At 64.4% G+C, this 56,828-nt stretch carries 49 protein-coding genes and 1 other RNA gene (1 of these 50 running past the window's edge); 16 read left to right on the top strand and 34 right to left on the bottom strand.

Annotated features, from left to right (window positions below; all coding sequences use genetic code 11):
- Nucleotides 1-462, top strand: the 3' portion of a protein-coding gene (gene rnhA, locus BZL41_RS09205; RefSeq protein WP_095599016.1) for a ribonuclease HI. The gene continues 24 nt to the left of window position 1, outside the view; the window shows 462 of its 486 coding nt (coding positions 25-486); the start codon falls outside the window, past its left edge; it ends in the stop codon at nt 460-462.
- Between the two features lie 24 nt (nt 463-486).
- Here rnhA and BZL41_RS09200 read toward each other — a convergent pair whose 3' ends face one another.
- From BZL41_RS09200 to BZL41_RS09120, 17 genes are all read right to left on the bottom strand, one after another.
- The gene (locus BZL41_RS09200; protein WP_095599015.1) at nt 487-1,932 is read right to left on the bottom strand and encodes a site-specific integrase; all 1,446 of its coding nucleotides are present in this window, start codon (nt 1,930-1,932) and stop codon (nt 487-489) included.
- A gap of 78 nt (nt 1,933-2,010) precedes the next feature.
- Nucleotides 2,011-2,107, bottom strand: an RNA gene (gene ffs, locus BZL41_RS09195) — signal recognition particle sRNA small type.
- A 170-nt stretch (nt 2,108-2,277) separates the two neighbouring features.
- Complete coding sequence (locus BZL41_RS09190; protein ID WP_095599014.1) at nt 2,278-3,912, bottom strand: methyl-accepting chemotaxis protein; 1,635 nt, start codon at nt 3,910-3,912, stop codon at nt 2,278-2,280.
- A gap of 243 nt (nt 3,913-4,155) precedes the next feature.
- On the bottom strand, nt 4,156-5,184 hold the full coding sequence (locus BZL41_RS09185) for a lipopolysaccharide assembly protein LapB (RefSeq protein ID WP_095599013.1): 1,029 nt from the start codon (nt 5,182-5,184) through the stop codon (nt 4,156-4,158).
- A gap of 1 nt (nt 5,185) precedes the next feature.
- Entirely contained in the window at nt 5,186-6,154 is a 969-nt protein-coding gene (locus BZL41_RS09180; RefSeq protein ID WP_095599012.1) for a type II secretion system F family protein, read from the bottom strand.
- 24 nt (nt 6,155-6,178) lie between these two features.
- On the bottom strand, nt 6,179-7,165 hold the full coding sequence (locus BZL41_RS09175; RefSeq protein ID WP_095599011.1) for a type II secretion system F family protein: 987 nt from the start codon (nt 7,163-7,165) through the stop codon (nt 6,179-6,181).
- Nucleotides 7,166-7,167: 2 nt separating this feature from the next.
- Nucleotides 7,168-8,598, bottom strand: a complete 1,431-nt coding sequence (locus BZL41_RS09170) for a CpaF family protein (protein WP_095599010.1) — start codon at nt 8,596-8,598, stop codon at nt 7,168-7,170.
- A 3-nt stretch (nt 8,599-8,601) separates the two neighbouring features.
- Nucleotides 8,602-9,822, bottom strand: a complete 1,221-nt coding sequence (locus BZL41_RS09165; RefSeq protein WP_095599009.1) for an AAA family ATPase — start codon at nt 9,820-9,822, stop codon at nt 8,602-8,604.
- Nucleotides 9,816-10,343: a TadE/TadG family type IV pilus assembly protein gene (locus BZL41_RS09160; RefSeq protein ID WP_095599008.1), complete on the bottom strand. Its 528-nt coding sequence runs from the start codon at nt 10,341-10,343 to the stop codon at nt 9,816-9,818. Before BZL41_RS09160 ends, BZL41_RS09165 begins: the two co-directional genes overlap by 7 nt.
- Nucleotides 10,343-10,810 carry a TadE/TadG family type IV pilus assembly protein gene (locus BZL41_RS09155; RefSeq protein WP_256578108.1) on the bottom strand — a complete coding sequence of 156 codons (468 nt, stop codon included), beginning with the start codon at nt 10,808-10,810 and terminating at the stop codon, nt 10,343-10,345. Before BZL41_RS09155 ends, BZL41_RS09160 begins: the two co-directional genes overlap by 1 nt.
- Before the next feature lie 10 nt (nt 10,811-10,820).
- Nucleotides 10,821-12,167 (bottom strand): pilus assembly protein TadG-related protein, encoded by a 1,347-nt coding sequence (locus BZL41_RS09150; protein ID WP_095599007.1) that lies wholly within the window; start codon nt 12,165-12,167, stop codon nt 10,821-10,823.
- A 10-nt stretch (nt 12,168-12,177) separates the two neighbouring features.
- A complete protein-coding gene (locus BZL41_RS09145) occupies nt 12,178-12,447 on the bottom strand; it encodes a hypothetical protein (RefSeq protein ID WP_095599006.1) in 270 nt (89 codons plus the stop codon).
- A 170-nt stretch (nt 12,448-12,617) separates the two neighbouring features.
- Complete coding sequence (locus BZL41_RS09140; RefSeq protein ID WP_095599005.1) at nt 12,618-14,084, bottom strand: type II and III secretion system protein family protein; 1,467 nt, start codon at nt 14,082-14,084, stop codon at nt 12,618-12,620.
- A 62-nt stretch (nt 14,085-14,146) separates the two neighbouring features.
- Nucleotides 14,147-14,959 carry a Flp pilus assembly protein CpaB gene (gene cpaB / locus BZL41_RS09135; RefSeq protein WP_095599004.1) on the bottom strand — a complete coding sequence of 271 codons (813 nt, stop codon included), beginning with the start codon at nt 14,957-14,959 and terminating at the stop codon, nt 14,147-14,149.
- Between the two features lie 16 nt (nt 14,960-14,975).
- Nucleotides 14,976-16,301, bottom strand: coding sequence for an AAA family ATPase (locus BZL41_RS09130; protein WP_095599003.1), 1,326 nt, complete (start codon nt 16,299-16,301; stop codon nt 14,976-14,978).
- A 13-nt stretch (nt 16,302-16,314) separates the two neighbouring features.
- Nucleotides 16,315-16,830: a prepilin peptidase gene (locus BZL41_RS09125; RefSeq protein ID WP_095599002.1), complete on the bottom strand. Its 516-nt coding sequence runs from the start codon at nt 16,828-16,830 to the stop codon at nt 16,315-16,317.
- A 29-nt stretch (nt 16,831-16,859) separates the two neighbouring features.
- A complete protein-coding gene (locus tag BZL41_RS09120) occupies nt 16,860-17,054 on the bottom strand; it encodes a Flp family type IVb pilin (protein ID WP_095599001.1) in 195 nt (64 codons plus the stop codon).
- A gap of 501 nt (nt 17,055-17,555) precedes the next feature.
- Here BZL41_RS09120 and BZL41_RS09115 point away from each other — a divergent pair.
- The 3 genes from BZL41_RS09115 (at nt 17,556) to BZL41_RS09105 (ending at nt 19,452) form a co-directional block, all read left to right on the top strand.
- Entirely contained in the window at nt 17,556-18,425 is an 870-nt protein-coding gene (locus tag BZL41_RS09115; protein WP_095599000.1) for a helix-turn-helix domain-containing protein, read from the top strand.
- A 143-nt stretch (nt 18,426-18,568) separates the two neighbouring features.
- Nucleotides 18,569-19,054 carry a hypothetical protein gene (locus tag BZL41_RS09110; protein ID WP_095598999.1) on the top strand — a complete coding sequence of 162 codons (486 nt, stop codon included), beginning with the start codon at nt 18,569-18,571 and terminating at the stop codon, nt 19,052-19,054.
- Nucleotides 19,055-19,173: 119 nt separating this feature from the next.
- Complete coding sequence (locus BZL41_RS09105; RefSeq protein WP_084333913.1) at nt 19,174-19,452, top strand: HU family DNA-binding protein; 279 nt, start codon at nt 19,174-19,176, stop codon at nt 19,450-19,452.
- Between the two features lie 177 nt (nt 19,453-19,629).
- Here BZL41_RS09105 and BZL41_RS09100 read toward each other — a convergent pair whose 3' ends face one another.
- The 5 genes from BZL41_RS09100 to BZL41_RS09080 all read right to left on the bottom strand — a co-directional run bounded on the left by BZL41_RS09100 (nt 19,630) and on the right by BZL41_RS09080 (nt 28,059).
- Nucleotides 19,630-19,896, bottom strand: coding sequence for a DUF3077 domain-containing protein (locus tag BZL41_RS09100; protein WP_095598998.1), 267 nt, complete (start codon nt 19,894-19,896; stop codon nt 19,630-19,632).
- 555 nt (nt 19,897-20,451) lie between these two features.
- Complete coding sequence (gene ligA, locus BZL41_RS09095; RefSeq protein ID WP_095598997.1) at nt 20,452-22,824, bottom strand: NAD-dependent DNA ligase LigA; 2,373 nt, start codon at nt 22,822-22,824, stop codon at nt 20,452-20,454.
- 83 nt (nt 22,825-22,907) lie between these two features.
- The gene (gene zipA, locus BZL41_RS09090) at nt 22,908-23,729 is read right to left on the bottom strand and encodes a cell division protein ZipA (protein WP_084333917.1); all 822 of its coding nucleotides are present in this window, start codon (nt 23,727-23,729) and stop codon (nt 22,908-22,910) included.
- 172 nt (nt 23,730-23,901) lie between these two features.
- Nucleotides 23,902-27,390 carry a chromosome segregation protein SMC gene (gene smc, locus BZL41_RS09085; protein WP_095598996.1) on the bottom strand — a complete coding sequence of 1,163 codons (3,489 nt, stop codon included), beginning with the start codon at nt 27,388-27,390 and terminating at the stop codon, nt 23,902-23,904.
- A 9-nt stretch (nt 27,391-27,399) separates the two neighbouring features.
- Nucleotides 27,400-28,059 carry a GntR family transcriptional regulator gene (locus BZL41_RS09080; protein ID WP_095598995.1) on the bottom strand — a complete coding sequence of 220 codons (660 nt, stop codon included), beginning with the start codon at nt 28,057-28,059 and terminating at the stop codon, nt 27,400-27,402.
- A 177-nt stretch (nt 28,060-28,236) separates the two neighbouring features.
- Here BZL41_RS09080 and BZL41_RS09075 point away from each other — a divergent pair, with 177 nt between their 5' ends.
- The 4 genes from BZL41_RS09075 (at nt 28,237) to BZL41_RS09060 (ending at nt 33,583) form a co-directional block, all read left to right on the top strand.
- A complete protein-coding gene (locus tag BZL41_RS09075; protein ID WP_095598994.1) occupies nt 28,237-29,373 on the top strand; it encodes an alkane 1-monooxygenase in 1,137 nt (378 codons plus the stop codon).
- Nucleotides 29,374-29,492: 119 nt separating this feature from the next.
- Nucleotides 29,493-30,410, top strand: coding sequence for a YopT-type cysteine protease domain-containing protein (locus BZL41_RS09070; protein WP_168190970.1), 918 nt, complete (start codon nt 29,493-29,495; stop codon nt 30,408-30,410).
- Between the two features lie 83 nt (nt 30,411-30,493).
- On the top strand, nt 30,494-32,029 hold the full coding sequence (locus tag BZL41_RS09065; RefSeq protein ID WP_095598992.1) for a sigma-54-dependent transcriptional regulator: 1,536 nt from the start codon (nt 30,494-30,496) through the stop codon (nt 32,027-32,029).
- A 165-nt stretch (nt 32,030-32,194) separates the two neighbouring features.
- The gene (locus BZL41_RS09060) at nt 32,195-33,583 is read left to right on the top strand and encodes an adenylate/guanylate cyclase domain-containing protein (RefSeq protein WP_084333922.1); all 1,389 of its coding nucleotides are present in this window, start codon (nt 32,195-32,197) and stop codon (nt 33,581-33,583) included.
- 49 nt (nt 33,584-33,632) lie between these two features.
- On the opposite strand, the gene csrA is transcribed toward BZL41_RS09060, so the two are convergent.
- From csrA to BZL41_RS09045, 3 genes are all read right to left on the bottom strand, one after another.
- On the bottom strand, nt 33,633-33,824 hold the full coding sequence (gene csrA / locus BZL41_RS09055; RefSeq protein ID WP_084333923.1) for a carbon storage regulator CsrA: 192 nt from the start codon (nt 33,822-33,824) through the stop codon (nt 33,633-33,635).
- Nucleotides 33,825-34,032: 208 nt separating this feature from the next.
- Nucleotides 34,033-35,076 carry a glycosyltransferase family 1 protein gene (locus BZL41_RS09050; protein ID WP_095598991.1) on the bottom strand — a complete coding sequence of 348 codons (1,044 nt, stop codon included), beginning with the start codon at nt 35,074-35,076 and terminating at the stop codon, nt 34,033-34,035.
- Complete coding sequence (locus BZL41_RS09045; protein ID WP_095598990.1) at nt 35,073-35,894, bottom strand: UDP-2,3-diacylglucosamine diphosphatase; 822 nt, start codon at nt 35,892-35,894, stop codon at nt 35,073-35,075. The genes BZL41_RS09050 and BZL41_RS09045 overlap by 4 nt, the downstream gene beginning before the upstream one ends.
- 167 nt (nt 35,895-36,061) lie before the next feature.
- Here BZL41_RS09045 and BZL41_RS09040 point away from each other — a divergent pair, with 167 nt between their 5' ends.
- The 3 genes from BZL41_RS09040 to BZL41_RS09030 all read left to right on the top strand — a co-directional run bounded on the left by BZL41_RS09040 (nt 36,062) and on the right by BZL41_RS09030 (nt 38,165).
- Complete coding sequence (locus BZL41_RS09040) at nt 36,062-36,817, top strand: AraC family transcriptional regulator (RefSeq protein WP_095598989.1); 756 nt, start codon at nt 36,062-36,064, stop codon at nt 36,815-36,817.
- A gap of 63 nt (nt 36,818-36,880) precedes the next feature.
- Entirely contained in the window at nt 36,881-37,216 is a 336-nt protein-coding gene (locus BZL41_RS09035; protein ID WP_095598988.1) for a tRNA-binding protein, read from the top strand.
- A 46-nt stretch (nt 37,217-37,262) separates the two neighbouring features.
- A complete protein-coding gene (locus tag BZL41_RS09030; protein ID WP_095598987.1) occupies nt 37,263-38,165 on the top strand; it encodes a DMT family transporter in 903 nt (300 codons plus the stop codon).
- Here BZL41_RS09030 and BZL41_RS09025 read toward each other — a convergent pair.
- Together BZL41_RS09025 and BZL41_RS09020 are read right to left on the bottom strand one after the other, a co-directional pair.
- Entirely contained in the window at nt 38,158-38,658 is a 501-nt protein-coding gene (locus tag BZL41_RS09025) for a hypothetical protein (RefSeq protein ID WP_174706150.1), read from the bottom strand. The genes BZL41_RS09030 and BZL41_RS09025 overlap by 8 nt on opposite strands.
- Nucleotides 38,659-38,918: 260 nt before the next feature.
- Nucleotides 38,919-39,206 carry a SelT/SelW/SelH family protein gene (locus BZL41_RS09020; RefSeq protein ID WP_095598986.1) on the bottom strand — a complete coding sequence of 96 codons (288 nt, stop codon included), beginning with the start codon at nt 39,204-39,206 and terminating at the stop codon, nt 38,919-38,921.
- A 62-nt stretch (nt 39,207-39,268) separates the two neighbouring features.
- Here BZL41_RS09020 and BZL41_RS09015 point away from each other — a divergent pair, with 62 nt between their 5' ends.
- Nucleotides 39,269-41,455 (top strand): patatin-like phospholipase family protein, encoded by a 2,187-nt coding sequence (locus BZL41_RS09015; protein ID WP_095598985.1) that lies wholly within the window; start codon nt 39,269-39,271, stop codon nt 41,453-41,455.
- Between the two features lie 7 nt (nt 41,456-41,462).
- On the opposite strand, the gene BZL41_RS09010 is transcribed toward BZL41_RS09015, so the two are convergent.
- The 5 genes from BZL41_RS09010 to recQ form a co-directional block, all read right to left on the bottom strand.
- The gene (locus tag BZL41_RS09010; RefSeq protein WP_256578107.1) at nt 41,463-43,556 is read right to left on the bottom strand and encodes a FimV/HubP family polar landmark protein; all 2,094 of its coding nucleotides are present in this window, start codon (nt 43,554-43,556) and stop codon (nt 41,463-41,465) included.
- A gap of 258 nt (nt 43,557-43,814) precedes the next feature.
- Nucleotides 43,815-45,218, bottom strand: a complete 1,404-nt coding sequence (locus BZL41_RS09005) for a DHA2 family efflux MFS transporter permease subunit (RefSeq protein ID WP_095598983.1) — start codon at nt 45,216-45,218, stop codon at nt 43,815-43,817.
- Nucleotides 45,218-45,652: a MarR family transcriptional regulator gene (locus tag BZL41_RS09000; RefSeq protein ID WP_095598982.1), complete on the bottom strand. Its 435-nt coding sequence runs from the start codon at nt 45,650-45,652 to the stop codon at nt 45,218-45,220. The genes BZL41_RS09005 and BZL41_RS09000 overlap by 1 nt, the downstream gene beginning before the upstream one ends.
- 127 nt (nt 45,653-45,779) lie before the next feature.
- The gene (locus tag BZL41_RS08995; protein ID WP_095598981.1) at nt 45,780-46,940 is read right to left on the bottom strand and encodes a diguanylate cyclase; all 1,161 of its coding nucleotides are present in this window, start codon (nt 46,938-46,940) and stop codon (nt 45,780-45,782) included.
- A gap of 85 nt (nt 46,941-47,025) precedes the next feature.
- Complete coding sequence (recQ, locus tag BZL41_RS08990) at nt 47,026-49,149, bottom strand: DNA helicase RecQ (protein WP_095598980.1); 2,124 nt, start codon at nt 49,147-49,149, stop codon at nt 47,026-47,028.
- Between the two features lie 381 nt (nt 49,150-49,530).
- On the opposite strand from recQ, the gene BZL41_RS08985 reads away from it, so the two are divergent.
- The 4 genes from BZL41_RS08985 (at nt 49,531) to lapD (ending at nt 53,382) form a co-directional block, all read left to right on the top strand.
- Nucleotides 49,531-50,118, top strand: a complete 588-nt coding sequence (locus BZL41_RS08985; protein WP_095598979.1) for a YecA family protein — start codon at nt 49,531-49,533, stop codon at nt 50,116-50,118.
- 98 nt (nt 50,119-50,216) lie between these two features.
- A complete protein-coding gene (locus tag BZL41_RS08980; RefSeq protein WP_095598978.1) occupies nt 50,217-50,630 on the top strand; it encodes a YbaN family protein in 414 nt (137 codons plus the stop codon).
- 69 nt (nt 50,631-50,699) lie between these two features.
- Nucleotides 50,700-51,419, top strand: coding sequence for a cysteine protease LapG (lapG, locus tag BZL41_RS08975; protein WP_095598977.1), 720 nt, complete (start codon nt 50,700-50,702; stop codon nt 51,417-51,419).
- Nucleotides 51,420-51,429: 10 nt separating this feature from the next.
- Nucleotides 51,430-53,382, top strand: coding sequence for a cyclic di-GMP receptor LapD (gene lapD / locus BZL41_RS08970; protein WP_095598976.1), 1,953 nt, complete (start codon nt 51,430-51,432; stop codon nt 53,380-53,382).
- A gap of 222 nt (nt 53,383-53,604) precedes the next feature.
- Here lapD and BZL41_RS08965 read toward each other — a convergent pair whose 3' ends face one another.
- Nucleotides 53,605-53,946, bottom strand: coding sequence for a tryptophan synthase subunit beta (locus tag BZL41_RS08965; RefSeq protein WP_095598975.1), 342 nt, complete (start codon nt 53,944-53,946; stop codon nt 53,605-53,607).
- Nucleotides 53,947-54,020: 74 nt separating this feature from the next.
- The coding region (locus tag BZL41_RS08960) for a type I secretion C-terminal target domain-containing protein (RefSeq protein ID WP_143518051.1) at nt 54,021-56,828 on the bottom strand (2,808 nt) is incomplete at its 5' end.

Raw genomic sequence — 56,828 nt, 5'->3', positions numbered from 1 at the left:
CAGATCGTCACCGACGGCGCTTGCCTCAACAACGGCCAACTCCAAGCCCGTGGAGGCTGGGCGGCCATATTGCGGAGCCCCGAGGGGCGCACGAAGGAGATCGCTGGGCCGCTCGAGGGCGACCAGCAAACCAACAACCGGGCCGAACTAACGGCGGTCATCAAGGGGCTCCAAGCTCTGAAGAACACCCTCACCGAGGTCGAAATCGTGACTGACAGCGCCTACGTCAAGAACGGATGCACCACTTGGCTGGCCAACTGGAAGATGAATGGCTGGCGCACCGCTGATCGAAAGCCGGTGGCCAATGCTGACCTCTGGCAAATCCTCGATCAGCTACTGGCCGAACACACAGTTCACTTCAAATGGGTAAAAGGCCATAGCGGTCATCCCGAGAACGAGCGAGCCGACGCCCTGGCTCAGAGAGCGGCTCTGGGTGAACGCATCGAGCGGTACGGGCCATGATCTGCCGCTCTCCACTATCGCCTATCATCGAAGCCACTCAACAGCGTCAAACTCCACCGCCTCAATCACCGGAGCCAGCACCTCCGGCCTGAAGTCCTTCCCGTATCGACTGAAGGTGATCCCGCCGCTTTGGTGACCAAGAATGCCGCCAACCAACGATTCGACTATTCCCTTCTGCTTCAGGTGATCAGCAAGCGTGTGGCGGAAGCTGTGGAAGTCCTTACGCTCTTCTCCATCACGGAAGCCCAACTGATCACGAACCCGCGTGAACCACTTGGAGGGAGCCGCAGCGTAGCCATGCGCCTTGTGCAAGGTCAGCTCCGCGAAAAGACGTTGATGACCAGCCTCCCGCTGCGACTGGACGAACTCAAGGAACCCCAGCGCTTTCAACTTCGAGTGGATCGGCACGAGCCTTTCCGAGGTGACGGTTTTCAGCTTCTGATCGGGCCTGGTCGCCCGGATGTGGAGGCAGTCGATACCGTTGATGCTGACCACATCATCCAGATAGAGCTGGCACAGCTCGTTGAGTCGCGCCCCGGTGTACAGACCGAGCAGCGGCAGCCAGTACTTGTGCGGCTGAGCCGACTTGGCTGATGCGTAAACCTGCTTCGAGAACAGACGACGCAGATCGTGCTCAGTGAAGACACTGCGTTCCTCGCTGACCTTGCCTCGCTGCCTGACTCGAAGCCCATCGAACGGGTTGCGCTCGCAGTATCCCTCACGGATGGCGTAGGAAAAGAAGGTTGTCAGGTTCTTCACGTAGTTATTGAACGTGGTGAGGCTGATCGTAGTGGTTGCAGTCTCGATGATCTGCTCCAGCGATTGCCCCTCGGGAAGCTGGTTCATCCTCGGCGGCAGCTTGAGTGTCACCTCTCGGAACTTGCGGGCATCCTGGCGAGTGATGAGATCGACAGGCAGATCACCCACGATCCGAGTCATCAGCTCAGCCACGGAACGCTTGTCGGATAGCGTCTTCGCAGCCACGCCTTCATGAGACTGCTGCTCCAGGCACTCCTGAACCACCTTGGAGAAGCGTGGAGCGTTGCTTGGCGCATCCGCAACTAGCCTATCTGGCTGCCCCTGTTTGGCTCTTGAAGGGGCACTGCGGGGCTTCTGTGGCCCTCTCACCTTACCTCCCTCCCCTTGCTCCAAAGGCTTCTCCGCAAGCGCAACCAACTGCTGCTGACGGAGCCACGCAGCCCAACTAGCAACTCGCTTACCGCCCGCCTCCCAGGCACCACGTAGGGAGTCGAGGGATGGCCTAATGCCCTGGAATGCCTGGGTGTAGAGCTGCTGAACCTGCAGGAGCAGTTCGCGCCCACGGATCAGCGCTTCGCGCTTGCAGCGTGTCTGCAGCGAACGACGGATTTCGGAACAAGGGAAAAGCGGCCGCAAAACTCCAGGCACCACAATCCTGAAATAGAAGATCGAGTGTCGGGATAGCCAGAGGTAAGACGGGACGGAGGACACGGTGGATCACCCTATGGATCACTGGCGTGATCAGAGCGAAAAACCGTTAGAAATCAGATGGTTATAAACTGGAGGTGACCCCACCAGCCACACCCCGGCACACGATGTTCCCGCTATGGCTGCTTCCTTCCGGACCTGACCAGGTTGACGGGTAATCGTTGCGGGGGGACCGGCAGGGCCACCATAACGACGCTCGCTGAGCAGCGAGCGGGCGCCATTGTACCGGCTCAGGGAAAAGTTACAACCACCACAAGCACTTATGGTTCTTGCTTCGGGGCAATGCTGTACCAGTGCGTGTTTTCCTTTCCCCAAGTCCTCTCCGTAAACGGGAGAGGCGCAGAAGGTTCAGACGCGGAACCGCCCCACCAGTTGCGCCAACCCATGGGACAGCTCGGACAGCCGCCGGCTGGCCTGGGAGCTCTGCTCCGAGGTCTGTGCCGCTTCGTTGGACAGGTCGCGGATGTCGCTGATGTTGCGGGCGATCTCGTCGGTGACGCTGCTCTGCTCCTCGCAGGCGCTGGCGATCTGGGCGACCATCTCGTTGATCCGCTGTACCGAATCGCCCGCGCTGGACAAGGCCTGATCCGCGCCCGCCGCCCGCTCGACGCTGCCGCGCGCCTGCTGGCTGCCCGAATGCATGGCGCGCACGGCGTTCTGCACGCCCTGCTGCAAGCGTTCGATCATTTCCTGGATGTCCTTGGTCGACTCCTGGGTGCGCGCCGCCAGGGCCCGTACTTCGTCGGCCACCACAGCGAAGCCCCTGCCCTGCTCGCCCGCCCGCGCCGCTTCGATGGCGGCATTGAGCGCCAGCAGGTTGGTCTGCTCGGCGATGCCCTTGATCACCGCCAACACCGCGCCGATGTTGGCGGTCTCCTGCTCCAGTGCGCCGATGCTGCCCGAGGCCGTTTCCACCTCCCTGGCCAACTGGTGGATCGCCTGTATCGTCGCCCCGACCACCTGGGCACCCTCATGGGATTGCTCCTCAGCGGTTCGCGCCGCGTCGGCGGCCTGCTGGGCGTTGCGCGCGACCTCGTGGACCGCCGCGCTCATTTCCGTGGCCGCGGCGCTGACCTGGTCCACCGCGGCGTGTTCGCTGCTGATCAACCGGTCGTTGGCTGCCGACATGCCGGCCAGACTCTCGGCGGACTGGGCCACTTCGCCGGTTACTCGCCCCACTTCGCGAATCAGCGGCTGCAACTTGTCGAGGAAACGGTTGAAGGCGAGCCCGAGCTGGCCCAGTTCGTCCCGCGACGTCACTTCCAGCCGCACCCGCAGGTCGCCGTCGCCCTCGGCGATCTGTTCGATGCGGTGCAACAGGTTTTGCAGCGGGCGGGTCACCAGGATCGGGAAACCGACCACCAGCACCAGGCAGATCAGCAGCCCGACGACAATGGCCGCACCTTGCTGCCAGGCGCGCGTCTCGCTCTGGGCGATGGCGGCGGTGCCCACGTTATTGGCCTCGCCGTCCTCCAGTTCGCCCAGTTTGTCGATGGCATCGCGCAATATCCCGAACTGCCGCTCGCTATCGCCAAAGCTGAGGACAGCCGCGGCCTGCGGATCGCTGCCGGCCAAACGCACGACCTGCTGGCTCAGGGTCTTCCAACGCTCCAGCCCGCTATCGAACTGCGCCACCCATTTCTGTGCTTCCTCGCTGGGCCGCATGGCCGCGTACTTGTGCACGCGGTCATAAGCCTGCTGGATGTTCTCCCGGTGAACAGCCTCCAGCGCCTGCATCTGCTCGACGCCCACCGGACTCAGCAGGCTGCGCTCGGCGGTGAACGCCTGATAGAGATCCCGGTCGGCGTTCAGCAACAGGCTGACCGCCGGCAGGTAACGATTCGTGAGCTTGCCATTGGCGTCGGCCACCTGGCCGATCGCCTGCATGCCAAGCCCTCCAATCCCCACCAGCAACAACGCGATAAGCAGGATGGGCAAGGCGATTTTCCAGCGGAAACCCAGATCGGCGAAGGCTTTCAGCATGGCGGCAATCCTGGTGGCGATGTATGGGAAAGCGTAGACCACGCCCCGGATGCGGGCGGAGCGGCATTACCTTCGCCAACCGGACTTCACCTTGTAGGAGCCAGCTCTGCTGGCGATGCTTTTGCGCCGGCCCGTTCGCGAGCAGAGCTCGCTCCTACAAAAACGGTTTGCACCCAAACGGGGCGAATTCATTCGCCCGGCGCAGAAAGGAGCCCCGGCGATGAATCCGGGGCCCGTCCTTGTTCACTGCTGCGCGATTGCCTCCGTCACGGGAGCCGGTACCGCGACGACCGCTTCCGATATCGGCTGGGACATGCCGAGCTGGCGGATGCGGCGGATCTGTTGCAGCCGGTTCAGGTTCTGCCAGGCGGCCTCGTTATGGGAGGGGGACTGCTCGATGGCACTGCGGAAGAACTGCTCGGCCTCGTCCAACTTGCCTTCGATCAGGCAGATGTAGCCAACGTCGTTGCTCGCCTCGGCATCGCCCTCGACCTGCTGGAACGCCGACAACGACTCTTCATAGCGCCCCATCCGCGCCAGCAGCAGGCCGTAGTTCCGCCATAGCGGCTTGTAGCGGCTGTCATAGGCCACGCCACGCCGGTAGGTCTGCTCCGCCTCCAGCCAACGCCCGCCGAGGTAATGGGAATAGCCCAGGCTGTTGAGGGTGAGCGCCGAGCGCGGGTCGATCCGCAAGGCCAGGCGGTAGTAACTCCCGGCCTTGTCGAAATCGCCATTCAGGTCCGCCAGGACACCAAGCCCGTTGTAGACCTTCAGCGGCGACTGGCTGTCTACCTTCAGCTCGCCCGCTCCGCCGCCGAGGCGCTTCTGGTCGAGGGCGACGGCCTTGCCAAGCAGCTCCGCAGCCTTGCCCTGGTTGCGCCGGGACAATTGCAGCAACCCCATCTCGGTCAAGGCTTCCAGGTTGTCCGGCGCACTGTTCAGCACATCGGCGAAGGCCAGCTCAGCCAACTGATCGTTGCCGCGTTCGCGGTGGATTCTCCCGACCCAGACCAGTGCCTCGTAACGCTTCGGATCCAGTTCGATGACACGCAGGTACTGGTAGAGGGCCTGGTCCAGATCGCCGCTCCGGTAAGCCACGGTCGCCATGACCATGGCCTGGCCCGCCGAGGTGGCCTCCTTCTGCACCTGGTAGAGCACCGAACGGCTACCGTCGTAGTAGCCGGAACGGCTGTTCCCGCCCGTATCCGGCCCCATGGTCTGACATCCCGACAACACGGCCACCGTGGCCAACAGCAGATTGACCTTGTTCATATCAAAGCTTCCCGAAGGTTCTGAGTATCCCGATGATCACGGGGCCGATGGCGACCAGGAAAAAGCTGGGCCACAAACAGAAAATCAGGGGAAAGACCAGCTTGGTGCCGATCTTCGCCGCCATTTCCTCGGCGGCCTGGGTACGCCGGTCGCGGAACTCCTCGGCGTAGATGCGCAGGGTGTCGGCCACGCTGGTGCCGAAGCGGATGCTCTGCGCCAGCAGGCTGACCAGCCCTTGCACGTCCTCCAGGCCGGTGCGGTCGGCGAGGTGCTTGAGCGCCTCGGTGCTGGGGATGCCGGCGCGGATTTCCACGTTCACCAGCGCCAGCTCCTCCGCCAGCTCCGGCTGGCTCACCGTCATCTCCTCGGCCACCCGCTCCATTGCCTGGGGCAGCGCCAATCCCGACTCGACGCAGACCACCATCAGGTCCAGCGCGTCGGGGAAGGCCGCCCGCAACCGGCCCATCCGTGCCTGCTTGCGCTTGTCCACATAGATCGCCGGGAGCAGCCAGCCGACCGCTGCCGCCGAGCCGACCAGCAGCACACCCACCAGCAGCGACAGCTTGGGAATCAGCGGCAGGCCAAGGAAGGCGACGCCAATCAGCAGCAGCGGCAGCAGCAACCGCACGGCCCAGTAGACTTGCGGCGCCGACGGAGAGCGATAACCGGCATGCGTGAGCAGGGTGCGGGTCGCCGAGACTTTGCCCTCCTCCGCCGAGGCGAAGCGCTGCCCCACCTGCTCCAGCATCAGTTGCAGGTTGCTCGGCGGCGGCTCGCCATGGGCCAGCTCGCCGTGCCCGCGCTTGAGCAGGCTCAGGCGCCGCTGCACCGGGTCCTGCAACCCCTGGACCAACATGACCAGCGTGACGGCGGCCAGCAAGGCGCTGAGCCCGATGGCGCCAATGAACAGCAGGCGCGCAGCCTGCTCGTTGCCGACTGCGTTATTGATCAGACCGAGCAGATAGTCCATGACAGCTTCTCCTCTGCACTATCGCTACACCTGGATCCGGATGATCTTGCGAATCCACAGAATGCCCAGCAGCATGGCGCCGAACGCCGCCATGACCATCTTCTGCCCCAACGGATCCTTGATCAGCATGGGCAGGTACTCGGGCGAGGTCAGCACGATGGCCGCCGCCAGCACGAAGGGCACTGCCACCAGCACCCAGGCGGACATGCGCCCCTCGGCGGACAGCGTCTTGACCTTACGCTGGAAGCGGAAGCGTCCGCGGATCAGGCTGCTCAGCCGCTCCAGCACTTCGGTGAGGTTGCCGCCGGTGTCGCGGTGGATGAGGATCGAGGTCACCAGCATCATCACCGTCATGCTCGGCATGCGCTCCAGCAGGCCGAGCATGGCCCGGCGCACGTCGTTGCCGTAGTTGATATCGGCGAAGGTCAGGCCGAACTCGTGGGCCACCGGGCCCTTGTGCTCCTCGGCCACCAGACGCAGGGTCTCGTTGAACGGATGGCCGGCGCGCAGGGCTCGGCAGATGGCATCCAGCGCGTCCGGCAGGCCCTCTTCGAAGGCCATGAAGCGCTTGGCGCGGTCGCGGGCGATCTTCACCAGCGGCAGCCAGAACACCAGCGCCGCCACCGGCAAGGCGACCCACCAGACCTTGAACACCAGCCAGGCCAGCAGGCCAGCGCCACAGCCCAGCACCACCCCCAGCATCAGCACCCGGTAGGCGCGGTATTCATGGCCGGCCTGCTCGATCGTCTGCGCGAGGTTTTCCATCCAGGGCAACTGTTCCAGCGCCGCCTCCAGCGGCGACAGGCGCTTGAGGTACTTCTGTCGCAGCACCGTCTGCATGTTCGGCAGGTTGCTGGCCTTCTCCAGCACGTGCAGGCGGCTGCGGATGCGCTTGCGCACCCGCCCCGCCTCGCCGAACACCGGCACCACCAGCCCCTGGCTGAGCAGGAACACCGCGGTGAAGACCATGCCGAGAAAGGCGATGATCAGTTCTGTCGGGATCTGGCTCATGGCTACACGGCCTCCATCCACTCGGGGCGGAACAGGTTCAGCGGCAACTCGATACCGCGCTTGGCCAGCTCCTCGCGGAAACCGGGAACCATACCGGTCGGCCGGTAGTCGCCGAGGACTTCGCCTTTTTCACCGATGCCGCGCCGTTCGAAGGCGAAGATTTCGGTCATGGTGATGATGTCGCCTTCCATGCCGTTGATTTCCTGCACGCTCACCAGCCGCCGCTTGCCGTCCTCCTGGCGCTCGAGCTGTACCACCACGTCGATGGCCGAGGCGATCTGCTGGCGCAGGGCCTTGATCGGGAAGGTCGCACCGGTCATGGAGACCATATTCTCGATCCGCCCCAGGGCGTCGCGCGGGGTGTTGGCGTGGATGGTGGTGAGCGAGCCGTCGTGGCCGGTGTTCATCGCGGTGAGCATGTCCAGCGCCTCGGCGCCGCGCACTTCGCCGATGACGATGCGGTCCGGGCGCATCCGCAGGCTGTTGCGCACCAGTTCGCGCTGGTTCACCTCGCCACGCCCTTCGATGTTCGAGGGACGGGTTTCCAGGCGCACCACATGCGGCTGCTGCAACTGCAGCTCGGCGGAATCCTCGATGGTGACGATCCGCTCGTTATGCGGGATGAAGCTGGACAGCACGTTGAGCATGGTGGTCTTGCCGGTTCCGGTGCCGCCGGACACCAGCACGTTCAGGCGCCCCCTCACGATGGCCTTGAGCATCAGGGCGATGCCCGGCGTCAGGGTACCCATTTCCACCAGACTGTCGCTGCTCAGCAAGTCCACCGCGAAACGGCGGATCGACATGCTCGGCCCATCGATGGCCAGCGGCGGGATGATGGCATTGACCCGCGAGCCATCCTTCAGCCGTGCATCCACCAGCGGCGACGACTCGTCGATGCGCCGCCCCAGGCTGGAGACAATGCGGTCGATGATGTTCAGCAGATGCTGGTCGTCGCGAAAGCGCACATCGGTTCTCTGCAGCTTGCCGAAGCGCTCGACGTACACCGAGGCGTGCCCGTTGACCAGGATGTCCGACACGCTGCGATCCGCCAGCAGCGGCTCCAGCGGCCCGAGGCCGAGCACTTCGTCGGTGATCTGCTTGATGATCAATTGCCGGCTGGAGGCGCTCACCGGAGCCGAGTGATCGTCCAGCAGGCGCTGGCAGATATCGCGGATCTGCCGCGCCGCGTCGGCCGGCTCCAGGGAATCGAGCAGCGACAGGTCCATGACCTTGAGCAATTGCTGGTAAATCCGCTCGCGCCACTCGGCCTCCACCGGGCTGAGCTGGGTGCGGGTCTCGTAGATTTCGGCCGGAGCGCACTGCTCCCAGGCCAGCCCCGTCCCACCCACCGCGCCCTTGTCATCGGGCTCTTCCGCCTTGCTTCCAGCCTTGGCCGGCTGCTGGCGCAGGCGGCTGCGAAAATCATTGAACATGGCTCATTCCCCGAAGAAGCGGCTGAATGCGCGCTTGAACAGTCCGTGGCCCGCGTGGGCCTGATGCCCGGCCAGCTCCTTGCTCAATTCGCGCAATGCCTGGGTGATCGGTGCCCGTGGCGCATGGATCTCCAGTGGCACCCCGGCGTTCTGACTTTCGCTGACCACGGCGAAGTCGTTAGGCAGTTTCTGCTGCTCGGTACAACGCAACGCCTCACCGATGTCCCGCAGGCTGATCGGTGCATTCTTGTCGTAACGGTTCACCACCACATGCAGGCGGCTGCCCTGGACGCCCAGCTCGTCGCGCAGGATGCGCATCAGACGGCTGGCATCCTTGAGGTGGCTGATACTTTGCTGGACCACGACATACACCCGGTCGGCCTGCTCCAGCACGGTCCCGGTCAGGTGATCGATCTGCCGTGGCAGGTCCGCCACGGTCCATTCGTAGTTGTCCTTGGCCAGTCGCAGCAGCGCCTCGAGTTGCTCGGCGTGCACATCCTGCGGCAGGCACAGCTCGTCCAGCCGACCGCCGAGGATGTGCAGCGTCGGGCTGAAATGGCTGCAGAAACCCCGCAGCGCCACTCCGTCCATATCATCGATCTGCTGCAACACCTCCACATGGCTGTGGTTCGGGTGCACGTCCAGGTAATGCGAGACGCTGCCGAATTGCAGGTCCAGATCGAGGAGCAGCGTGCTGCCGCCCTTGGCACTCAGTTGCTGGGCCAGGTTGCAGGCCAGCAGAGTGGCACCGGAGCCGCCCTTGGCATTCATCACCGCCACCAGTTGCCCGGTCGCGCCGCCGCCCGAGCGGCTTTCCGACACCATGCGGCCGAGGGCCTTCAGCAGCTCATCGGCGGCCACCGGTTCGGGCAGGAAATCGCGTGCCCCGGCCTGCATCGCCAGGCGCATGCCCTCCCGCTCGTCCAGGGGGCCGCAGACCAGCAGCGGCGGCCGTTCGTGAGCGGGCCGCTGCAACAGCGCAGCCAGCTCCTCGCGCCACAGATGACTGACCCGCAGCAGCAGCAGGTCGGGCATCTGCTCCAACCCATAGAGCGGGTCGGTATGGCCGTTGGTAACCAGGCGGGTGTTCACCCGCAGGCTGGGAATGCGCTGGCTGAGCCCCTGCAGATGACGCAGGGCGCCGGCGTCGCGACTGCTGATCAACAGGCTCAGGCCCTGCTTGCGGGCAGCAGTGGCAATGGGTGCCTCTCTCGACTTCAACATGGCGTGACCCCTACGGAAGGATCGACATTCGATGGTTGATCGTATGGCTGCGCGCCCTCGGCATGGCCACCCAGGCTCTCGCGGGGCACGATCGATTGAAATGCGGGCAGGGTCAGGAGGCCGTTGAACCCCGGAATCAGGAAGTTGAACGGGAAGTTCTCGATCCGCAGGCGCACGTAGCGGATGTTCTGGAAGCCACCGGAGGCCGAGGCCGGGCTGCCCACCACGGCACCGAACACATCCAGGTAGCTGAGGTTCAGGTCGGCGGTGTCCAGGTTGCCGACCAGCACGCTCTGTCCGGCATCGTCGGCGGTGTTGAAGATCGCCCGGCGCAGGATCACCGGGTCCTGGATGTCACACACCGCCGCCAGCCGCGCGCCGCGCCGGGCGGCCTCGCTGAGGGTATTGACGGTGAAGTACAGCCGGCCGAACTCCAATACTCCGAACAGCAAGGTGAACAGGAGCAGGCCGATGATGGCGAACTCCACCACGTAGACGCCACGCATGCCCCGGGGATTCATCACAGCGCCCTCATGACAGTGGTAGCGACCAGCGGGATATTCAGGGTGATCGCATCGCCGGCGAACGCCGGGATGCTGTTGCCGATCACCGGCTGGAACACGTAACTGATGCTGACCTGCACATGGGTGGTCCCCACGGCGCCGACCTGTACATTCGTGACGCTCAGGCCCGGCACCACCTCGTTACCCGGTTGCGCCACCGGCACCCCGTAGACGGCGATATTGCGCGTCTCGGTCTGCAGGACCGGGGTGATCGTCACCTGCCCGAGGGTACCGTTCCAGGCCTTGCCGGCGAGGTAGCGCACCGCGTCGCGGTTGGATTGCAGCAAGGTGTTGTAGTGGTAAAGCATGCGGCCGAACTCAGCCACGGCGAACAACAGGAGCAGCAGCAAGGGCAAGGCGATGGCGAACTCCACCATGGCCACCCCCTGCTGGTCCTTGCGCCGCCTGAATGCAACAGTGGCCATCGCACACCTCCTAGGAGTCGGTGCTGGGGGTCGAGGGAGTGATATAGGTCTTGTAGAGCTGGATGATCACCGGGCCGACGTCGTTGGCCGGTGTCGGCCCCGCCACCCCGTCGCCCTCGCACTCTTTGATGAACTGGCCGAACACCTGTGCCTCGGAGCCCTGCTGGCGGACGGTCTGCAACAGGAAGAAGCAGCCAAAATCCAACACCGGCACGTCCACCTGCCCACCCGACTCGCCGGTGCAGTTGCCGATCACGATGTTCAGCATGCGGCGCTCATGGGCACCCTGGCAGGTGCCGGACGCCGCACAGGCGGCGCTGTCGGCAAGCCAGTCGTTGAGATCGTAGAGCGGCGTGCCGCCGGCGCTGAGGTCGCCGCCGTTGGAAACCACCGGCTGGCCCTGGTACTCCACCTGCGAGGTCGTGCCGTTGTACGTCATGCGCGGCTGGCTGAACTGGGTGACCCAGTCCGGCGGGTAATCGGTGGGGTTCATGCCAGGGCCGGTGTATTCCCCGAAGCGGGTATTCAGCCCCTGAGCCACCGGCCCCACGGTATTGCCGGGCTCGGTCCCCACTTCGTCGCCGACCACGTTGCATTTCTCGATGCCGCCGGCCAGCGCGGTACGCAGGTCATTGGCACCGGTGGCGCCATCCAGGCGCAGCAGTTGGAAGTTGCCGGGCCCGATGACGGAAGCGTTACCCGCCGCGCTCTTGAGCACTTCCAGGTCGCCGAAGCCGTAACCCCAGTAAGAGGTGCCGCCATTTTCCGCCGGGTCGTCGGCCGGATTGCCGCAGACCATGATCGGCTCGATCTTGCAGGGCGACGCCGAGGGGCTTGGCCCCGCCGTGGCGATGGCCGCCACGGCCTTGTCGCCCAACTGGCCGCCGCCGAACACCTGGGCGAAGTTCCAGAAGAAGCCAGCCAACGGGTAATCCGGCACCGACACCCGCACGTAGCGCGAATCGCTCGGCCCCGGATAAGCGAATGGCCCGTACACGCTGGCGGAGAACTCCACCACTGCCATATTCCCGGCCCCACCGGCGGCGGCCAGCGCCTGGGCCAGCTCGCCATTGCCGTTGGCGTTGGCATTCAGCGTCAGGGTGGCCAGGGCGGCGTCCCGCGACAGGCTCGATGCGTTGCCCGACCCCGCCAACTGCTGCAGGGTCTTGGCCCCGCTGAGCGCCGCAGCGTCCACCGCATTCTGCAGGCGGGTCTTGTTCAGCAGCATGTGCCCGCCATCCAGCGCCAGCGCCGACATCAACAGGATCGACGCCAGCGCGATGACGATCAGCACCATCACCGCGCCCCGCTGGCGCCGTGGCGCCGGACCGAAGGGTCGCTGCATCCGGGTGCTCATGGCCGTGCCCTCAATCGCCGATGTTGATCTGGATCGGCTGGCCGACCTGCGCGGCATTGCCGGTCACACCGCGATAGCCGTCCATCACCTTCTCGGTGAGCGGGCCGTCGGTGCCGGTGGGTGCCACCTCGGTACCGGGGCTGGCCGCCACATCCTTATTGGCGATCTGCTGGTAATGGGTCTGGTAGACGCTGTAGCCCAGCGGGCCGACCCGGGCCTCGTCGTAAGTCATGCAGCCGGACAGGCCGAGCAGCAGGAAGAGAGGAATCAAGGCTTTCATTGCACGTACCTCACTGGGGATGACCGGGCGGCGTACCGCCCTTGTGCTGCCGTTCAAGTCCCGCACCCTTCCGGGAGAGTGTCCTTGCCAGAGATCGTCACCGGGGCGTGTGCCGACCCCTCGCGCCTTCCACCTTTGCCCCGGAAGGGAGCGGGAAACCCTTGCCACGCCTAGTCGAGGTCGTGGCCGAAACTGCCGCCGGATACACCCAGGCTCACCGGCACCTGGCGTGCCGGGCCTTCGCCCTTGGTCTTGCCGAGCAGGTAGAAATCCATGTCGCCCGGCTCCACGATCTTCTCGGTGGGCAGGCGTACCGTCCTGGCATCGATGGGCTTGGCCAAGTGAGGTGTCACCAGGATCACCAGCTCGGTCTCGCCGTTGATGAATTCCTGGCTACGGAACAGATGGCCGAGCACCGGCACGTCGCCCAGGCCGGGGAAGCGGCTGACGAAGTCGCGGGTGTTCTCGCTGATCAGGCCGGCGATGGCGATGGTCTGGCCGTTGCTCAGCTCCACGGTGGATTGCGCGCTGCGCTTGGTCAGGGCCGGCACCAGCAGGGAAGCCTCGACCGCCTCGCCGGTGCTCACCACCAGGCTGTTGGCCGACACCAGTTCGCTGACCGACACGTTCAGGTTGAGGTTGATTCGGCCCTGGTCGAGCACCACCGGGAGGAATTTCACCCCGACGCCGAACTCCTTGAATTCGATGGTGATGCCATCATCGTCCGAGACCGGGATCGGGAACTCGCCGCCGGAGATGAACTCGGCCTGCTGCCCGGTCAGGGTGGTCAGGGTCGGCTCCGCCAAAACCTTGGCCGAACCGTTCTCCTTGGCCGCCTCGAGCACCGCGTCGAACAGGAAGCTGCCCGAGGAGAAGCGCGCCAGGAAGCCCTTGTCACTGCTCAGCAACGTCTCGGCCAGGGACGCGCTGTCATTGAAGCCGCCCAGGTCCCAGTTGCCCGACTTGCCGATGGCGAGGAAACGTACACCGAGCCGCTTGACCAGGCTGCGCTGCATCTCCGCCACCTTCACTTCCAGCATCACCTGCTGGCTGCCGCCGATGGTCAAAAGGTTGACCACGTCCAGCGACTGGGTCGGCACGGCTTCGGCGGCCTCCCCCTTGCCCTGCACGATGCTCTGGCTCTGGGCGGCATAGGTCTTGGCCAGCTTCACCGCCGAATCCATCGCCGCCGCACTGCTCACCTGGCCGCGCAGGACCAGTGCGCCTTGGGCGCTGTACACGGAAATGTTCTCGTCGGGCATCAGCTCGTGCAGCTTGGTCTTCAGGCTGCCCAAGTCATGCACCACTTCCAGGTCCAGGCTGTCGATCAGCCGGTTGTTGCCATCCCAGAGCAACACGTTGGTGCTGCCCAGGGAACGGCCGAGCAGGTAGAGCTGGGTCGGGCTGGTGATCAGGATGTCGGCGATCTCCGGGTTGCCGACCGAAATCTTCTTCACCGGCGCCCGGGTGGTCAGCACCCGCGACTTGTAGATCGGCACCTGGATGTTGCTCACGTTGGCCGCCGGCATCGCGTTGACCGCGGGCATCGGCTGGGCCGCCTGCACCGAGGCGACCAGCAGCAGGCCGGCAGCCATCGCAGACAGCGCGCACGACCAAAGTTTGCGGATGATGTCCATGTCCTGTTCCTCTTTATAGTGAGGCGGGTTGTTCGAAGCCGGCAGGCACACCGGCACTGCTCTTACAACTGGGCCTTGGCCGTCTCCACCGCCGTCCCACGAATCACGGTGATGCCACTGGGGCCAGTGCTGCGGCGCACGGCCGGCTTGGGCACAACGATCGGTGCCGGGGCGGGCGGCGCGACCATCGCCACCGGTTCCACCGGCAAGGGTTTCTTCTGGTTATCCAGGGGGTTGCGCAGCGCCAGTTGCAACTGGCCTTCGGTTTTCGCCTTGACCAGCTTTTCCGCCTCTTCCGGGGTCATCTCCAGGGTCACCGCCCGGACCACCACCGGCTGAGTCTTGTCGGTGCTGGCGGTCTGGTCCACGGCCAGTACGCGCAGGTCTTCGAGGATGGTTTCCGCCTTGGCGGTGTTGCCGGCGCCGTCGGTTTTCTTGGTCGCCAGCACATCGACGCGGTTGCCCGGCAGCAGGAAGCCGCCGACCCCGACCACATCGTCCACCCGCACCGTCACCGCGCGCTTGTCCTTCTCGATCAGCGAGGCCAGGGTGCTGCCGCCGAGGTGCTCGGCCAGCCGCGCGGCACGCAGGATGTCGCCGCGCAGCATGCCGAAGGTGGCGATCTTGCCGACGGCCTTGTCCACGCTGTCGAAGGCATCGTCCGGCACCGTGCCCTTGGGCATCCTCACCAAACTCACATGCTGGGCCTCGACCATTTGCCCGAAGGGGATTTCCACCGTGGCCACCACGACGCTCTGCAGGTTGTCGTCCGGCCCGGCGGCGAGCCGGGCACTCAGCCAGTTGTTGGCCATCCAGGCCGCGCCCAGCCCGAGGGCCAGCGAGAGTCCGATCAACATCAGCATGCGCGCGTTCATCACGGTGTCTCCCAGTTCAATTGGCGTTCAGGCTGACGAAGTAGTTGCGCCAGGCCCAGGCCAGGGTTTTCGGTGAAGGGCCTTCGGCGTCGTCCAGCCCCAGGTAGCGCTGGCGATCCATGGCCATGCCCAGCAGATCGCGCGGGTGGCAGGGCGCCAGAGGCCGCTGCTCTCCGTGGTGAAGGCGTTCGATGGCGTACTCGACCAGGGCGGGGTCGAAGGGAATGCCCAGCTTTTCGCACTCCTGCTGCCAAATGCGCTGGTACTCGTCCGGGCGCAGGTAGCCGAAGTGCAGCTTGTAGCCGATGCGCCGGAGGAAAGCCTCGTCGGCCAGCTCCAGCGGATTCAGGTTGGTGGAGAACACCAGGATCAGGTCGAACGGCAGCTCGCAGTGCCGCCCGCCGCCCAGGTTGAGGTAGTCCTTCTTCTCCTCCATGGGCACGATCCAGCGGTTGAACAGGTCAACCGGCGCCACCCGTTGCCGCCCCAGGTCATCGATGATGAAGATGCCGTTGCTCGCCTTCAGTTGCAGCGGCGCCTGGTACTGGCGGCTGTAGGGATCGAAGCGGATGTCCAGCATGTCCAGGGTCAGCTCGCCGCCGGTAATGACGATGGGCCGCCGGCAGCACACCAGGCGCCGGTCGATGCCTTCGTCCAGGCGCAGGCTGCGCGGCTCGCCGGACGGCAGCGGCTTGTGCACCTGGGGGTCGAAAATCTCGATCACCGCCTCGTTGATGGCGATGGCGTGGGGGATCCACACCGCCTCATGGAACAGCTTGATCAGGCGCTGACTGATGTAGGTCTTGCCGGTCCCGGCGGGGCCGTAGATCATCATCGCCCGCCCGGAGTTCATCGCCGGGCCGAGTTCGTCCAGCAGCTCCTCGCGCAGCACCACGCCGTCGAACGCATCGCGCATGGCCTGGGCATCCACCCGGCTTTGATGCACGCTCTGGGCGCTCAGCAACTCCCGGTAACGCTCCACCGGGAACGGCGCCGGGCCGATGTAGCCGCTGCGCAGCAAGGCATCCTTGGCGGCGCTGCGGCCACGGTCGGTCAGGCCATAGCGCAGGCCCTGCCCGCTGCTCTGGCCGAGCACCTCGATGCGGCCATCCTTGCGCAGGAAGGCCAGCAGCTCCTCCAGCACCGAACCGGTCAGCGCCAGGCGCTCGACCAGCCGCTGCATGTCCAGCACGCCGGCATCATGTAGGTGCTTGCAGATCAGGTCGCCGAGCAGGTTGTCGGCCAGGCCGGTTTCCGCGACGGTCCTCGGTTGAGGGGCCAGACGCGCGATGCCGGTGCCGCTTGCTTCCGGGCTCGCCTGTCGAACGCTCGCAATCTGCATGTCGGCCTCCCGCTCAGCTGAAATTCATCCAGTACACGCTGCCCAGGGTGCCGAGCAGGACCGCGACGGAATAAGGGAAAGGTTTGCCGGCCACCTCGTGGCTGGCCGGCGCTAGGTAGGCCCTGGCCTTGAACATCAGCCCGTAGCGCGCCAGGGTCAGCGGCAACTGACCGCGAAACAGCACGATCAGGAAGCCGCAAACCCCGCCGGCGATCAGGCTGAAAGCCGCTGCCCAGAGCGCGTCCCAGGGGCTGAGGAACGCACCCGCCATGGCCATCAGCTTCACATCGCCGGCGGCCATACCGCCCAGGGCATACAACGGCAGGAAGACGGCAAAGCCCACTGCCATGCCCTGGAAGGCGTTACCCAGCCCGGACCACCCACCCGCATAGACCTGGCTGGCAAAGCCGAGGGCCAGGCCCAACAGGATCAGCAGGTTGGGGATGCGGTGGCGGCGGAGGTCACATGCCATGGCGAGGCCCAAGAGCCCGAATAGCATGGCAGTGGCTGTGATTTGCTCTGTAACCATGGCTGAGTTCTCCTTAGGAACTCTTGCGATTACGGGCAAGCACCTGCAACAACAGCGTTGCACAACGCAGTAATACGGGTATTCACCGCACCGCCCAGGCTGGTGAATGCGACTACCACCGCCACCGTGATCAACCCCCCCGCCACCGCATACTCGACAATGGTCAGGCCGTCTTCGTCTTTGATGAACTTCAGTACCGAAGTCTTCACTGCTTGAAAGATCATTTCGTTCACCTCGTTCGCTTGGTTTTATCGACCCGGCGACGCATTACCGCCCCGCCTGATCTCTACGCTAGTTATCCAATCGAAAGAGGGGTTAGGAACTTTTTGCAGAACTCAGGGACTTTTTTGCGGAACCGGACAAATAAAGAAATGGGCAACCGACGCCGCACCAGGGTTAGGCAAAATGGCATTTGCTCAAGCAGATAGGAATGCAGAAACCCGCTCGCCAGAAAATTGACAAGCATTGGAGAGCCAACTTTCCTGCGTACCGAAGAGAAGCTTTTCCATTCAATATTTATTCTCAACATCAAAGGAAATAGAAATCCTCTCCGACCCAGGGAACTTTTTTCGTCGCCAGGAATCGCGACCGAACCCCTACAAACCTTGCGGGCTCTGCTTAATCCCCAATGATCTAATGCTTATGAACATCGGTTCTTTGTATCGATGTCACTTTGCCTTCTATGTAAGTAATTCCTAACAGTCGAAATCGGACCTGTTACAGCCATGAACTCTCGTACGGCAGTACCACAATTGCTGTGGTTCGACCTGACTCATGACCGTTCGGCGCAGGATTTCATTCCACTGTTTGCCGATGTCTGCCAGATCGATCTGGCCCGCGACCTGAGCGTGGCCGGTATCGATACCCGCCGGCGCCCCGACATGATCTGCATGCACTATGACCGCCCCGACTCGCTGGGGCTCGGTCTGTTGCTGGAGCTCAAGAACGCCATCCCCTCCATCCCGATCACCATGCTGACCCAGCAGCATTCGGAAGAACTCGCGGTCTGGGCGTTTCGCTCGGGTACTTGGGACTACCTGGTATTGCCGCTGACCGACCCGGAATGCGCCCGCTATCTCAGCGCACTCCAAGAATTGTGCAAACTGCGCCGGGAACCCAGGGAGGACAGGAAGAACCACCTGCCCCGCACTCACCACCTGCCGGAAAGCGTCCGCCTGACGCCGGACTTCCACAAACAGCAGCCCCTGCAGAAAGCCGTCCGCTACATCGAGCAGCACTACACCGAGCAGATTGATGGCAAGACAATGGCCCAGCTCTGCGGCATGACGCCGTTCCGCTTCAGCCGACTGTTCAAGCAGACCCATGGCATCGGCTTCGTCGAATTCGTCCTGCAGAAGCGCATGGAGCGCGCCAAGGACCTGCTCTGCAACAGCCAGATGCCGGTCACCAGCATCGCCTATACGGTCGGTTTCAAGGACCCATCCTACTTTGCCCGCGCCTTCAAGCAGTATTTCGAGTGTAGCCCCAGCGATTTTCGCCGCGACGGCCCACCGAGGCGGCAGGTGGCCCAGGCCAATACGATCCAGGCCGCTCAGAAGAGCCATGACCTGCGGGACGCCGTGCCAGGATTTTGATCGCCTGCGCGCTCCACTCAAATTGGCCTCTCGGCTTTAGAACCGGCTCACAAATGCCAAGCCTTGTCACATTCCGACGCTAGGCAACACCTCGGCAAGCCGGTAGCGTCTGCCGCTCCTGAGTCCTCGGGAGCCCCGGAACCATGTCGCCCAGAAAAGCCGTCCCCCTCGCCCTCATCACCACCAGCGTTTTCAGCACGCCCGTCCCGGACGCCAGCGCCAAGGACATCGACGCCGATCGAATCATGCAAAGCGTCGAACGGGTGCTGGAGGAAAACCGCATCTACGCCACGTGCCTGTCCATGGACAAGAACTCGCTCGACTTCGTCCGCAGCAACTGGCGGCGCATGGTCGGCGAAACACGGGACCTGCTGCGCAAGGCCAACTTCGATACCAGCTTCCTCACGCTCTTCGAACTCAAGGTGCGCGCCGCCAACCTGCTCGACCAGAACCTGTCGCTGCACCAGGCCATGGCCATCTGCCACGCCAACGAGGCGATGATCAGCCGTTTCTACGAGTTCGGCTTCAGCAACCTGCGCCAGGAAGTGGAAAAAGCCATGGCAGGTGACAACGTGCCGATTCCCAGCACATATAACGAGGCGCGCGCCCCTGCCGCAGCCTATCCTTGAGCGTTCTGTGCTAGCGTGCTGCACGCCCGCACTTCGCAGTCCCGCAGCGGCACACCGAATCGATGCACAAGCGCAGCCGGACGGCTGCGCTCATTCAAAACCTGATGGAGTAAGAACCCATGGCAATTACCAAAGACCAACTGATCAGCGATATCGCCGAAGCCACCGACGCCCCCAAGGCCAGCGTGCGCGCCGTGCTGGAGCAGCTCAGCGAAATCGTCAGCGACGCCCTGGAGAACGGTGACGAGCTGACCCTGCCGGGCATCGGCAAACTGAAAGTCAGCGAACGCCCGGCCCGCACCGGCCGCAATCCGCAGACCGGCGCCGCCATCGAGATCGCCGCCAAGAAAGTCGTCAAATTCGTCCCAGCCAAAGCCCTGACCGACGCGATCAACTAAGCGCCAATGCGCGCCGGGGGCGCGCCCGCTCGCCCCCCTTCTGCCTACCCCATTCGCGGATGAATCCGCTCCTACCGTTGCGCCCCATCGGCCCTCGGGCAAGAATTTCGCCCGGCTCGTCGTAGGAGCCAGCCCTGCTGGCGAAAAGCTTCGCCAGCAAGCTCGCCCCTGCAACGCCTAGCGCATAAGGCCCATGTCACCCTCCAGACAAGCCTGCATAGCCGCTCGGGCCATCTCGATCAGATAACCGCAGGCATAGCCGAGTTGTTCGCTGCCCGTGCTGGTGGCCTGCACCGCCAGCTCTTCGGCGGCATCCAGCAGCAGGCAAGCGCACTCCAGGGCCGCATGGGCCGGCACGTCGGGCTGGACATTGAACAGGTGATGAGCACCGTCGTTACAACGATGAAACGCGACGGGCTGGGTGTGAACACATTCAGAACGCATGGTGAAGCTCCTTCGTCAGATGAGAGAGCTGCCACCCTTCACGGCCAAGTGAAATGGGAGGCAACTGTGCGCAGGTTGGCCGACCGGGGACAAAGGAACCCGGCACACCCGAAGGTGTCCCGCGCACAGCTGCCATGACACGACATTGCGGGCACAAAAAAAGCGCCTGCAATGAAGTTGGGGCGCTGTGCGCCTTCGTCTATCCGACCGGCCAAGGTCAGTCGCGGATTACCGCGACGGCGGCACTATAGGCGCTTCGCGGAAAGGCTGGCAAGTCGGGATTCGCGACGCGGAGCGTCGCAGGCTGCATTCCCACGCAGAGTGTGGGAACGATCGTCCGGGGGCTCTCCGTAGGAGCCAGCTCTGCTGGCGAAGCGCTGATAGGGCCTCATTCGACAGCAAAGCCCGAACACCTGTAGGGGCGAACTCATTCGCCCACCGGGTCGTGCCATTTCGAATGGTACAGCGACACGAAACCCAGTCGAGGGCGATTAAGGTCGGGAGTCGCGACGCAGAGTATCGCAGGCTGCATTGCCACGCAGAGCGTGGCAACGATCAAATGCCGAAACCAGACAGCGCCGCGAGGAAAGCTTCTTCGTCCATCACCTTCACCCCCAGCTCGCTGGCCTTGGCCAGTTTGGAGCCGGCACCGGGGCCGGCAACGACGCAGGTGGTCTTGGCCGAGACCGAGCCGGCGACCTTGGCGCCCAACGACTCCAGCTTTTCCTTGGCGATATCGCGGCTCATGGCTTCCAGGGTGCCGGTGAGCACCCAGGTCTGGCCGGCCAGCGGCAGCCCTTCGACGGCTTTCTTCTCGCTTTCCCAGTGCATGCCGAATTCGCGCAACTGCGCTTCGATGGCGCGGGCGCGCTCGGCGTTCGCAACATCACCGAAGAAAGCCCGCACCGACTGCTTGGCCTTTTCGTTGAGCCCCTTCATGGCGCTGAGATCGAGCCAATCCGCCTGGATGATCGGCTCCACACCGCCGAACCGCTCGGCCAGGTTCTTCGCCCCGGTGGCCGCCACGTAGGGGATGTTCAGCTTGTCGAGGAAATCCGCCAGGGTGACGCAGGCGGCGTACTCCGGACTGAGATCGCCCTCTTCCTGCAACGCCACGCCGTACTGCTCGTCCAGCAGGGCACGGATGACCTGCTGGTTGTGCTCGTCCTCGAAAAAGCTATGGATCTCATGGGCCACTTCCAGCCCGACGTCCGGCAGGTAGGTCAACACTTCCGGCAGCGCCTTCTGGATGCGTGCCAGCGAGCCCAGGGAGCGCGCCAGCAGCTTGGCGGTTTCTTCGCCGACGTCGGGGATGCCGAGGGCGTAGATGAAACGGGCGAGGGTCGGTTTGCGGCTGTCCTGAATAGCTTGGAGCAGATTTTTGGTGGACAGATCGGCAAAACCCTCCAGTTCGAAGACCTGTTCGTAGGTCAGCCTGTAGAGGTCCGCCGGCGAACCGACCAGGCCCTTGTCGACCAGTTGCTCGACGATTTTGTCGCCGAGGCCGTCGATGTCCATGGCACGGCGCGAGACGAAATGGATGATCGCCTGCTTGAGCTGTGCCTGGCAGGACAGCCGCCCGACGCAGCGGTAGATCGAGCCTTCGCTGACCGACTCCTTGCCCTTGCTGCGCTTGATCAGTTGGGTGCGCTCCACCGCCGAGCCGCAGACCGGGCAGTGTTCCGGCACGTGCACGGCCTTGGCATCCACGGGACGGCGTTCGGCGATGACACCGAGAATCTGCGGAATCACGTCCCCGGCGCGGCGGACGATCACGGTGTCGCCGATCATTACGCCCAGGCGGGCGACTTCGTCCATGTTGTGCAGGGTCGCGTTGGAAACGGTCACCCCGGCCACCTGGACCGGCTTCAAGCGCGCCACCGGCGTGATGGCGCCAGTCCGGCCGACCTGGAATTCCACGCCGAGCAGCTCGGTGATTTCTTCCCGTGCCGGGAACTTGTGGGCCAGCGCCCAGCGCGGTTCGCGGGCGCGGAAGCCGAGTTCGCGCTGCTGGCCGATGTCATTGACCTTGAACACCACGCCATCGATCTCATAGGCAAGCGCATCGCGCTTCTCGCCGATGGCCCGGTAATAGCCCAGGCATTCCTCGGCACCTTTGGCCAGTTTGAGTTCGCGGCTGATCGGCAGGCCCCATTCGCGCAGGGCCTGCAGCAGAAGGAAATGGGTTCTCGGCAACTCGCCGTCGCTGCGGCCGACGCCATAGGCGCACAACTCCAGCGGGCGGCTGGCAGTGATGCGCGGGTCCAGTTGGCGCAGGCTGCCCGCCGCCGCGTTGCGCGGGTTGGCGAAGGTCTTGCCGCCGGTTTCCAGCGCCTTGGCGTTGAGCGCTTCGAAACCGGCCTTGGACATGTACACCTCGCCGCGCACCTCCAGGACCTTCGGCCAGCCGCTGCCGTGCAGCTTGAGCGGGATGTTGCGCACGGTGCGCACGTTGGCGGTGATGTCCTCGCCGGTGGTGCCATCGCCACGGGTGGCGCCGCGTACCAGATGGCCGTTCTCGTAGAGCAGGCTGACCGCCAGGCCGTCCAGCTTCGGTTCGCAGCTGTACTCCACCTGCGCACCGTCGCCGAACAGATCGCCGGACGGCAGGTCGAGCCCTTCGCGCACGCGGCGGTCGAACTCGATCAAGTCCTGCTCTTCGAAGGCGTTACCGAGGCTAAGCATCGGCACTTCGTGGCGGACCTGGCCGAACGCGGACAAGGCCTCGCCGCCTACGCGTTGGGTGGGCGATTCCGGGGTGACGAGTTCGGGATGTTCGCTTTCCAGCGCCTTCAGTTCATTGAACAGGCGGTCGTACTCGGCGTCGGGAACGCTCGGCTCATCGAGTACGTAGTAGCGGTAGTTGTGTTGCTCGATTTCGCTGCGCAGAGCGGCGATGCGTTCGGCAGCGGTCTGGGCGTCGGTCATCTGGGAGCCTCAAGCCGCAAGCGACAAGCTGCAAGCTCCGGGCTTACCGCTTGGGGCTTGCAGCTTGTCGCTCGCGATTTCCTTTAGCGCTTGGTGGTCAACTGCCGGCGCTCGAATTCGACGATGCGCTGGCGGTAGTGTTCGATGGTTTGTGCGGTCATCACGCTGCGCTGGTCATCCTTCAATTCGCCGTTCAGCTCGTGGGAGAGCTTGCGGGCGGCGGCGACCATCACGTCGAATGCCTGCTTGGGATGGCGCGGCCCCGGCAGACCGAGGAAGAAGCTGACTGCACGGGTGCTGAAATGGTCGATGTCGTCCAGGTCGAAGGTGCCCGGCTTGACGCCGTTGGCCATGGAGAACAGCACCTCGCCGTTGCCGGCCATGCTTTCGTGACGATGGAAGATGTCCATCTCGCCGAAACGCAGCCCGCTTTCCAGAATGTTCTGCAACAGCGCCGGCCCCTTGAAGCCACCTTCTTCCCGGGCAACGACGTTGATCACCAGCACTTCCTCCACCGGCGGCAGTTCCTTCGGCTCTTCCTTGGCCGCGGCCTTGCGCGGAGCCGGCTTGCCTTCGTCGACGGGGTTGAGCAGGGTCGGCACCGGCTCGTCGAGGTTCAGGTCGCCCTGGCGCGGCTCGCTTCCACGGCGCTTGTTCAGCTCGCGAGCGCTCATGGCGGGCAGGTCTTCCTCATCCAGCGACGGTTCCTGGTGACGCTCCACCACCCGTGCCGGACCCAGCAGTTCGGCAGTACCCTCATCGTCGGGCATGTTGGCGAAACTGCGATCGAGTTTGAATTTCAGCTTGCCTTTGCTGCCGCGCATCCGGCGCCAGCCATCGAAGAGAATGCCGGCAATGACAATGATGCCGATGACGATCAGCCACTCGCGCAGACCGATATCCATGTATTTCTGTGACCCCTGACGAAAAAAATGATGATGCCACGGGACATCCTGTCCCTTTGTTCAGCACACTCACGTGGGCGCCAACTCCCTGTTCTGACTGACTTTGTCCACGTGCGACAAAAGTGGGCACTAAGCTAGCACGACGAAAGGCAACTTTACACCGTTCGTCGCATCATGCTTCGGCCAGCGCGACCGCCTCCTCCACGTCCACTGCGACCAGCCTGGAACAGCCGGGCTCATGCATGGTGACCCCCATCAGCTGATCGGCCATTTCCATGGCGATCTTGTTGTGGGTGATGTAGATGAACTGCACCTTTTCCGACATTTCCTTGACCAATCGCGCATAGCGACCGACGTTGGCGTCGTCCAGCGGCGCATCGACTTCGTCGAGCATGCAGAACGGCGCCGGGTTGAGCTGGAAAATGGCAAATACCAGGGCCAGCGCGGTCAGCGCCTTTTCCCCGCCGGACAGCAGATGGATGGTGCTGTTCTTCTTGCCCGGCGGGCGCGCCATGATCGCCACCCCGGTATCGAGTAAATCTTCCCCGGTAAGTTCCAGGTAAGCGTGCCCGCCACCGAAAACCTTGGGAAACAGTGCCTGAAGGCCAGCATTGATCTGGTCGAAGGTTTCCTTGAAGCGGTTGCGCGTCTCCCGGTCGATCTTGCGAATGACGTTTTCCAGGGTTTCCAGCGCTTCCACCAGATCGTCGTTCTGCGCGTCGAGGTAGCGTTTACGCTCGGATTGCTGCTGGTATTCGTCGATCGCCGCCAGGTTGATCGGGCCAAGGCGCTGGATGCGCGCAGCCAGCCGTTCCAGTTCTTCTTCCCAGGCTTTCTCGCTGGCTTCTGCCGGCAGCGTGGCCAGCACGCCATGCAGATCGTAGCCATCCTCGTGGAGCTGATCCTGCAACGCCTTGCGGCGAACGGTCAGCGCCTGCCAGTCCATGCGCTGCTGTTCCAGTTGGCTGCGCAGCAGTTGCGACTGCTGTTCGGCCTGGGTACGGCGTTTCTCGGCATCGCGCAGCTCGCGGTCGGCATCTTCCAGCGCCAGCCGCGCCAGCTTGAGTTCTTCCTCGACGCCCATGCGCCGTTCGAGCAGTTCCTCCAGCTTGATGCGCAACTCTTCCAGCGGCGCCGCGCCCTCTTCCAGGTTCAGCGTCAGTTGCTCCCGGCGCTCCACGGCCCGCTCGAACTGCAGCTCCAGGCGCTCGAGTGACTGCCGCAGGGAGTCATGCTGGGCACGCAGCGAGCCGATACGGACCGCCAATTGATGGGCGTGGTCCTTGTGTTGGCGCGACTCCTGACGCACCCGGTCGAGGCGTTCGCGGAGGCCGTCGCGGCTGGCCAACAGTTGCTCGCGCTGCTCGGTATCGATCGCCATGGCGTCCAGGGCGTCCTGCAACTGCAGGCGAGCCTCGCCGAGTTGCTCGTGCTCCAAGGCTCGCTGCTCGCCCAGTTCGGCCATTTCCTCGTCCAGACGCCGACGCCGCAGCGCCAGTTGCTCGACCTTGGCCTGCTGGGCGGACAACTGCGCCTTCAGCTCACTCTGTTGCCGTGCAGCTTCCTGCAAACGCCGACGTTGCTGCTCGCGCGCCTCCTCCTGCTGACGCTGGGTTTCGCGCAAACGCTGCAGGCGTTCGTCCAGATCGGCCAGGGCGGCCTCGCGCTCTTCGCGCTCCGCCTGCAAGCGTTCCAGCTCCTGGCCACGAGCCAGTACACCGGATTCCGCTTCGCTGGCACGCCGCACCCGCAGGAAATGCCGGCCGACCCAGTAGCCGTCGCGACTGATCAGGCTCTCGCCATCGGTCAGCGACGAACGCCGGGCCAGGGCCTCGTCGAGCGACTCGACGGGACGCACGCCACCCAGCCAAGGCGCCAGATCGATGGCAGCCTCCACCTTGTCCAACAGGCTGCCGGGAAGCCGGGCCCCGCTCCGCGCCGGACTGGCCAGGCGCAACTCGCCCTGTTCGAAGCCGCTCAGGTCGAAGCCGGTGAAATCGTCCAGCAGGACGGCCTGTAGATCGGCGCCGAGTACGGTTTCCACCGCCAGCTCCCAGCCGGGCTCGACGCGCAGCCCCTCGGCCAGACGTGGCCGCTGGTGCAGATTCTGTTCGCGCAGCCATTCGGCGGCCCCCTTGCCGGGGTCCAGCGCCGCCTGCTGCAGCGCTTCCAGCGAGGCGATACGGCCGTTCAGCCGTTGCAGCTCGCCCTGAGTCTGCTGCTGCGCACGGGTCGCTTCCTGCAGTTCGCCGCGTAGCTGTTCCAAGCGCTCGACCACGGTTTCTTCCGCCGCCTGCAGCTCTTCCAGCAGCAGGTCGCCGGCCGCCATCTGCTCGGACAGCTCGAGAATCGCGGCATCTTCCGGATCGGCGGCGAGCAACGCCCGCTCATCGTTCAAGCGGCGCTCGCGCTCGACCAGCCGTTCGAGGCTCTGTTCGAGCTGCAGGATGCGCGCCTGCTGTACCTCGGCGGCACGACGGGGCTCGGCGCTGCGCTGGTTGAAGCTGTCCCATTGCTCCTGCCAGCCGTGCATGGCGGTTTCCGCATCCTCGAGGGTGGCGGCGGATTCTTCTGCGGCGGCGCTGGCCATGTCCTGCTCGGGTTCGAGCATGGCCAGCTCTTCGCCCAGGGTCGCCAGCAAGGTGCGGTCGTGGCCGAGGTGGGACTCGGTTTCCTGCCGCGCCCGCTCCGCCTCGCGCAAATCGTCCTGCAACTGGCGCAGGCGCTGCTGGCCATGTTGGATGCTTTGCTCGACGCGGGCGATGTCGCCGCCCACCGAGTAGAAACGGCCCTGGACCTGGTTGAAGCGTTCGGACAGCTCGTGATGGCCGTCGCGCAACCGTTCGATGCTGGCATCGGCGTTACGCTGCTCGGCCACCAGTGCCTCGAACGCGACCTCCTGATCGCCGATCACCTTCTCGCGCTGTCCGACCTGGTCGTTCAGTGCCTGCCAGCGCAGGGCCGCGAGCTGGGCCTTGAGCTGACGCTCCTCGGCCTTGTATTCCTGGTACTTCTCCGCCGACTGGGCCTGGCGGTGCAGGCGCTCGAGCTGGCGTTCCAGCTCTTCGCGCAGGTCGCTCAGGCGCGCCAGGTTTTCCTGGGTGCGGCGGATACGGCTTTCGGTCTCGCGACGGCGCTCCTTGTATTTGGAGATGCCGGCGGCTTCCTCGATGAAGTTGCGCAGGTCCTCGGGCTTGGCCTCGATCAGCTTGGAGATCATGCCCTGCTCGATGATCGAGTAGCTGCGCGGGCCCAGGCCGGTACCGAGGAAGATGTCGGTAATGTCGCGGCGCCGGCACTTGGTACCGTTGAGGAAGTAGGTGTTCTGCCCGTCGCGGGTCACGCGGCGGCGGATGGAAATCTCCGCGAAGGCCGCGTATTCGCCGACCAGACTATTGTCGGAGTTGTCGAAGATCAGCTCGATACTGGCCTGGGTCACCGGCTTGCGGGTGTTGGAGCCGTTGAAGATGACGTCGGTCATCGACTCGCCGCGCAGGTTCTTAGCCGAGCTTTCGCCCATCACCCAGCGTACGGCGTCGATGATGTTGGACTTGCCGCAACCGTTGGGGCCAACCACGGCAGCCATGTTGCTGGGGAAACTGACCGTGGTCGGGTCGACGAAGGACTTGAACCCGGCCAGCTTGATGCTCTTGAGGCGCATGCCCGGTCCTCAACGCTCGGCCAGGGCGGCCAGCACCAGCTCGCAGTTGTGCCTGCCGTACGCGCCGAGCACCTCGCGGATGCGCGCCGGATCACGGGCGATCACCGCCTGCAACAGGTCGCCGAAGGCATTGAGGAACTGCCCCATCTCCGCCTTGCGCCGTTCCAGCGCCAGATGGTAGTTGCGACTGATCGCCGGCAGGAGGTTTTCCACCGTTTCCTGCAGGTAGGGATTGTCGGCGAACGGGAAAGCCGCGCGCATGATGTCGAAACTGTGGTCGACGAAAGTATTGATGTCCTGCCGTTCCGCGCTATCCACCAGACGCTGCTGGATGGCCAGGAACGGAGCCAGGTCTTCCTCCTTGCGCCACTGCTCGGCCACGGCATGGGCGAGCAGGATGTACAGCTCCATCATCAGGGCGTAGAGGCTCTTGACCTTGTGCGGGGTCAGTTCCGCAACCTGGGCACCCCGGCGCGGCAATATTTCGATCAGGTGCCGCCGCTCGAGAATCAGCAGCGCCTCGCGTACCGAGCCCCGGCTGACATTCAGGGACTGGGTGACTTTCAGCTCCTGGATCCGCTCACGCTCCTTGAGCTCTCCCCGAATGATGCGTTCGGCGAGATGGTGAGCGATCTGCTCGGCGAGGCTGTCCGGTGCCTTGAACGTCATGGTTTTCCTTCGAATTCATGGAGAACGCGCAAGGCGCGGAGTGTAACACAGGGTGTTACCCGACCAAGGTGGCGGCAGCGCGCGATACCGAGCAAAAGGTGGGGGAATCCGGGCTGGGTTGGCGGACTCGACTGTCCTACAGTCCTACAAAATCATAAGAAAGCCCTGGAGTCTCCCATGTTCGCGCTGCTGCCTTCCGCCTGGATGATCCGCCTGAAGAAGGTGGGCTACTGGATCTGGCTGATCCCCGTGTTCGGCATCCCGCTGAGTTATTTCTGGTCCTATGGCAGCGACTCACCGAACGCCTGGGCCTGGCTGGTCATCGGCGTGGTCTTCGGGATCATTCCGTTGCTGGATTTCGTGGTCGGCCGCGACCCGGCCAATCCGGACGAGCGGACCGACGTACCTGAACTGGAACGGCAGGGCTACTACCGCCTGCTCAGCCTGGCCACCGTCCCGCTGCTGCTGGGTATGCTTTCCTACGGCGGCTGGGTCATCGCCCACTACGATGCATGGAACTGGCTGGGCAAGCTGGGCTGGATTCTCTCCGTAGGCACCGTGATGGGCGCCATAGGCATCACCGTCTCCCATGAGCTGATCCACAAGGACCCTGCCCTCGAGCAGAATGCCGGTGGCCTGTTACTGGCGGCGGTCTGCTACGCCGGCTTCAAGGTTGAGCACGTGCGCGGCCACCACGTGAACGTCTCGACGCCGGAGGATGCGTCGTCCGCTCGCTTTGGCCAGAGCTTGTACGCGTTCCTGCCGCACGCCTACAAACACAACTTTCTCAATGCCTGGAGGCTGGAGGCCGAACGTCTCAAGCGCAAGGGCCTGCCGGCACTGCACTGGCGCAACGAGCTGATCGGGTGGTACGCCATCAGCCTGGCCCTCCTGATCGGCTTCAGCCTCGCCTTCGGCTGGATCGGCGCGATCTATTTCCTTGGCCAGTCGGCCATGGCCTTCACCCTGCTGGAGATCGTCAACTACGTCGAGCATTACGGCCTGCACCGCCGCAAGCAGGAGAGCGGCCGCTACGAGCGCACCACGCCCAAACATTCCTGGAACAGCAACTTCCTGCTGACCAACCTGTTCCTGTTCCACCTGCAGCGGCACTCCGACCATCACGCCTACGCCAAGCGCCGCTACCAGGTGCTGCGGCACTTCGACGACAGCCCGCAACTCCCCAACGGCTACGCCGGCATGATCGTCCTGGCGCTGTTCCCGCCGCTCTGGCGCGCGGTGATGGACCCGAAGGTGCGTGCCTACTATGCCGGCGAGGAGCACCAGTTGACTGCGTCGCAACTGGCGTCCTGACTGAATAAGGAACTGATCGGCCGTTATCCGCAACTCAATGCCCATCCTTCAAAGGCAATTGCATTGCGATGATCAGAAACGCCTCTTTCCATAGCGCAACACCATCTGAACGGATAGGCATGGACGCCGAACCGTTGCTATCGAATCGGAATGACGAGCCGGCATCTCGAGATGAGGATAGATTCTCACTACGCAACCTGGCCAGCAGCCTGCTGGAAACCGTCACCACGCTCTGCCGATTGAAAAAGGCACAGGAAAACGATGCTGTCGACTTGCAACTACAAACCCTGGCCGAGCAGTTCCAATGTCGTTATACGCACCCGTTCAACCAGAGCGAATTCAAAGCCACCGTTCCTGAGGTCGTAACGGCTCTACCGAACGACGAACGCGACCAAGGTTGGTGCTTCGGACTATCCCTCAGTTGGTGCCAGCAACGGCTTTCAGGCAAAGCCGATGAAGAAATATTCGCCAACCTGGCCAATTGGCAGGGCGATTCGCTCCTTCTCCGCACCGTCGCCTTGCAGACTGTCGAGCAGGATCGGCACCTCGGCCAACACGACAAACAGTTCGAACATCTCGCTGCCTTGGCTGGCATGGAATGCATCGCCGCCAGCTCCACGCACGTTGCGCATCGCATCCCAACGCTATCAATAGAACGATTCACTGACCGACTTGAACGATTATTGGACTCCACCCGGGAACAACAAGCGCTGATTTGTAGTACGACCAAGCACGCCATAGCACTGCATCGCGACAAAAACGACCACTTGCACCTGTTCGACCCCAACTACGGCGTAGTCAGTTGCCCTCTGGAACATAAACGCAACCTCTGTGCGTTCTTGTTTGTCCAGCTGAATATTGACGATGATCTTTTCTGGAAAAACGCAGGCCAGAACCCTGGCCGCTTTCTATTAACCGCGGAATTACAGCCCTCCGCTCGCCTACGCGAACCAGCACTGCGTTTCCCGACGCCCTTGCCAGCCCTTTCACTAATGTCCTCGCAGGACATGCCCGGCCCTTCGGGCACGAAGAACTGACGCGTCTTCCTGGCCAAACTCGCGGGGCCGCGCCGGAACAGGCATAATTCAGCGTTCCCGCTCTTGCCTCCACCCGGCTTTTCATGCGTATCCACGTCACCTTCATCGACCGCGTCGGCATTACCCAGGAAGTCCTCGCCCTTCTCGGCGGGCGCAATCTCAACCTGGATGCGGTGGAGATGGTGCCGCCGAACGTCTACATCGATGCGCCGACGCTCAGCCCTGACGTACTGGAAGAACTGCGCGACGCCCTATTCAAGGTGCGTGGCGTACAGGCAGTCAGCGTGGTGGACATCCTCCCCGGACAACGCCGTCGGTTGCAGTTGGACGCCCTCCTCGCCGCCATGACCGACCCGGTGCTGGCGGTGGACGGTGCCGGCCATATCCTGCTGGCCAACCCCGCGCTGATTGCATTGTGCGGGCGCGAACCGGAGGGCGCTTCGGTCGCCGAGCTGTTCGCCGACCCGGGCCTGCAAGCCGCCCTGCTCGAGCAGGGCTTCCGCCTGCCGTTGCGGGAGGTCAACCTCGACGGCCAGGCGTTGCTGCTCGACGCCCAGCCAATCAGCGAAGCGGCCGACCAAGGGCCGTCCCGCCTGGCCGGCGGCCTGTTGACGCTATATTCCCCCAGCCGTATCGGCGAACGCTTGGCGGCGCTGCACCATGACTACGCGGAAAGCTTCGATGCCCTGCTCGGCGATTCTCCGCCGATGCGCACCCTCAAGGCCCGCGCTCAACGCGTCGCGACACTGGACGCTCCGCTGCTGATCCAGGGCGAAACCGGTACCGGCAAGGAACTGGTGGCTCGCGCCTGCCATGCTGCCAGCACGCGGCGCAACGCGCCCTTCCTGGCCCTGAACTGCGCGGCGCTGCCGGAAAACCTCGCCGAGAGCGAGCTGTTCGGCTATGCCCCCGGCGCCTTCACCGGCGCACGCCGCGGCGGCAAGCCGGGCCTGCTGGAGCTGGCCAACCAGGGCACGGTGTTCCTTGATGAAATCGGCGAGATGTCGCCGTACCTGCAAGCCAAGCTGCTGCGTTTCCTCAACGACGGCAGCTTCCGTCGGGTCGGCGGTGACCGCGAGGTCAAGGTGGACGTGCGTATCCTCAGCGCCACCCACCGCAACCTGGAGAAGATGGTCAGCGAAGGCAGTTTCCGCGAGGACCTGTTCTACCGGCTCAACGTGCTCAATTTGGAAGTCCCGCCGCTGCGCGAACGCGGCCAGGACATTCTCCTGCTGGCCCGGCATTTCATGGCCCAGGCCTGTGCGCAGATCCAGCGCCTGCCCTGCCGGCTGGCGCCCGGCACCTATCCGGCCCTGCTTGGCAACCGCTGGCCGGGCAACGTACGGCAGTTGCAGAACGTGATTTTCCGGGCCGCCGCGATCAACGAAAGCAACCTGGTGGATATCGGTGACCTGGACATTGCCGGAACCGAAGTGGCGCGCCAGGCGGATGGCGAAGTGGGGAGCCTGGAAGAAGCCGTCGAAGGCTTCGAGAAAGCCCTGCTGGAGAAGCTGTACGTGAACTATCCGTCCAGCCGCCAACTGGCTGCACGCCTGCAGACATCGCACACCGCCATTGCCCATCGCCTGCGCAAGTATGGGATTCCGGGCAAGACCTGAGGCGACCGCCGAGCCATTCGCCCTGGACGGACGGGCAGCCACGCACTTGGCTGCCGAACGCTTGCTTGGTTATGATCCTGCACCGGCTGAAAGCCTGGCTCAGGTTTTGCAGACCGCAAGGCGTCCATCAGAGGCGCCGGAAAAACAGCAGGGATCGTTTTTTACATGAATTACGCCACCACCGACCGGCTCAATGGTATCCCTACTCCGCCGCTTCGCGAGTATTACTCCCGGGTATTGGCGTATATCGCCTCGGCGGCGTGCATTGCGGCCGGTACCTACGTCCAGTATTTCGGCTACGACGTGCTTTGGATGGTGCCCTACGCCCTGCTCTACCCCCACCTCGCCTATCACCTGAGCCGGCGTTTCAAGCGCGACCACCCGCAACAGACCGACCTGAGCCTGCTCGCCATCGACGCCGTGCATGCCGGCATCGGCATGGTCCTGCTGGGCTTCACCGCCGTGCCAAGCCTAATGTTCGTCCTGACCCTGTCCTTCAGCGCCCTGGTGATGGGCGGGCTGCGCCACCTGGGCCTGTCGCTGCTGGTCGCCACCAGCAGCATGCTGCTGGCCACCGGACTGCTCGGCCCCGACGTCAAGGACACCACACCGACCCTGGTCGCCGTGGTCAGCATCTTCTTCACCACGCTGTACATCTGCATCACCGCCTATTTCGTCCACCAGCAGGGGCTGCGCCTGGCCCAGGTGCGCGCGGAAATCAAGCGCGAGCAGGAAAAGGCCGCGCGGCTGGCACGCAACCTGGCCAAGTACCTGTCGCCGCAGGTCTGGGAATCGATCTTCAGCGGCAAGAAGCACGTGCGACTGGAAACCCAGCGCAAGAAGCTCACGGTGTTCTTCTCCGATATCAAGGGCTTCACCGAGCTGTCGGAAGAACTGGAAGCCGAGGCGCTGACCGACCTGCTCAACAACTACCTCAACGAAATGTCGAAGATCGCCCTCAAGTACGGCGGCACCATCGACAAGTTCGTCGGCGACTGCGTGATGGTCTTCTTCGGCGACCCCAATACCCTAGGTGCCAAGCGCGACGCGGTGGCCGCGGTGTCCATGGCGATCGCCATGCGCAAGCACATGAAGGTGCTGCGCCAGCAATGGCGGGCGCGCGGCATCACCAAACCCCTGGAAATCCGCATGGGCCTGAACACCGGCTACTGCACGGTGGGCAACTTCGGTGCCGATACGCGCATGGACTACACCATCATCGGCCGTGAAGTGAACCTCGCCAGCCGGCTGGAAAGCGCCGCCGAGTCGGGGGAAATCCTGATTTCCCACGAGACCTACTCGCTGGTGAAGGATGTGATCATGTGCCGCGATAAGGGACAAATCGCCGTAAAAGGTTTCAGCCGCCCGGTGCAGATCTACCAGGTAGTGGACTTCCGCCGCGACCTGGGCGCCACCTCCAGCTACGTCGAGCACGAACTGCCGGGCTTCTCCATGTACCTGGATACCAACGGCATCCAGAACTTCGACAAGGAGCGGGTCATCCAGGCCCTGCAGCAGGCGGCGGAGAAACTCAGGGACAAGGTGATCCTATAGCCTCCCCGTAGTATGACGAAACCGCCCTGAGGGCGGTTTTTCATTGAGGTCACTCCTCGACTTTCGGCTTCTTGGGAATACCCTGCTTGATACGTTGATACACCTCTTCGCGGTGAACCTCGATCTCGGGCGGAGCCTGGACGCCAAAGCGGACTTGCCGGCCATTCACGGCCAATACACGAACTTCGATACCGTCGGCAATGGTGACGGCCTGGCCAATGAAGCGGGTCAGAATCAGCATGGACATTTCCTTAATCCAGACGAAGAGGATGAGTGCCGTATCCGTACCGCTGCTCACCGAATGCCAGGCGACTCTCGAACGACGGACACGTTACCCAGCCGCCTGCCACCTCGCTGCGACGTGGCTCGCCATTGATCTGGGGGATAGCTCAGAAAAACCGGAATCGGATGAAGGAGGTCGCGATAAACGAAGGGGCACTCCTGGCGGACTACACCCCTTCCTTCAGTGACAAGGCTTTTGCCGGCATGCAGACCTCACCGTCCAGCAAGGGCTGGCAGGCCAGGAACTCCAGCGCCGAGCCGCGCCACGACTGCTGCGCCGCAATGTCGGCACAACGCTGGCGATCCAGGGCCAGTGCCGTGCGACAGGCCCTGCCGAGGTCGTCGTCCATGACACCGGTAACGCCGTCCTGCAGGACATCCAGCGGTCCCGGCACGGGAAAGGCCGCCACCGGCGTGCCGCAGGCCAGCGCCTCCAGCATCACCAAGCCGTAGGTGTCCGTGCGCGACGGAAACACCAGTACGCTCGCCTCGCGATAGGCATCGGCGAGCGCTTCGCCATGCCGATAGCCGAGAAAGCGCACCTGCGGATAGCGGGCCTGCAGCGCGTCACGCAACGGACCGTCGCCTACCACGCGCTTCTCGCCCGGCAAGTCCAGGTCCAGAAAGGCTTCCAGGTTCTTTTCCGGTGCGATGCGTCCGACGTAGAGAAACACCGGTTGGCCGGTGTCCTGCCGCGACGGCGCCGGACGAAACAGGCGGGTATCCACCCCCTTGCGCCAGAGGGTCAAGCGTTGCAACCGCCAATGACCCAGCTCTTCGCGCAGGCGACCGGTGGTCACCAGCACTGCCTCGCTCGGCCGATGGAACAGACGCAGGAAGGCATAGCCCCAGGCCAGGGGAATGCGCGGCCAGCGGGTATGCACGTATTCGGGGAAGCGGGTATGCACCGCACTGGAGAACGCCAATCCGCGCTTCACCAGCCAGCGCCGCGCCGCCCAGCCGAGCGGGCCCTCGGTCGCCAGGTGCACGCAATCCGGACGGAAATCGCGGATCGCCGGGCCTACCCGCCAGAGGTCCCAGACCAGGGGAATTTCCGGATAGGTCGGGCACGGCCGGGACCGGAAATCCTGCGGCGACAGCAGCTTGACCTGATGGCCGAGCCCACGCAGCTCGCCGACCAGCGCCTGCAGGCTGGTCACCACACCGTTCACCTGCGGCAGCCAGGCATCGCTGACGATGAGAATCCTCATGCCGCCGGCTCGATGGCTTCGACCCGCGCCTCCAGCAGCTCCAGCCGCGCCTGGTCCTCGGCCAGCCGATAGAGTTCGATGTGGCCGTCCCAGTGCTCGATCAGCGCGGTGCAGGACTCCACCCAGTCGCCGCAATTGAGGTATTCCACCTCCCCCACCCGGCGAATCTCGGCGTGGTGGATGTGCCCGCAGACCACGCCGTCCAGGCCGCGCTTGACGCATTCGTGGGCGATGGCTTCCTCGAAGTCGCTGATGAAGTTCACCGCCGTCTTGACCTTGTGCTTGAGGTAGGCCGACAGCGACCAGTAGCCGTATCCCCAGCGCTCGCGCCAGTGATTGAGCCAACGGTTGAGGGTCAGGGTGAACTCGTAGGCCGAATCGCCGAGGAAGGCCAGCCAGCGGTGGTAGCGGGTGATGACATCGAACTGATCGCCGTGAATGACCAGCAGCCGGCGGCCATCGGCAGTGAGGTGCTCGGCTTCGTCCACCAGTTGGATGTTGCCGAGCATCAGGCTGGAATAACGGCGCAGGAATTCGTCGTGGTTACCGGTGACGTAGATCACCTCGGTGCCGCGCTTGCTCATGGTCAGCAGACGGCGGATCACATTGGTGTGCGCCTGCGGCCAGTAGATGCCGCCGCGCAGTTTCCACCCATCGATGATGTCGCCGACCAGGTATACCCGGTCGGCGTGGTAGCGCTTGAGAAAACGGGCCAGATGCTCGGCCTGGCAATCGCGGGTGCCGAGGTGGACGTCCGAAATCCACAGCGTGCGGACGCGTTGCTTGCGGCTGGGCTTGACGAGCTGGACGCTGGTCATGAGCGGTCTCCGGCAGGGTTTTTCCGATCATGGTGGCTCGCGGTGAACGCCGTATGACATCGCCGTTGCAGCCAGATGACACTGCCGACCCGCAGCGATTTGGGTAGACTCGTCGACATCGTTCGGCAGCCCCCTCTGCCGAAGAACCGCCGATACCGAGGCCCGCGATGAACTCGATTCTTTCCCTGCGCCACTACAGCCATGACCTGATCGCCCATAGCCACGAGCATGCGCAACTGGTATTCGGCCTCAGCGGCACACTGGATTTCGATGTCGCCGGCCGGGGTGCGCGGGTGGTCCGGCAGACTGTCGCGGTGGTGCCGGCAGGTACCCATCACGCCTGCGGCAGTCCTTCCGGCAGCCACTGCCTGGTGCTCGATGTCCCCACGGAAGACTGGCTGCGGCAATCCCTTGGTCGCCATGCCGACGCCAGCCTGCGACTGCTCGACCTGCCCGGTGCGCGCCTGCTCAGCCCGGCACAGAGCCAGTTGGTCGGCTGGCTGGCGGCCAGTCCGGTCAACGACGACGTGATCGCCCGCCAGGGCGCCGCCCTGCTCCTGGCCAGCCTGGTCGGCGAACCACGCTCCCTGGCGGAAACGCAGCGCCTGCCCATGGCCGCACTCGATGCCCACATCGACCGGCATGCCGCCCACCCGTTGCAGGTCGCCGACTTGGCGCGCCTCTGCGGGCTCTCGGCGGCGCGTTTCCATGCGCGCTTTCTGGCCGAAGCCGGGCAAACGCCGATGGACTACGTGCGCAGCCGGAGGCTGAACCTTGGCCGGCAACTGCTGCTCGACAGCCATCTGCCGGTGGGTGAGATCGCCGCGCGGGTCGGCTACGCCTCGCAGAGCGCTTTCACCGCAGCCTTGTCACGCACTTATGGCATCACCCCGCGCGAGTTGCGCGATAAACGCCGCGAGTGACGCGACAGACCTCCGCGCCGGAATGACCTAGGCTGGTCGGACCTGAAACCACCGAGGACAGCCATGCCCACCATCACCTGGCAAGACTTCGAGAATGTCGAACTGCGCGTCGGCACCCTGCTCTCCGCCCGTATCAACGAAAAGGCCGTCAAGCCCGCCTACATCCTCGAAGTGGATCTCGGCCCGCTGGGCATCAAGACCTCCAGCGCCCAACTCACCCACCATTACCGCGCCGAAGAATTGCCGGGCAGGCAGGTGCTCTGCGTCTGCAATTTCGAACCCAAGCGCATCGCCGGGATACGTTCGGAAGTGCTGGTGACCGGGGTCTACGACGCGGATAACAAGGTGGTACTGGCCGGCTTCGACAAGCCGCTGCCCAACGGCGCGCGCCTGGCCTGACGGTCACGGACCGCAAACGCATTCATCGTTTTTCTGGAAGTCTTCGATGCAACACCGTTCTGCCCTCCTGGCCATCCATCTCGGCGCCCTGATGTTCGGCCTTTCCGGCGTCTTCGGCAAACTCGCCGACAGCGGCCCGCTGATCATCGCCTGCGGCCGTGCGCTGTTCGCCGTCGTAGCGCTGGCACTGTTCGCCCAACTGTTCGGGCAGAGTCGCGGCCAGCGGCCCGGTGTACGCCAGTTGGCACTGCTGGCCCTCGGCGGCGTGCTGCTGGGCAGCCACTGGCTGACCTTCTTCCTCGCCGTAAAGGTGTCCGGGGTCGGCATCGCCACCCTCGGCTTTGCCAGTTTCCCGGCCTTCACCGTGCTGCTCGAAGGCTTGTTGTTCCGCGAACGCACCCGCGCCATGGAATTCGCCATGGTCGGCCTGGTCAGTCTGGGACTGGTGCTGGTGACGCCGGAGTTCGATCTGTCCAGCCAAGCCACCAGCGGCCTGCTCTGGGCGATCCTTTCGGGACTGCTGTTCTCGTTGCTGTCGCTGCTCAACCGCGCCAGCACCCGCGGGCTCGACCCTGTGCAGGCGGCGCTCTGCCAGAACCTCACCGTGTTCGCCTGCTTCTTGCCGCTCGCCTGGCCGCAATTGCCGCAAGTACCGGCGCTGGACTGGCTGTGGCTGGCCATGCTCGGCGTCTTCTGCACCGGCCTCGCCCACAGTCTGTTCGTCGCCAGCCTGCGCGTGCTGAAGGCACGGACCACGGCGGTGATCTTCGCTCTCGAACCGGTCTACGGCATCGCCTTCGCCTGGTGGCTGTTCAACGAAACACCGACCCTGCGCATGCTGGTCGGAGGCGTCCTGATCATCTCGGCGATTTTCCTCTCGGCCCGTTTCGGCGCTCCCGCCGATCACCCGAAGCAGGAGCCGGCGGCAGCACCGAAGCCGATCAATTGACGCTGTAGCCGCGCCCGCTCAGGCAGGCGCCGAGGGCCCGGCGATAGCGTTCGGTGCTCTCCGAGCCGGCTGGCCGGGTAGCGGTCGCCGGATCGAAACCGCTCTGGCCAACCGCCCAGGTGTGGCACTCGTAGCGGTCGCGGCCTTGCTGATCGAGGCTCTGCCCCTGCGCCGGATAGGCGATCACTTCATAGCTCGCCACGCTGTTGCCCTGCACCGCCGGCGGCGGCGCCACCACTTCGTAGCGCTGGGTATTGGCGTTCCACAGGTAATAGGTACCGGCCGCGACGAAATACAGCATGCTGCCGATCCAGACCTCCCGGGCGAAATCAGGCAGGCCATGGCCGCCATGCCCGTGGTGCCAGCCCGGCCCCGGCCCCCAGTCCGGCCCGGGACCACCACGCCCACCCGGGCCGGGTCCCGCCAATACCTGGGCCGACAATCCGATCAACAACAAAGCGGTTCCGATCTTACGACCCGTGCGCGAGATCATCATGCGTACTCCTGGAGAAGTTAACGGGCAGCCTTCGGGCTGCGATCCGGGCCGGATGGAGCGATCAGGTTCGAGATTCCGCGAACGGTACATCCACCGTCGCCTTCGCCCACGTCGCCCATCCGGCCCGGACCGCAACCATTATCCCGAGCCGCCAGACCGTGGCGGGTCAACGCTGGGTAAAGGCAGGGTAAAGACGCAGACACAAAGCTGTCCGAACCGGCAGGCCGTTTTCTCCGGAGTACTGCAAGACTCCGAGGTCAGGAAACCCGGTCGTTATGTCCCAGATCGCGGCCGGGGTCGATGCGGTCGCGGACGCGCTGCTTGAGCACCTTGGCCTCGGGGAAGCCGCCGTCGGCCTTACGCTCCCAGATTTCCATGCCGTCGCAGGTAATCCGGAAGACCCCGCCGGTACCGGGCTCCAGGCTCACCTTGCCGAGGTCGTCGGAGAAAGTGCTGAGCAGCTCCTGGGCCAGCCAGGCCGCTCGCAGCAGCCATTGGCACTGGGTGCAATAAGTAATGACGATTTCCGGCTTGGCGGCATTCATGGGCGGGGCTCCTCGGGACACGGGGCCCTATAATAGCGGCCCAGCCAGTCCAGGGATGTTCCATGCGCCGCCTCGTGCTTTTCGCTCTGCTCCTGTTCCTCCCCCTCGCCAGCATTGCCGAGCCGGCGCGGCCAAAGATCGGACTGGTGCTGTCCGGCGGCGCCGCCCGCGGCCTGGCCCACATCGGCGTGCTCAAGGCGCTGGAGGAACAGGGCATCGAGATCGACGCCATCGCCGGCACCAGCATGGGCGCGGTGGTCGGCGGGCTCTACGCATCGGGCTACCGGATCGAGGAACTGGAAAAGCTGGCGTTGACCCTGGATTGGCAGCAGGTGCTATCCGACGCCCCGCCCCGGGAGGACATCCCCTTCCGCCGCAAACAGGATGACCGCGATTTCCTGGTCAAGCAGCAGCTCAGCTTCCGTGACGACGGCAGCCTCGGCCTGCCACTCGGCGTGATCCAGGGGCAGAACCTCGCCCTCCTGCTGGAAAGCCTGCTGGCCCATACCAGCGACACCCGCGACTTCGACCGCCTGCCGATCCCCTTCCGCGCGGTCGCCACCGACATCGCCAACGACGAGAAGGTGGTGTTCCGCCGTGGCCACCTGCCCCTGGCGATCCGCGCCAGCATGTCGATCCCGGCGGTGTTCGCTCCGGTGGACGTGGACGGGCGCCTGCTGGTGGACGGCGGCATGGTGGACAACATTCCGGTCGACGTGGCCCGGGACATGGGTGTCGACCAGGTCATCGTGGTGGATATCGGTACGCCGCTGAAACCGCGCAAGGAACTGCTGACGGTGGTGGACGTGCTCAACCAGTCGATCACCATGATGACCCGGCGCAATTCGGAGGCGCAGTTGGCGACCCTTGGTCGTGACGATCTGCTGATCCAGCCAGCCCTGGCCGCCTATGGCGTCACCGATTTCGAGCGTGCCGAGCAATTGATCGATGCCGGCTACCGGGCGACCCGCGCCCTGGAGGGAAGGCTCGCCGCGCTGCGCCCGGCGTCACCCAGCAAACCGGAACTGACCCAGGCGCGCACGCCGAGCCAGCGCAAGCCATTGATCACCGAAATCCGCGTGGAAAACGACTCCAAGGTCGGCGACGCGGTGATTCGACGGCATATCCGCCAGAAGATCGGCGAACCGCTGGACATGGGTCGCCTGCGCACGGACATGGGTACCCTCTACGGCCTCGACTACTTCGATCAGGTGCATTACCGCGTCGTCCGCCTGCCGCTCGGCAACGCGCTGGTGATCACTGCCCGAGGCAAGCGCAGCGGTACCGACTACCTTCGCCTCGGCCTGAACCTGTCGGACGACCTGCGCGGCGACAGCGCTTTCAACATCGGCGCCAGCTACCGGATCAACGGCATCAACGAACTCGGCGCCGAATGGCTGACGCGGGTGCAACTCGGCGACCACCAGGAGCTGTACAGCGAGTTCTACCAGCCGCTGGACGCCGGCTCGCGCTGGTTCGTTGCGCCCTACCTGTTGGGCGAAGCGCGGAACATCGAGGCCACCCTGGACAACGATCCCATCGCCGAATACCGCCTGGAGCGCTACGGCTACGGCCTCAACGTCGGCCGGCAGATCGCCAATAACGGCGAGATCCGCTTTGGCATCGGCCAGGCCTGGGGCGAAGCGGATGTGCGGGTCGGCGAACGCGACCTGCCGAGTTTCAGCTTCACCGAGGGCTATTACGAGCTGAAGTATTCGTTCGATACCCTGGATAACGTCGACTTCCCCCACGAAGGCGAGGACATCGGCCTGACCATTCGCCAGTACGACCCGTCCCTGGGCTCCGACGAGCGCTATCGCCAGTGGCTGCTGTCCCTCGATAAGCCGCTCAGCTACGGGCCGAACACCTGGGTGCTCGGCGGCCGCTACGGACGCACCCTGGACGACGCCGAAGTGGTGACCTCCAGCTTCCAGCTCGGCGGCGCGCGGCAGTTGTCCGGCTTCCGCCAGGACGCGTTGTCCGGGCAGAACGTCAGCCTGGGCAGGCTGGTGTATTACCGGCGGATGACCCAGCGTTCGATCCTGCCGCTGGATTTCCCGCTCTACCTCGGCGGCAGCCTGGAGCGCGGCCGGGTCTGGAACAACGACAACGCCTTCGACAGCGGCTACATCAATGCCGCCAGCATCTTCCTCGGTTTCGACACTCCGCTCGGCCCGCTCAACTTCGGCTACGGCTTCAACGATGAAGACGAGAAGGCCCTGTACCTCAACCTCGGCGGCACCTTCTGAGTCCGGCTCAGGCGATCTTCGCCAGCAGTTCGCGGGCCTCCTGCCGCTCCTGGTCGTCGCCCTCGATGATGACCTCGTTGAGGATGGCGCAGGCGCTGCCCAAGTCGCCCTGCTCGATGTAGGCCAGGGCCTGGTTCAGCTTGGTCAGGTGCTCGCGGCTGCCCGCCAGATGATCGAGATTGCGCTCCACCGGCGGCGTCTCGCGCGGGGCATCGGTATCGCCAAAGGCATCGAAGAAGGCTTCCGAAAGCTGATCCTCCTCGAACGGCTTGGCTTCGGGCGTATCGCCGAAAGGACTGAGCACGTCCGGGCCGAGGGTCAATTCGAAGAGTTCCGGCAGTTCCTGGAGGTTCGAATTGAAGTTCAAATCGACCTCCTCGGGCTGTGCCGGCTGGCTCGCCTGGGCACGCTTGGGCGCGGCGGGCTTGAAGGGGCTGTCCAGGTCCCAGTCGGCATCCAGGGAAAAATCGTCCAAGTTGAGCGCAAAGTCATCCTGCGACTCCAAAGCCACGGGCTCGGCTTCCGCCTCCGCCTCGCGCAGGACCGGTTGCAGCACATCGGGAATCTCGTCGAGCGGCGCGGCCGCCAAGGGATAGCGCGCCTTGAGCTGGTCCAGCTTCACCGTGCTGAAACCCTGTTCGCGCAAGGCCGCCTCCTCGCTGGCGAACCCGGCGCGGTCACCCAGCTCGCCGAGCACTTCCAACAGGCGGTAGCGCAGATCGGTGCGAGTTGGCTCCCGATTGACGGCGGCGCGCAGCACGGTCAATGCCTCGGCGAAGCGCCCGTAGGCGATGTACAGGTTGGCGCCTTCCAGCGGATCGCTGGACACCATCGGCCGCGCGGTTACCGGCCGGAAAGGCTCATTGCGCCAGAGACTCGACAGGGATTGCTCCTCCAGCGGCTCCGGGGGTGGCGTTGCCGACACGACCTCGGCGGCCATCTCCTCGGGCTCTTCCCGGCGAGGGCGCCGGGCCAGGAACCACCACGCCAACCCCAGCAAGATCAGCAGCAGCCCGCCGAGCGATATCCAGAGCCCGTTCGCCAGGAACGACCGGCCGCCCTCCGCGGCAGACTCTTGACGGACCTTTGGCGGCACCGCTTCGGTACCCTGCTCGACCGGTGCCGCTGGCTCGCCGCGCTCCACCGGAGCGTTCGCAGAGGGCCGAGTCAGGCCCGCCCGCACCTCGGCCAGTTGGCTGTCCATATCGTTCAAGCGTCGCTGTAGCTGCTCCAGGCGCGCTTCCAGCTCCGCCTTCTCGTCGCGCAGACGCTGTTTCTCCGCTTCGCTGGCCAACAACTCCTCGTCCAACCGCCGTTGCAGGGCGGCGATCTGAGCCATTTCTGCCGGCTCCGGCTGCCCGGTCGGCGCTTCGGCTCGTTGCGGTACAGCCGCCGGAGCCGTGGCCTGCCCGGCAGATACCACCTGCGTCTCGACCGCCGTATCCGGCAACAACAGGGTGACACCGGCCTTGAGGCGGTGGATATCGCCGCCGCTAAAAGCCTGCGGATTGAGCGCATGGATGCCGGTCATCAGTTCGTCCAGCGATGCCTCGCTGCCCGCCTCCTGAAGCCTCCGGGCGATGGCCCAGAGGCTGTCGCCGGGAGCCACGGTATAGCGTTTGCCCTGGATCGCAGGCGGTGCGGAGATCGCCCGCTCGGGACGCGCCTGTGCCGGGACCTGGCTGGCCTGGGCGTGGTACGCGCTGCCCGGCGGATCGAGGAGGACCGTGTATTCCCGCAGCAGACGCCCGGTCGGGCGCTGCACTTCAATCAGGAAATTCAGGTACGGCTCGCGCACCGGCCGGGTCGAGGCGACGCGGATCACGCTGTTCGCACCGCGCAGCACGGGCGAGAAGCGCAGGTCGTTGAGAAAGACGAAGCGCGCGACGCCGGAGCGCTGGAAATCGTCGGCCGACGCCAATCCGACGTGGATGTCGCTGGCATCCAGGTCGCCGATCTCCAGCAACTCGATCTCAGCGTCGAGAGGTTGATTCAAGGCCGAATGCAAGGAAATTTCGCCCAGGCCCAATGCGGGCACCATGCCCGAATACAGCGCAGAGCCCGAGGCAAGCGTGAGCAGGAGTCGATGTGCTCGAACCATGGGTTCCCCCGGTCGTTACGGTTTGCACGCTGCACCCACGAGCGACTTCAGGCGGCATCCCTGAGGTGGGTAAAAAGCAGGCGGCGAGTGAAATCGTCGGGGGAACAGTCCGTGTCGGACCCGGCTGGAATGAGTATGGATGCTTATCCGCGATCTGCCCTGACAAGAGGATCAAGCGATAGAGGCACATTGCCATCATACCCTTATGTTTTATATCGTCAATAAAACGACAAGCGATGCCAGTAAAAATTCTAGAAGTCAGGATTTTGTCGAGCGAACGCCTCGGGCGGCCAATACGGCCAAAGCGAAGAGCAGCGCCATCAACCAGAAGGTCTGCTGGAAGGCGTGGGCCTCCGCCAGCGCGTCACCACCCTCCGCCGCGTGACGCCATTCCAGGAAGAACGTCAGCAGGTTGACCCCGAAGGCGCCGCCCAACTGGCGCACGAAGGTAATGGCCCCGGCGCCGAGCGCCAGTTCTTCGGCTTCCAGAACATCCAGCGCACCGGTGTTCAGTGCCGGCAGCAGCAGGCCTAGACCGATCCGCCCGACACAGGCCCAAGTGCAGAGCGCCAGGAACGAAGCCCCCTGCTCCAGGGTTCCCAGCCCTGCCGAAGATAGGGCAAAGACCACCAGGCCGGCGCCGAGCAGCAGCGCAGCGGACAGCTTGTCGCTCAGCCAGCCGCCGATGAAGGAGGCAATCCCCAGCACCACGCCGGTCGGCAGCAACAGCAGACCGGCCCTGCCCGCGCTGTAGCCTTCGACCGTTTGCAGGTAGAGCGGGATCAGGTAGGTCGAACCGTACAGCCCCATGCCCAGCACCAACGCCACCCAACTGGCGCTGCGAAACGCCGCGTGACGCCAAAGCCCCAGCGGCAGCAAGGGTTTGGCGTGGCGCCGGCTGCGCAGGAAAAACGCTGCACCGGCGAGCAGCCCGATCAGCATCGGCACCCCGCTGCGCGGTACCAGCCAGCCGAAGCGCTGCGCCTCGGCCAACGCACCGAGCAGGGCGAACAGCGCGATGCTGAGCAGGAGAAAAGCCCACAGATCGAGCGGTGGCGTGGTGTCCGCACGCCGGCTGGGCAACAGCCAGTGCGCCCCCAGCAAGACCAGCAGGCACATCGGCAAGGGCATCCAGAACACCGCGGCCCAGCCGAAATGGTCGACCAGATAGCCGCCGACGGTCGGCCCCAGGGAAGGCGCCACCATCACGCCGAGCCCATAAATGCCCAACGCCATGCCGCGCCCACCCTCGGCGAAGGTACGGAAGATCAGCACCATGGCCAGCGGCTGGATCACTCCGGCGCAGAGCCCCTGGACGATGCGCAGGGCGATCAGCCCCCAGGCGCCGGTAGCCACCAGGGCCAGCAGCGACGCGGCGATGAACAGCAACAACCCGGCCTGCACCGTCAGCCGCGCACCGAAACGGGCCAGCGCCCAGGCCGACAGCAGCAACCCGGACGTCATGGCGGCGAGAAAGCCAGTGGACAACCATTGCGCCAGCGGTCGGCCGATGGAGAAATCGGCCATGATCGCCGGCAAGGCCACGTTGATGCTGGTCGAGGCCAACACCATTGCCATGCTGCCGGTCATCAGCAGCGCCAGCAGCCAGTTGGGATAGGACGCGCCGAGCCGCGCGCGCAGCGCCTCGAGGTCCTGCCCCATCAACGTTTTTCCAGATTCGCCAGAATCCGGGCATGAACCTGCTGGCAACGACGCAACTCTTCCTCATCGATGCCGGAAAACAGCTCTTCACGCAGTTGGGTGGAAATCGCTTCGATCTTCTCGATCAGCGGGCGCGCCTCGGGGCTGAGGGTGATCTTCTTCGCCCGGCGATCCTCCAGCACGGCTTGGCGGCGGACCAGGTCCTGGGCCTCGAGGCTGTCCAGCAGACGCGCCAGGGTCGGGCCTTCGACGCCCACGCTCTGGGCCAGTTCGCGTTGGGTCGGCGGCTCCTGGAAGCGGGCCAGGTGCAAAAGCACCAGCCACCTCGCCTGGGACAGCCCGAGGCCGACGAGGCGGCGGTCCAGCTCGGCCCGCCAGGCACGGGAAAGCTGGGCCAATTGCATGGCGAAACGGTGTTGATCGGGATAGGACATGCGGAGACTCTTGGCTAACTTCAAAATCAATTATTAGTCAGCTAATCATAGCCACGAGGACGGAGCAAGCTTTCCGGGGTCCCGCACACCCCGCCATTGACATCGAGCAACAAAATCGTGCCAAAGACTACAGCATGGCCCGATTGCGGCCGTCCGCCTTGGCCAGGTAAAGCGCCCGGTCGGCACGTTCGTAAAGCTGGCTGAGGTTATCCTGCTCCGTGGGCTGCAAGCAGGCCACACCGATGGACATGGTCACCACCTTGGCGGTGTCCGAACGGTCATGGGGAATGGCCTCGGCCTCCAGCGCGGCGCGCAAGGCTTCGGCACGCCGCAGCGCCTCGCTCTCCTCGATGTCGTACAGCAGTACGGCGAATTCCTCGCCGCCCATGCGCACGGCCATGTCCAGAGGCCGCCGCGCCGCGTTCTCCAGCACCAGCCCGACACGCTGCAGCGCCTTGTCCCCCGCCTGGTGTCCGTATCGATCGTTGTACGCCTTGAAGTGATCGATATCGCACAGCAACAGCGCCACGGAGAGTTTCTCGCGCTGGGCATGCCGCCACAGTCGCTCCAACTGGCGATTGAAGCTGCGACGGTTGTGCAGCCCGGTGAGGCTGTCGTGGTCGGCAAGGACCCGCATCAACCGGCTGACCAGGAAATGCTGGCGCGACTTGAATTCGAGAAGATAACAGCCCAGGGCGCCGATCAGGTTACCGAAGGCCAGGAACAGTACGTTGTTGAGCAGCCGGGCCGCAGTCAACCCGGCCAGCAGTTCGAAGCCGATATAAGCCAGCAGCACGGCCAGGGCACAGGCAAGGGCTTCGCTCAGGCGCAGGCCGACCAGGAAATAGGCCGCCATGCTCACCAGCAGCAGCCCTTCGTAGGGATAGTCCGGATCGCTGCGGTGCGCGAGAGCCACCACCGCGGCCGCTCCCAGGCCGAAGGCCAGGATGCACACCAGACTCAGCGGTAGCAGCAGGTAGATATGGCGCCGCTGCATCATCAACCAGGCGCAGATCACCAGCAGGACCAGTACCAGGAGCCGGATGCCGATCATCCCCCATCGTGCGCCATCGCTGATCAGCAGTTGGTCCAGAACGGCGAAGGCCAGCCAGAAGAGAATGCCGACCCCCAGGGCGATACGCTTCAGCTCGAAGCCGTCTTCCAGCATGAATTCGCGGTATTCGCGTTCGAGGGTGCGGGAGAAACGCAACAGGCGAAATCCCGATGCGAGCTGGTCGGCATAGGGATTGGGGCGAACGTCATCTAGCCAGGCAGGACGGGGCGACAACTTGATACCTCTTCTCTTGGAGGCCTGGACACACCTTAGCCGCTTTGCCGAGGCAGCCACAAGCTGACCGCCGCCCCGCCTCGTCTCAGACTTCGAACTCCGCCTGCAACGCAGCCCTCACGCAATGCAGCACACCATCCGGAACGCGACCGGCGAACAGATCGGCGATTTCCGCTACCGGCGGCAGCTCGCCCTCGCCGTCGAGGAAGGCATCCTGAATCTCGCCCAGCAATTCTTCCGGCAGGTCGAGCGCCTGTTCCAGGCTCAATTGCTGCCGCCCGATGGCCTCGGCCAGCAAGCTGTAGACGTTCTTTTCCGTGCAATTCAGCTGGCGGGCGATCTGCGTCGGTGTCATGCCGGCGGACGCCAGGCTGATCAGCTCGTGGCGCAGATCGGTGACGGCCCGCGGCGCCTCCGCCTTGCCGTTGAGCACTTCGAGGAAGGCTTCGCCGTAGCGCTCCAGCTTGCGCGCGCCGACACCGCTGACCCGTGCCATCTCCGCCAGGGTCGATGGCCGGCTGCGCAGCATTTCCAGCAAGGTTGCGTCGGGGAAGATGACGTAGGGTGGTACCGAATGCTCCTCGGCCAGCTTGCGGCGCAGGGCCCGCAGGGCTTCCCACTGCTCGCGTTCCTCGCCCCGCACCAGTTGGCTGGCGGCGCTGGAGGAAGCTTTCGGCGCCTGCGGCTTGAGATCGCGGCGCAGCTGCAATTCAACCTCGCCACGCAGCAGCGGCCGACAACTGTTGGACAAGCGCAACCCGCCAAAACCGTCCAGGTCCACGTCGGCCAACCCACGCGCCACCAACTGACGGAACAATGAACGCCATTCCCCCTCGGACAGCGCCTTGCCGACGCCGAAGACCGACAGATGCTGGTGGCCCAGGCCACGGACCTTCTCGTTGTCGCGGCCGAGAAGGATGTCGACCAGATGGCCCACGCCATAGCGCTGGCCGCTGCGGTAGATCGCCGACAGCGCCTGGCGCGCCGGCTCGGTCGCGTTCCAGGTTTGAACCCCGTCAACGCAGTTGTCGCAGTGCCCGCACGGCTGCGGCAGCTCTTCGTCGAAATAGGCCAGCAGCGCCTGGCGGCGACAGCGGGTTTCCTCGCAGAGCGCGAGCATGGCATCCAGCTTGTGCTGCTCGACGCGCTTGTGCCGCTCGTCGCCCTCGGAGTTGTTGAGCATCTGCTTGAGCAGCAGCACGTCCTGCAACCCGTAGGCCATCCAGGCATCGGCGGGCAGCCCGTCACGACCGGCGCGACCGGTTTCCTGGTAATAGGCTTCAAGGGACTTGGGCAGGTCGAGGTGGGCGACGAAGCGCACGTTGGGCTTGTCGATGCCCATGCCGAAGGCGATGGTCGCCACCATGATCAGCCCCTCCTCGTTGAGGAAGCGCTTCTGGTGGAACGCCCGCAGGTCGTTGGGCAGCCCCGCGTGATAAGGCAGCGCCGGGAATCCCTGCTCCGAAAGGAAAGCCGCCACCTCCTCGACTTTCTTGCGCGACAGGCAATAGACGATGCCGGCGTCGCCCCGGCGCTCGGCGAGGAAGCCGATCAGTTGCTTGCGCGGCTGCTCCTTCGGCACGATGCGGTAGAAGATGTTCGGTCGGTCGAAACTGGAGAGAAAACGCTCGGCCTGCTGCAAATGCAGGCGGTTGACGATTTCTTCGCGGGTGCGCCTGTCCGCCGTGGCAGTCAGGGCGATACGCGGCACGTGCGGGAACTGCTCTGCAAGTTGACCCAGTTGCAGGTATTCCGGGCGGAAATCGTGGCCCCACTGGGACACGCAATGGGCCTCGTCGATGGCGAACAGGGCGATCCGCTGGCGCTGCAGGAAGGCCAGCATGCGGGGTTGGACCAGCCGCTCCGGGGCCAGGTAAAGCAACTTGATCTCGCCCCGGGCAATCCGGTCGGCGATATCGCGCTGCTCCTCCGGGCTCTGGGTGGAATTCAGCGCCACGGCCGGCACGCCCAGTTCGTCGAGGGTGGCGACCTGATCGTCCATCAGGGCGATCAAGGGCGAAACCACCACCGCCAGCCCCTCGCGCAACAGGGCTGGCACCTGATAGCAGAGCGATTTGCCGCCGCCCGTGGGCATCAGCACCAGGACATCGCCGCCCGTGGCGACGCGCTCGATGATCGCCGCCTGGTTGCCACGAAAGGCGTCGTAGCCGAAGACGTCTTTGAGGATGCGCTGGGCCTGTTCGAGCATGCAAAACTCCACGGTCTTTCGGAGCCCCCATCCCGGGCGGCTCCGGATTCGCCCCAAGACAGAGGCAACGCGGCCTGCCGAACGGGACGGCGGCACCTGGCCGCGTAAAAGCCGCGCATTATACGTGAGGCGGGCCGGCCACAGGGACACGCCCATCGAGGAAGCGGTAAGCGGTAAGCGGTAAGCGGTAAGCGGTAAGCGGTAAGCGGTAAGCGGTAAGCGGTAAGCGGTAAGCGGTAAGCGGTCAAAAGGATGTGCTGTGAGAGGCAGTTTGGACAGGAAAATCGCGGTTCATCGCAAAAAAAACCGCTCTGCGGCAGCCGACACGCGCATATCCGGGCTAAAATCCAGCCTCGTCAACACCTCAAGGTAGTCCCCACGATGTCCTTCGCCGAGCAACTGTCCCGCCTGCAAGCCTTTCTCGATGCCGACGAGCTGCATGAAGAGGCCCTGGACTATGTGGCCGCCCACGGCTATTTGACCGCCCTGTCGATCTGCCCCGAGCAGGTCCCGGAGCGCGAATGGATCGACGCCCTTTTCGCCGAGCCGCCGCACTATCGCAGCGACACCGAGCGCGACGAAATCGAAGGCACCCTGCTCCAGCTCAAGGCCCATATCGGCCGCCAACTGGCCAGCGACGACGACCCCGAGCTGCCCTGCGACCTGGACCTCGGCGACGATCCCGACGAATCCGACCTGCGCGGCTGGTGCATCGGCTTCATGGAAGGGGTGTTCCTGCGCGAAGGCGTCTGGTTCGAAGACGCCGAAGACGAAGTCAGCGAGTTGTTACTGCCGATCATGGTCGGCTCGGGCCTGTTCGACGAGCAGCCGGAATTCGCAGAAATCGCCCGCGACCGTCATCTGGTGGACGAAATGGTCGAGCAGATTCCGGAACTGCTCACCGCCCTCTTCCTGCTGTTCAACGCCCCCGAAGAAAAACCCGCCCTGCTCAAGCCGCGCCATCACTGAGCATCGCTTCCCGGCGCGCGGCCCGACCGCGCGCTTCTCTCTGCGTTGCAAGCCCTGCACAATATCGATCGACCCTGGCACCAAGGAGTGCATTGTCGATGAACCGCCCGACGCCGCAGCCGGATATCCGTGAGGCACGCCATCCCGCCGTGCGTTACGTGCTGCTCGCAGTGGGCTGGCTCTGCATCGTCCTCGGCGTGATCGGTATCTTCCTGCCGGTGCTGCCGACCACCCCCTTCCTCCTGCTGGCCGCCGCCTGCTTCGTGCGCAGCTCACGGCGCTTCTACCTGTGGCTGGTCACCCACCCCCGCCTCGGCCCGTGGATTCGCGACTACCTCGACGGCCAGGGCATTCCGCTCAAGGGCAAGGTCTACGCCATCGGCCTGATGTGGGCGAGCATCGGCTTTTCCTGCTATCTGGTTCCGATGATCTGGGCGCGCGTGTTCATGCTGAGCAGCGCCGTACTCGTCACCCTCTACATACTCAAGCAGAAGACCTTGCCGGCCCGCTGAGCGCAGCAGAGAAGGCAAAATGCCTTTATAGCGCTTACACTTGAGCCACCAACGGCAGAGACGCGACCCATGCTTCAGTGGCTGTGCATTCCAGGAGGATCGACGCGCCCGTCCGCGGCCCGCCTGGATCGTTGCCTGCTGCTCGCCCTACCCCTCTTCCTGGGCTTCCTGCTGACAACCGCCTCGGCCAACTGGGACTTCGAGGACATCATCCGCAACGCGGAAAAGCGCTACGGCCCGCTGGGCATTGCCAAGGGCCGCATCGAAGCCTGGAGCGACCTGATCGACAGCAGTGGCGGGCTTCCCGAGCGGGAGAAGCTGGACGTCGTCAATCGCTTCTTCAACCGTCAGTTGCGTTTCACCGACGATTTCCGCGTCTGGCAACAAAACGACTACTGGGCCACGCCCATCGAGGCGCTGGTCAAGGGTGCCGGCGACTGCGAGGACTATTCCCTCGCCAAGTACTTCACCCTGCGCCGCCTCGGCGTGCCCAGCGACAAGCTGCGCATCACCTACGTCAAGGCGCTCGACTACAACCAGGCGCACATGGTGCTGACCTACTACTTCAGCCCCGCAGCCGAACCGCTGGTGCTGGACAACCTGATCGGCGACATCCGCCCCGCTTCGCAACGCAAGGACCTGCTGCCGGTATACGCCTTCAACGCCGAAGGCCTGTACCTGCCGGGAGCCGGCGGCGGCAAGCGCAGCGGCGATGCCAAGAAGCTGTCGCGCTGGCAGGACCTGTTGAAAAAAATGCGGGCCGAAGGCTTTGCCATCGGCGAGGGTTAGGAGGGACGCCATGTCACTACTCAAGCAACTGTTCATCGCCATCTGCCTGTTCCTCGTCGTAGCCTTCACCGGCAGCTTCATCGCCGGGGTGGAGAACTCCCGCGAGCAGTTGATCAGCCAGTTGCGCTCCCATGCGCAGGACGCCGCCACCGCGCTCGGCCTGTCGATGACGCCGCACGTGGACGACCCGGCCATGCTGGAGCTGATGGTCAGCTCGATCTTCGACAGCGGCTACTTCGCCAGCATCCGCGTGGTGCGCATCCCGGACGAAACGGTGGTGGTCGAGCGCAACGCCGAGCCGCGTCCCGACGAGGTACCGCAGTGGTTCGTCGATCTGGTCGACCTCCGTCCACAGGGCGGCGATGCGCTGATCAGCCGAGGCTGGGAACAGGCCGCGCGGGTCGAGGTGATCAGCCACCCCCGCTTCGCCCTGGCCAAGCTATGGGAAAGCGCCATCGCCAGCCTGCTCTGGTTGCTGCTGTGCGGCCTGATCAGTGCGGTGCTGGGTGCCTGGCTGCTGCGTATCCAACTGACGCCGCTGGACAAGATGGTGCAACAGGCGCAAGCCATTTCCCGGCGCGAGTTCCTCACCCTGCCACGCATTCCCCGCACACCGGAATTCAAGCGCGTGGTGCTGGCGATGAACCAGATGGTGGACAAGCTCAAGGCGCTGTTCGCCGAAGAGGCGGCACGTAGCGAAAAACTGCGCGAGGAAGCCTATCAGGACAGCCTGACCGGCCTGGCCAACCGCCGCCTGTTCGACCTCAAGCTGGCCAACCAGCTCAGCACTGCCGAGCAGCACTCCGCCGGTTACCTCCTGCTCCTGCGCGTGCAGGATCTGGTCGGCCTCAACCAACGGCTCGGCGGGGAGCAGACCGACACCCTGATCGGCGCCATCGCCGAACAGCTCGAACGCCTCGTCGGGCGACACGGCAAACCGGACTGGCTGGCTGCGCGCAGCCGTGGCGGGGAATTCACCCTGCTCGCCCCCGGCCTGACCGGCGAGGACGCCGACCGTCTGGCCGCCGAACTCAGCGAGGCGCTGGACAACCTGTACCGGACCGGCGCCAGCGATTGCCAGCCAGTGGCCCATGTCGGGGTCGCCGCGTTCAAGCCTGGGGAAACACCGGCCCATGTCATCGCCCGTGCGGACCAAGCCCTGGCCCAGGCGCAGAGCAATCCGGGCAAGGACTGGGAGCGCCTCGACGACTACCTGGCGCAAAATGGCAAAGGCCTGCACAACTGGCGCGCCTGGCTCGACGAAGCACTGGACCAGGGCAAGCTGCAGTTGTATTTCCAGCCCGTCGTACGCTGTGCCGAGCGTAGCCAAGTGCTGCACCACAAGGTTCTCGCCCGGTTGATCGATCCCCAGGGCGAGGCGGTGAGCGCCGGCCGCTTCCTGCCCTGGCTCGAGCGCCTGGGCTGGGGCGCCCGCCTCGACCGGGCGATGCTCGAGCACAGCCTGGCCCACCTCGCCGAACATCCGCGGCCGCTCGCCCTCAGCCTGTCCGCCGCCACCCTACGCGAGCCGGACAGCCTGGCTGGCCTGCTCGACCTGCTCAAGCAGAACCCCCAGCAGGCCAGCCTGATGACCCTGGATCTGGACGAACGCTATCTGCCGCCGCCCGCCGAACTGGAACGATTGGCCCAGAACCTGCGCAGCGCCGGCGTCCAGCTCGGCCTGCAGCACTTCGGCGGACGCTTCAGCCTGATCGGCAACCTCACCCACCTCGGTCTGGCCTACCTGAAGATCGACGGCAGCTACATCCGCCACATCGACCAGGAGCACGACAAGCGGCTGTTCATCGAAGCCATCTTCCGCGCGACCAACAGCATCGACCTGCCGCTGATCGCCGAAATGGTGGAAACCGAAGGGGAACTGCAGGCCCTCGGCGAATTGGGCGTATATGGCGCCATGGGTCGCCTGATCGGTGCGCCGGAGCCCTGGCGGGAAGCGCCCTGACCGCAGGGACGAATTCATTCACCCGAACCGACCTCCGCCGGGCGAACGAATTCGCCCCTGCCACACCGGGGACAACCACCTGCTTGTGTAGGAGCCAGCTCTGCTGGCGAAGCTTTTGCGATGTCCCAATCTCGAACTGAACCCCACCTCAACCTGTGGGGCGAATGAGCTCACCCTACGAACCCGGATTACGCCCAGGCTTATCCGGCTACACGTGGGCAACTAGATCAACCCGCCTTCGTCATCGTCCAGCAAGCCGCTGAGCCCGCCCAGCTCCGCCCGGGTTTCCGCCCGTGCGTGCAGTTTGCGCCGCGCGGCTTCCGGAAGGTCGGTGTAGCGAATCACGCCGCGATCGACCAGCACGGTCACCAGGTCCTCCAGCACCCGGATCATTTCCAGGTCGGAATTCCGCAATTTGGCCAATCGGAGCTGCATCTTTTCTTGGGCATCCAACCATCGGAGCAGCTCCTCGTCATCCACCGCCAGGGTTTCCGTCATGCCCTCGAAGGGCGACTGCTCCGCCCGGAGCAAACGTCCTTCCCGATCCCGCTGCACATACACCATGGCTCATTCCCCGACTGCCATAAAAAAGCCCGCCGCCCGTGTGGGGGTGGCGGGCTCCGTCTTCTCACTCAAGGTTAGACGGTATCCACCTTCAACGAACCGTCATTGAGCATGCCGCTGATCACCGTTCCTACATCCGAGCTGCTGTAGTAGGCGCCGCTGGACAAATCCACGCCCTCCAGAACGATGGTCTGCTCGACGGGACCGTTCACGCCCTGGGCATCGACACCGATGGTGGTGCCATTCGGGCCGAACGAGAAACTCAGGTAGTGACTCAGCTCACCGGCATCCGGCGTCGGCGAGAACCCCGTCAACAGTTGTGACAGGTCGAGAACGTCCTCGCCCGGCTTGAAGTCGGTGATCCGGTCCGTACCGGTCTCGCTGGCGTTCCACTTGAAGGTATCGGCACCGGCGCCACCGGACATCAGGTCGTTCCCCAGTCCACCGATCAGCAAGTCGTTGCCGTCACCACCGGACAGCACGTCGTTGCCCAACAACCCGGAGAGGGTGTCATCGCCGCCGTTGCCGAACAGGTGGTCGACACCGCTGGTGCCGGTGAGGGTATTGCCGCCGGCATCGCCTTCCACACTGGTGTCGACTGGATACAGCGTCGCCGTAAGGTTGCTGGCGATGCTGTCTCCGTCCCCATCCGTTGCGGTAATCGGATGGGTGAGGTCGATCGGCTGGCCGGGAACTTCCTGCGAATACGACAGGAAGCTCAGGGAGAAGTCGCCGGTACCGGTCGCGCCCTGCACATGCACCGCGCTGAACGCGTCGTCCGAAACGATCTGGAAGGTCCAGCCGTCCTTCATGCCCTGGATGGTGATGGAGTTGCCGTTATCCACCAGCGTCACCAGATTCGTGACATCGGTGACGCCGTTGAACACCTTGATATCGCTGGTGGAGAGGTTGACGTAGCTTTCGCCCGGATCGCCGTTGCCGAAGACATAGTCGCTGTCGGCGATGATCGCCGTGACGATCAGGTTGGCCGTGTTCGACGCCCCTCCCTTGACGAATATGCGTTGCTTGTAGCTGAACACCAGGTTGTGGTCGGTATAGACGAAGCCCGTGCCATTCGCGCCGCCAGTGGCCAGCCCGTTGACGAAGTCGAAGCGCACGTTCTCACCGGTGCTGATCCACTGGTTGGCGATACCAATGTCGTCGACATCGCTGTTGACGCTGCCGGTGGTCGAGGAAATCAGCACATCCTGATCGCTGCCGCCAATGTTGATCAGGCCCTTGAAGTTCACGTTACCCGCACCGACGCCGGTCAGGTTGGTGGTGGTGATTTCCTGCACCCCGTTGGAAATCACGCCGTAGGTGGTGAGGGTGTAGGTATCGGCCGCCGGATCGATGTCGATGATGTAGCCGGTATCACCGCCCGCCGTCTTGGCCACCAGCTCGGTATGGTCGGCGCCGTAGTACAGGAACAACTGCTCGCCGTCGAGCATCAGGATTCGGCCATCGGCGTCCAGCGCGGCGGTCCCTTCGGTGATGTTGAACACCACGTTGCCCACGCCGTCGGCACCCGCCGCCTGGGCGAAACGCAGGTCGGCAGTGATGCTGTGCACGGCGGTGGTCTGGTCTACCATCAGCCCGTTCACCGGCACGAAAGCCACCGGTACGTCGTCGACGATATCCACCAGGATGGTCCCGGTGGCGGTGTTGCCGTTGGCGTCCGTCACCTGGTAGGTGAAGCTGTCCTTGCCCAGCTCCACGTTGGCGCCGTTATTGGCGTCCGGGCTGGTGTCGTAGGGCTTGGTCAGGGTGTAGACATAGCTGCCATCGCTGTTGATCTGGATGGTGCCGTAGCTACCGGTGGCGCTGCCGACCAGGCTGTAGGTCAGAGTTCCCACGCCACCCGTGGCGTTGAGCTGGTTGCTGGCGTCCGTCTCGCCGGTATGGCCCGGCAGGCTGCCGGTCACCGTGCCGGCGGCCAGGTCGGAACCGCTGACCGTGGTGTCCAGCGCCTTCTCGTAGACCAGCACGTCGTTGTCCAACGGCGCGAACAGCCCGCTGTCGGTGAGCCCGATGGTCAGGGTGGCGGTGCTCAGGTCACCGTCCGCATCGCGGATGGTATAGGTGAACACATCGGTCGCCCCCGCCGGCGGCACCACATTGGGGAAGCCGTCGTAGGTGTAGCTGCCATCGGCGTTCAGCACCAGGGTGCCGTAGGTGCCGGTCAGCAACGAGCCGACACTGCCGGAAGCCGGCGTGCCGGTATCGCCACCGACCTTGACGCCGACCACCCCGCCACCGGCGGTGGCACCATCCGCGCCGAATACATCGGGCGTACCGTCGGTCAGCACGTTGCCGTTGACCACGCCACCTTCCACCACGCTGTTGGTGTCGGCGTGGGCGGTCGGGACATCATCGATGATGGTTACGTCCAGGCTGGCATTGGACGATGAGCCGTCTTCATCGGTAACTACGATGGCGAAGCTCTCGGTCGCCTGGTCGGCCCCCACTGCGTTGCTCACCGGGTCCTGCAACGTGTAGGTGTAGGACACCGTACCGCCCGATCCGGTACCGCTGTAGCCATTAATCACCAGCACGCCGGCCGGGCTGTCGATCACCAGATTGACGCTACCCGAGTTGGCCAGTTGCGCGTAGGTAAAGCTGACCCCACCGATGCTGATGGTGGCAATGCCATCCGGAGCGGTGATGACGAACGTGCCACTGTCGCTAAGGGACTCGGGTGTCTGATCGCTGCCATTGGGCAGATCGTCCTCATCCACCAGCAACTCACCGCCGTTCAGGTCCAGGCCGGTGATCACCACGCCGTCGTCGGCGCCCTGGATAGTCAGGGTCAGGGTGGCGCTGCCCGGGTCGCCATCGGCGTCCTGCATGCCGTAGCCGAACGACTCGCTCAGCGACTCGCC

The sequence above is a fragment of the Pseudomonas sp. PIC25 genome, from assembly GCF_002286785.1.
Lineage (GTDB): Bacteria > Pseudomonadota > Gammaproteobacteria > Pseudomonadales > Pseudomonadaceae > Pseudomonas_M.
Note: the sequence above shows the minus strand (reverse complement) of the source record. Positions and strands in the feature narration are given on the sequence as shown.

Excerpts from the sequence above, each read along its gene's own strand:
- ligA (WP_095598997.1), bottom strand. The coding sequence starts at position 22,824 with ATGACCGACGCCCAGACCGCTGCCGAACGCATCGCCGCTCTGCGCAGC.
- BZL41_RS09025 (WP_174706150.1), bottom strand. The coding sequence starts at position 38,658 with ATGATCTCGCGCACGGGTCGTAAGATCGGAACCGCTTTGTTGTTGATC.
- csrA (WP_084333923.1), bottom strand. The coding sequence starts at position 33,824 with ATGCTGATTCTGACCCGCTTCATTGGCCAGGCCGTCACCATTGCCGAC.
- BZL41_RS09015 (WP_095598985.1), top strand. The coding sequence starts at position 39,269 with ATGCGCCGCCTCGTGCTTTTCGCTCTGCTCCTGTTCCTCCCCCTCGCC.
- cpaB (WP_095599004.1), bottom strand. The coding sequence starts at position 14,959 with ATGAACGCGCGCATGCTGATGTTGATCGGACTCTCGCTGGCCCTCGGG.
- BZL41_RS09105 (WP_084333913.1), top strand. The coding sequence starts at position 19,174 with ATGGCAATTACCAAAGACCAACTGATCAGCGATATCGCCGAAGCCACC.
- BZL41_RS09040 (WP_095598989.1), top strand. The coding sequence starts at position 36,062 with ATGAACTCGATTCTTTCCCTGCGCCACTACAGCCATGACCTGATCGCC.
- BZL41_RS09035 (WP_095598988.1), top strand. The coding sequence starts at position 36,881 with ATGCCCACCATCACCTGGCAAGACTTCGAGAATGTCGAACTGCGCGTC.
- BZL41_RS09155 (WP_256578108.1), bottom strand. The coding sequence starts at position 10,810 with ATGGCCACTGTTGCATTCAGGCGGCGCAAGGACCAGCAGGGGGTGGCC.
- BZL41_RS09110 (WP_095598999.1), top strand. The coding sequence starts at position 18,569 with ATGTCGCCCAGAAAAGCCGTCCCCCTCGCCCTCATCACCACCAGCGTT.
- BZL41_RS09145 (WP_095599006.1), bottom strand. The coding sequence starts at position 12,447 with ATGAAAGCCTTGATTCCTCTCTTCCTGCTGCTCGGCCTGTCCGGCTGC.
- BZL41_RS09175 (WP_095599011.1), bottom strand. The coding sequence starts at position 7,165 with ATGAGCCAGATCCCGACAGAACTGATCATCGCCTTTCTCGGCATGGTC.
- BZL41_RS09045 (WP_095598990.1), bottom strand. The coding sequence starts at position 35,894 with ATGACCAGCGTCCAGCTCGTCAAGCCCAGCCGCAAGCAACGCGTCCGC.
- smc (WP_095598996.1), bottom strand. The coding sequence starts at position 27,390 with ATGCGCCTCAAGAGCATCAAGCTGGCCGGGTTCAAGTCCTTCGTCGAC.
- BZL41_RS09100 (WP_095598998.1), bottom strand. The coding sequence starts at position 19,896 with ATGCGTTCTGAATGTGTTCACACCCAGCCCGTCGCGTTTCATCGTTGT.
- BZL41_RS09170 (WP_095599010.1), bottom strand. The coding sequence starts at position 8,598 with ATGTTCAATGATTTTCGCAGCCGCCTGCGCCAGCAGCCGGCCAAGGCT.
- BZL41_RS09150 (WP_095599007.1), bottom strand. The coding sequence starts at position 12,167 with ATGAGCACCCGGATGCAGCGACCCTTCGGTCCGGCGCCACGGCGCCAG.
- BZL41_RS08980 (WP_095598978.1), top strand. The coding sequence starts at position 50,217 with ATGAACCGCCCGACGCCGCAGCCGGATATCCGTGAGGCACGCCATCCC.
- BZL41_RS09115 (WP_095599000.1), top strand. The coding sequence starts at position 17,556 with ATGAACTCTCGTACGGCAGTACCACAATTGCTGTGGTTCGACCTGACT.
- BZL41_RS09130 (WP_095599003.1), bottom strand. The coding sequence starts at position 16,301 with ATGCAGATTGCGAGCGTTCGACAGGCGAGCCCGGAAGCAAGCGGCACC.
- BZL41_RS09120 (WP_095599001.1), bottom strand. The coding sequence starts at position 17,054 with ATGATCTTTCAAGCAGTGAAGACTTCGGTACTGAAGTTCATCAAAGAC.
- BZL41_RS09165 (WP_095599009.1), bottom strand. The coding sequence starts at position 9,822 with ATGTTGAAGTCGAGAGAGGCACCCATTGCCACTGCTGCCCGCAAGCAG.
- BZL41_RS09190 (WP_095599014.1), bottom strand. The coding sequence starts at position 3,912 with ATGCTGAAAGCCTTCGCCGATCTGGGTTTCCGCTGGAAAATCGCCTTG.
- zipA (WP_084333917.1), bottom strand. The coding sequence starts at position 23,729 with ATGGATATCGGTCTGCGCGAGTGGCTGATCGTCATCGGCATCATTGTC.
- BZL41_RS09010 (WP_256578107.1), bottom strand. The coding sequence starts at position 43,556 with ATGGTTCGAGCACATCGACTCCTGCTCACGCTTGCCTCGGGCTCTGCG.
- BZL41_RS09070 (WP_168190970.1), top strand. The coding sequence starts at position 29,493 with ATGGACGCCGAACCGTTGCTATCGAATCGGAATGACGAGCCGGCATCT.
- BZL41_RS09180 (WP_095599012.1), bottom strand. The coding sequence starts at position 6,154 with ATGGACTATCTGCTCGGTCTGATCAATAACGCAGTCGGCAACGAGCAG.
- BZL41_RS08965 (WP_095598975.1), bottom strand. The coding sequence starts at position 53,946 with ATGGTGTATGTGCAGCGGGATCGGGAAGGACGTTTGCTCCGGGCGGAG.
- BZL41_RS09000 (WP_095598982.1), bottom strand. The coding sequence starts at position 45,652 with ATGTCCTATCCCGATCAACACCGTTTCGCCATGCAATTGGCCCAGCTT.
- BZL41_RS09030 (WP_095598987.1), top strand. The coding sequence starts at position 37,263 with ATGCAACACCGTTCTGCCCTCCTGGCCATCCATCTCGGCGCCCTGATG.
- BZL41_RS09080 (WP_095598995.1), bottom strand. The coding sequence starts at position 28,059 with ATGACGTTCAAGGCACCGGACAGCCTCGCCGAGCAGATCGCTCACCAT.
- BZL41_RS09020 (WP_095598986.1), bottom strand. The coding sequence starts at position 39,206 with ATGAATGCCGCCAAGCCGGAAATCGTCATTACTTATTGCACCCAGTGC.
- lapD (WP_095598976.1), top strand. The coding sequence starts at position 51,430 with ATGTCACTACTCAAGCAACTGTTCATCGCCATCTGCCTGTTCCTCGTC.
- BZL41_RS09140 (WP_095599005.1), bottom strand. The coding sequence starts at position 14,084 with ATGGACATCATCCGCAAACTTTGGTCGTGCGCGCTGTCTGCGATGGCT.
- BZL41_RS09075 (WP_095598994.1), top strand. The coding sequence starts at position 28,237 with ATGTTCGCGCTGCTGCCTTCCGCCTGGATGATCCGCCTGAAGAAGGTG.
- lapG (WP_095598977.1), top strand. The coding sequence starts at position 50,700 with ATGCTTCAGTGGCTGTGCATTCCAGGAGGATCGACGCGCCCGTCCGCG.
- BZL41_RS09050 (WP_095598991.1), bottom strand. The coding sequence starts at position 35,076 with ATGAGGATTCTCATCGTCAGCGATGCCTGGCTGCCGCAGGTGAACGGT.
- BZL41_RS09065 (WP_095598992.1), top strand. The coding sequence starts at position 30,494 with ATGCGTATCCACGTCACCTTCATCGACCGCGTCGGCATTACCCAGGAA.
- recQ (WP_095598980.1), bottom strand. The coding sequence starts at position 49,149 with ATGCTCGAACAGGCCCAGCGCATCCTCAAAGACGTCTTCGGCTACGAC.
- BZL41_RS09005 (WP_095598983.1), bottom strand. The coding sequence starts at position 45,218 with ATGGGGCAGGACCTCGAGGCGCTGCGCGCGCGGCTCGGCGCGTCCTAT.
- BZL41_RS08985 (WP_095598979.1), top strand. The coding sequence starts at position 49,531 with ATGTCCTTCGCCGAGCAACTGTCCCGCCTGCAAGCCTTTCTCGATGCC.
- BZL41_RS09125 (WP_095599002.1), bottom strand. The coding sequence starts at position 16,830 with ATGGTTACAGAGCAAATCACAGCCACTGCCATGCTATTCGGGCTCTTG.
- BZL41_RS09160 (WP_095599008.1), bottom strand. The coding sequence starts at position 10,343 with ATGAATCCCCGGGGCATGCGTGGCGTCTACGTGGTGGAGTTCGCCATC.
- BZL41_RS09060 (WP_084333922.1), top strand. The coding sequence starts at position 32,195 with ATGAATTACGCCACCACCGACCGGCTCAATGGTATCCCTACTCCGCCG.
- BZL41_RS09185 (WP_095599013.1), bottom strand. The coding sequence starts at position 5,184 with ATGAACAAGGTCAATCTGCTGTTGGCCACGGTGGCCGTGTTGTCGGGA.